The organism is Bacillus cereus, assembly GCF_002567495.1.
Taxonomy (GTDB): domain Bacteria; phylum Bacillota; class Bacilli; order Bacillales; family Bacillaceae_G; genus Bacillus_A; species Bacillus_A cereus_AQ.
The window spans coordinates 56951-114621 of sequence record NZ_NVAP01000045.1; the positions used below are offsets into that span (position 1 = coordinate 56951).

Genomic DNA, 57671 nt, shown 5'->3' on the forward strand with positions numbered 1-57671 from the left:
TATCATACGATCATTTCATTAAATGTTCGAAACAATTTAAAGATTACGGTATGAGAACAGCTGCTTTTATTTCATCATTTGATGCAACATACGGACCTTGGCCAGTAACAGAAGGGTTATGTACATTAGAGCAGCATCGTGAATTACCGATGACAACACAGGCGAAGCATTTATTTGCAACGGAATTAATTGATGATGTCATTATTGCGAATGCATATGCGTCAGAAGAAGAATTACAAGCACTAGGTGCATTAAATAAAGAGAAACAAACATTTGATATAGAACTATATGATACAACGACAGAACTAGAAAGAATTATCGTATTAGACGAACCGCATTTTTATCGTGGAGATGTATCTGAATATATGATTCGCTCTACACAAAGTCGCGTGAAATATAAAAAAGAAGAGTTTAAACCTCATAATACGCGCGAAATTAAGCGTGGAGATCTTTTAATTGATAATGAGCAATATGGTCAGTATAAAGGCGAATTACAAATTGCATTAAAAGATATGGTGAATACAGGAAAAACAAATGTAGTTGGGCGAATTATAGAAGAAGAAATTTTCTTACTAGATTATTTACAAGCGTGGGATAAATTCGGATTTACATTAAAGAAATAGATAAAATATAAAGGGGAAAAACTACTGACTTCAGCGGCTTTTTCCTTTTTATATATAAAGAGCGAGAGGAAGAGCTATGACAAAGGTGCAGCAGCGATTAATTTCTATTTTGGAGGAGTTTTTAGAAGAGAAATCGATGTTAAATCGAGCTTTTTTAGCGAGCCGTTTACATGTATCAACGAAGACGATTCAAAAGGATATAAAATTATTAAATGATATATTGGAAGAAAACGGAGCGAAAATCGAATCGCAAAGAGGGACTGGATACGAATTAGAAATTATACAAACGAAGAAATTTGAAGACTTTTGCGTGAGTCTATTTCAAAAACAGACGGAAAAGATCCCAACTTCTTATGAAGAAAGAATAGCGTACATTCTGCAACGTGTTTTAATGACAGAGGGATATGTGAAGCTTTCAGAATTAGCGGAAGAGATTTATGTGAGCAAATCAACGGTCAATTTAATTATGAAAGATGTTACAGATATATGTGGTCGCTATAAATTACAAATTGAGAAGAGACCGTATTATGGTATACGTATTGTTGGAGAGGAATTTAATATTCGTTCTTGTTTATCACAATATGGTTTACCGCGCTATGACCATATGCCGTTTCATGAGCAATTTGAGCAGACAGAGACATATGTATCGCTACCTCATATATCACTCATTCGTTCAATTATATTAAAGTATATTGAGGGTGGAACAATATACTTATCTGATATAGAAGTTGATAATTTAGTCATTCATATTGCAATCGCATTAAAGCGTTGCCAAAGTCAACATTATATGAACGGACTGCATGCGGAGCAATCGGAACTTATAATAAAGAAAGAATATACAATTGCGAAGCAGATTTTAGGAGATTTAGAGAAAGAGTTAAAACTTTCATTTCCAGAAGAAGAAGTATTATATGTGACGATGCATTTATTAAGTACTGCTGTTACAGCGAGAGATCGCTATGAAAATGTAGAAGAGCTATTAGGAAAAGATATATATGCATTTATGCAACATATTCTTTTTAAAGTAGCGGAAGAACGGAATCTTATTTTTTATTATGATGAAGAATTATTATTTGGATTTGGTGTTCATTTAAAAACGTTATTAAATCGTTTGAAGTATAAGTTAAATACGAGAAATCCTCTTTTGGCAGAAGTGAAAAAGAATTATCCGTATGCTTTTGAAATTGCGGTTCTCGTTGGAGATATAATTGGTGAATATACGGGTGAATCGATCCCTGAAAGTGAAATTGGTTATATTGCTATTCATTTCGGCGGAGCGATGAGCCGTTTGCAGGAGCAGAATCAAAAGAAAAGATGCTTAGTAGTTTGTGCGACTGGTCAAGGAAGTGCACAACTATTAAAATATAAAATTTTATCACAGTTCCGAGATAAATTAGAAATTGTAGGTATTACAGGCTATTATCAATTGAAAGTAGAAGACCTTTATAAAGATAAAATAGATTGTATTATTAGTACGATTCATATACCGAGTGGTTTGCCTGTTCCAGTTATAAAGGTAAATTCAATATTTGATGATAAAGAGATTAAATCGATTGGTCAGCGGTTGTTTACGCATGTGAATACGAGTGTGCAGCCTTATATTAAGGAAGATTTAATTTTTTTAAATCATAATGCTTCCACGAAAGAGGATGTTATTCAGTTTTTATGTGAGAAAGCTGCTGAGAAACATTATGTACAAGAAAACTTTTATGCTTCTGTTATGGAAAGAGAAAATACGTCTCCGACAGCGGTTGGGAATTTAGTTGCGATTCCGCATCCGATGCAGTTATTAAGTGAGAAAACCTTCTTAATGTTTTGTACACTTGCAAAGGCTGTTGATTGGGGAGATAAAAAAGTACAAGTAATTATTTTATTTAGTGTAAAGCGCAATAATAATGAAGACTTACAAAGGCTTTATGATTTTTTATATGATATTATGTCTAGTCAAAGCGCAATAGAGAAGCTAACTCAGACCGAGGTAATTGAAGATTTTCAAGAGATTTTACTATCGTTTTGAAAAAGTATATAAAAACTTCCGTTACATAACGGAAGTTTTTTATGTTTAATTGTATGCGTTTTCATAATAAGATGAAAATATAGAAAAACATAGCTTGGGGGAATTTAAAATGACTGATATGCAAACTCCATTTGCGTTAATTTTACATGGTGGCAACGCGAGAAGCGCGGCGCTTGAAGCAATCGCTTTTGCAAGACAAGGAGATTTTGAGAATGCGAGTGAAAAGATGGAACTTGCTAGTGAAGAAATTTCAGCAGCTCATCGTATTCAAACGGATTTAATTCAAGAAGAGGCAAGAGGAAATCATGCAGAAATCAGTTTACTGTTAGTGCACGCACAAGATCATTTAATGAATGCAATTACAGTGAAAGAACTGGCTGAAGAATTTATTACCCTTCATAAACGAGTGGAAGAGAAAGTGACAGTATAAGATGTACATTTTATTATGTTGTGCAGCAGGCATGTCGACGAGTATGGTCGTAAGAAAAATGCAAGAAGAGGCAAAAAAACAGGGGAAGAATTATAAAATTAAGGCGGTTGATTCAGAACTTGTGAAACTTGAAATAAAGGAAGCCGATGTTGTTTTAATCGGTCCACAAGTAAAATATTTATTTCCAGCTGTAGAGTTTCTTGCAAATTCATACAATATACCAGTTGCGATTATAAATCAACGAGATTATGGCATGTGTGATGGTTTGAAAGTGCTTAAGCAAGCAGAACAATTAGTTTTAGCATAATTATATTTTTTTAAATATAAACATTATAATGTTATAAACTTTATTTCGTTCTTTCATAGTAGAGAGAAAGAGGAGGAGTATTGATGAATGGGTTTATGAGTTTTATGGAACAAAAGATTATGCCAACAACGCAAAAGATTGCAGGACAACGACATTTATTAGCAATTCGAAACGGGGTTATTTCTACATTACCGTTAACGATCGTCGGATCATTTTTCGTTATCTTTTTAAACTTACCAATTGATGCATATATGGAATGGATTGCACCGTTTCGCCATATTTTAGATATTCCATTCCGATTTACAGTAGGACTAATGGCATTATACGCAGCATTTGGAGTAGGGGCTTCGCTCGCGAACTTTTATCAGCTCAATCAATTAAGTGCAGGGCTACTATCTGTACTCGCCTTTTTACTAGCATCAGTTGAACCAATTCAAATTACGAAAGCTGTACCAGGTGTTATTGATGCAGGTAGATATATTTCAGTAGGAACATTAAGCGCAACGTCTTTATTCGGCGCAATTGTGACAGCATTAATTGCAGTAGAAATTTATCATTTTATGATTAAGCATAATATCTCGATAAAATTACCAGACAGTGTACCACCAGCAGTTTCAAATTCGTTTGCAGCATTAATTCCAACATTAGTAGTTATTCTTTTATTCTGGGGCATTCGTTACGGTTTGAAATTTGATGTAAATACAACAATCACATATTTAATCGCACCATTAAAATCAGTATTAGTAGGAAATAATTTATTCGGTGGTTTATTAACAGTATTCTTAATCGTGTTCTTCTGGTCATTTGGTATACATGGACCAGCGATTTTAGGGCCGATTATTCGTCCGATGTGGGATTCAGCAATTCTTGAAAATATGGAAGTATTCACGGCTACAGGAAATGCACATCAGTTACCAAACTTATTTACAGAGCAATTTATTCAATGGTTCGTATGGATTGGTGGATCGGGTTCAACGTTAGCTTTAGTAATTATGTTTATGTTCTCTAAATCTAAGTTCCTAAAAGAGTTAGGTAGACTATCATTCGTACCAGGTTTATTCAATATTAACGAGCCAATTATTTTCGGGGCACCAATTGTAATGAACCCAATCTTAATTATTCCGTTCGTGATTACACCGTTAGTGACAACGACAGTATCATATTTCGCAGTTGTTTCAGGGATGATTCCACTCATGATGGCGAAATTGCCATTTACGATGTTAGCACCGATTGCAGCGATTATTAGTACGGACTGGACAATTATGGCTGGTGTACTTGTACTTGTTAACTTTGTGATTTCATTCGTTATTTACTATCCATTCTTCAAAATGTATGAGAAACAACAATTAGCAGGAGAGGAGAAAACAGAATGCTCGGAGCAATTATCATCTTAATTACATTTGTGGTCGGACAGTGTATTGCCCATTATTCGAAATGGGTACAAAGTAAATCTTTATTAGTGTTACTGCTAGTATCAGTTTTGTTTATCGGTTGTTCAATGGGGGCATATGTAATGTTAGGTTTACAATCACCGTACGTTATCATTGTACCGACCATTTTATGTGCAACATGTTTATCTGCAAAATATAGATTTACGAGCATGGCATTAATACAACGTGTGAAGGAGATGCAAAAGCATGGAGCGTAAATTAGGAATTTCACTTTATCCAGAACATTCAACGAAAGAAAAAGATATGGCATACATTTCGGCAGCGGCACACCACGGATTTTCAAGAATATTTACTTGTTTATTATCTGTTAATCGTCCGAAAGAAGAAATTGTAGCTGAATTTAAAGAGATTATTAATCATGCAAAAGATAACAATATGGAAGTTATTTTAGATGTAGCTCCAGCTGTGTTTGATCAGCTTGGTATTAGTTATAGCGATCTATCATTCTTCGCAGAGTTAGGCGCAGACGGTATTCGTTTAGATGTGGGCTTTGATGGGTTAACTGAAGCAAAAATGACGAATAATCCGTACGGTTTAAAAATTGAACTAAACATAAGTAACGATATTGCGTACTTAGAAAATATTCTTTCGCATCAAGCGAATAAGCCAGCTTTAATTGGCTGTCATAATTTTTATCCGCAAAAATTCACTGGCCTTCCGTACGACTATTTCATTCGTTGTAGTGAACGTTTTAAAAAGAACGGAATTCGTACGGCAGCCTTTATTACATCACATGCCGCAAACATCGGTCCATGGGATATTAACGACGGATTATGTACGTTAGAAGGGCATCGTAATTTACCAATTGAAGTACAAGCGAAGCATTTATGGGCGACAGGTTTAATCGATGATGTCATTATCGGAAATGCTTATGCGAGTGAAGAAGAATTAGAGAAACTAGGGAACTTAAACCGTTACATGTTGCAGCTGAAAGTACAATTTGTAGACGAAGCGACGGAAGTAGAAAAGAGAGCGACACTGCAAGAATTACACGTAAGACGAGGTGACATAACGGAATATATGGTACGTTCTACAGAAGTGCGTAAAAAATATAAAGACTATGACTTCCCTATGCGCGAAAGTGTGCTACAGGAAAGAGGGCAAGTTGTAATTGGTAATAACTCATTCGGAAAGTACAAAGGTGAACTGCAAATCATCTTGAAAGAAATGCCGATAGATGAACGGAAAAATATCGTCGGTACAATTGCGGAAGAGGAGTTATTCTTACTAGATTACGTAGGGGCTTGGACGCAGTTTACTTGTGTGGAATAGGGAAGATAGGAGAGGGTGCTGCGGCATCCTCTTTTTTTGAAATATCTATTACATATACCAATTTTCCAAAAAGCACCGCGCCCTGTGATTAAGGGGGAGATAACTATTAAAAAAGTTGATAGCTTGGTAATATGACTAGAGGTTTGTTTTACTTCAATAGCAATAAGGGTAGTCACTATATAAATACGAAAGATTGTATTTAATCAACCTTAGAACTAATTACTTTATATTCCTTGTCTTTTTCAACATCTATAATTGCAGTAATCTTTTTTTGTTCATCATTACGTACGTGGCCTTCAACCCAAACTTTATAGCCCATTTCTCCAGTGACTCCAATCTCAGTAATAACAACGTCTAACTGTTTTTCTTTTATAAAGTATTCAATAGCAGTTTTCTTTGCCTTTTCTTTGGTTTTGGGGAATTCTTTTTCACTTAATGGATTGCTAGTTGTTACTGTGATGTAAGTAATAAAGGTAACAATAGCTAAGATGATTGTAGAAATTCCAATTAATAAAGATTTTTTCATTGTTTGTTCTCCTATGTTGTTTTTTTAAATATAAGCAAGGGATTAGAGATTAACTATCGTTCCTTTTCCATTCACATTTTATCTGTAATTGATCACCATTTAATTCTGCCGATAAATTACCATTCATCTTTGTCATTAGGCTTTTTGCAATAAACAAACCTAAACCTGTACCTTTTTCTTTTCTTGCTTGATCCACTTTATAAAAGCGATCAAACAAAAAAGGGAGATCTTTTTCTTTTAATTGATTTGCGGGATTTATTATATTGAGTTGAACAGCTGATGAATGTTTAACGAGTTGAATGGTAACCTCTTTATATGAATGCTTAATTGCATTGGTAATTAAGTTTTCAATTACACGTTTAACAGCTGATGAATCCGCCATAATATAAATTTCTTCCTCAGGAATCAGGATAGTAGGCTCTATTTGCGCTTTTTGGAAATCATCATAAAAATTGAATAAAGAGTTTAATAACAATGTATTTAATTTGATGCTTTCTATTTTTAATGGATGATCAGGTGACTCTATAACGGATAGTTCAAAAAAATCATCTAATAAATCCTTTAATCGCAGCGCTCCAGTTTTTGTATTTGTTAAATACTGCTCTTTTTTTTCTGGTGTTATATCTTCGGAGTCTAAAAATTGTATATAACCTAAAATAGATGTCATGGGGGTGCGTATATCATGCGACATACTCGCAATAGCCTGCTTAAATTCATTTTTCGTTCTTAATGTCTCGGCAACAGCCTCGTTCGTTAAATCAATTTGTTTATTTATATGTGCTGCTAAACTCTCAAGATCGTTATCATAAAAAGTAAGATCTATTTTTTTTGAGATTACTTTTTCGTTTATTTGTTTGAGTTGGCGAGAAACATGTTTTAGTTCTTGTTTTAATAAGTAAAAGCGAATGAAGAAAATAAATATAGCTATAACAGATAGAATTACTATAAAAATCATCATTTCACTCGCCTTCCTTTATGATTTATTTAATTTCTTTTTTTAAGAATACAAATATTCCTAATATGCCAAATGTCAAATAGACTAAAACGGGGATAATCGTTAATTTGAAAATTTCAATGTTGTCCATAGCGTTTACCATAATAATTTTATATACTAAATGGAAAATTGAATGATTGTAAATATATTCAATTACTGTAGATTTGCTAGCTAATAGGAACATAATCGGATCAAACAGAAGGAATATAGCAAATAGAACGCCAATTGCTTTCCCGCTATCCGTAAATAGTGTTGCAAACACCATCATAATAGAAGCAAATGCAGCTGCATACAATATGCTGAAAATCATTGTTTGCATAAAGTACTTTAAATCGGGCATACCATTAAATTGAGCATATACAGCGCCAATTCCTGTCATAGCGATTGGTAATATAACTGAGAGAATGATGGCCCCAAATGTGAATACAAGTAGTTTAGAGATATAAATTCTAATTCTATTATTTCCTGAAGAGGCAATACTTTTCATCGTACCAAGAGAATATTCACTTGAAATGAAATACCCGGCTAAAAGGCATGGAAGTAACTTTAACACATAATGGTTCTTACCAATAATACTTGTAAATAAGTCATCAACTGTTAATGTCTCTGTTCCAAACATAAACATGATAGTGGGAATAAGGACAGCAATAGCAATCAATATTAATACCAGTGTTTTAAATGACCTGTCCTTTTTTAACTTAAACACTTCTGATTTTAATAGATTATCCATGCTGAATACCCCCAATAAGCTTCGTAAAATAACTTTCTAAATCTTGTCCCATGGATTTAAATTGTTCGATAATCAATCCTTCTGTAGCTAATACTTTAGAAACCATTCCTGGTTGATCAAGATGGGTATATAGTCGAATTACACCGTCAGGCATAACCTCGTAGTCAGTCGTAGAAAGTATCGTTTCAATTATGATTGTAGCCTTCTCTGTATTATCTACTTTGATATGCAAATATTGCTGGCATTTCTCTTCTAGCTGTTTCACAGTCATTTGCTCAATCAACTCACCCTTATGAATGAAACCATAATGAGTAGCTAACAAATGCATTTCGCTTAAAATATGACTAGATATGAGTATTGTAATTCCTTTTTCCTTATTGAGCTTTTTCAATAACTCCCTTATTTCTACAACACCCATAGGGTCTAAGCCATTAATTGGTTCATCAAGAATTAAAAATTCTGGATCTCCTAATAGGGCAATTGCAAGACTAAGCCTTTGTTTCATACCTAATGAAAAATTCTTCGCTTTCTTTTCTTTCGTATCAAGAAGCCCGACGAGTGATAGTGTTTTTGGGATACATTCTTTTCCTGGGACACCTTTTAAAAGCCTATGTGCTTCTAAATTTTCAGCAGCTGTCATATGTGGATAAATTGCTGGCATCTCAATCATAGAACCAATACGCTTTCTAGCTTGAACTAATTCTCTTTCACGTGATTCTCCAAATAGCTCAATCGTACCTGATGTCGGTATTGCTAATCCAGTTACCAAACGAGTTAGTGTAGATTTACCTGCACCATTTTGTCCGATAAAACCGTAAATGGAACCCTGTTCAATCGAAAGGTTCACTTTATTTAAAGCAATATGATTTTTATATTGCTTGGATAATTGATTTGTCTTAAGTACATAACTATTCATTCATTTACCTCCCTTACGTGATACATTTAGTATAGTAAGAAGAACATAAGAGAAGCTTAAGTTAAATCTAAAGAAAACCTTAAGTTTTAAGACGGTAGCCCATTCCCCAAATCGTTTCGATATATTCAGCATTTGGATCAGCCTTAGATAGCTTACTTCTTATATTGCTCATATGAACATTCATAATATTATTATCACCATAAAACTTTTCATTCCAGACACTTTCAAACAAATTTTCTTTCGTGAAAATTTTGTTAGGGGATGACACGAGCATAACTAAAAGTTCATATTCACGAGCTGTAAAAGTGAGCGCATTCCCTTCAATAAAAACTTTTTTAGCTTCTGTATCTATTACTAAATTTTTGTGCTTTAATTCTTTATTTGTTGGAGCTTTATGTAACCGTCGATATCTCCTCAAATGCGAGTCAATTCTCGCGGAAACTTCCTCAATATCAAACGGTTTCGTAATATAATCATCCGCACCTGATCTGAGCGCATCAATTTTAGTTTGCTGCTCAATCTTTGCTGAAATAATAAGAACAGGTGTGTCACTTTGATCAGTTATTTTTGACAGAATTTCTTCTCCATTCATACCAGGAAGCATTAAATCAAGTAATACCATATCCCAATCTTGCCTTTCTAAATAAATCATGGCTTCTGTGCCTGAGAAGGCGGATTGAGAAACATATCCACTTTTTTCTACGATACTACATAATAATTGATTTATATCATTATCATCTTCAACAACTAATATATTGATTGACTGTGTCATCAGCACCAACTCCTTTTACTGTGAAGCCTATTTATTTTATATACTTCCTCATAAATATTCAAACACATTATTTTAATTTAATGTGTTTGAATATTTGAATTGAAGTTCAAATTTTAGGTTATCCTGCATTTTATCTTTATACAAGCATGCTATTCTCTCCATATAATTATGCTGCATTTAGTAGTGATGGAAATAGTGAAAGTTTTGAATTTGGTTAAAATATAAGATGAACTATTTCTTCATAAAAATAAAATGAAGAGTGGGGAAGACGTAAGTTTGACACATACAGAATTTGAAATTTTAACTTATTTAATGCAAAACAAGGGAATTGTTATTACACGAGAACAACTGATTACCAAAATATAGGAATATGCATTTGCTGGGGATGATCGTACCGTCAATAGCCATATCCGCAATTTGCGTTATAAATTAGGGCAAAAAGCAGTTTGTATTGTCACTGTTGTTTGAGCTGGTTATAAATTTGAGGAGTAGGTATGAAAAAAGGAATTGTATTAAAGTTATTTATGTTAACGACAGCATTATGCACACTTATTTTAGCTACTGTTTTTATTGGACAAACTTTATTTTTTAAGCAATATTATGCGAATAGAAAGGTCAATGATATTCAAAAAAATATTCGATCTTTTGAAAAAGCATATGTAAAGGCTGGAGATGACGCGAAAATAATTCAAGAATTAGAACTAGCATTTTACCAAGAGAATACGACGTGGATAACAACATTAGATAGTATAGGAAATATTAAATACGCAAATGATTTTTCTTTAGAAGTTCAATTAGACCCTTCTCGAAATAGGACGTTTTCTAATCGTGTAATTCATCTACCGTTATATAGTTTAATCAGCTTAGAGGATATGCAAAGGACACAGTTTAGTTTGGAACAAGGAAAGCATATTATTATTGATGGTGTACAAAAAGGCGGGACAATAGTTCCTGCGATTTTAACAGTAGAAAATGAACATTTAAATCTTGAGAATAAGCAACTTTCGGAAAAGTTATATGGAAAAAAAGAAGTAACAGAGCCTTCATTAATAGAAAGTTCGACGATATATGTAACAGGGAGTATTAAGAAATTACAATTGCCAGAGGGCACTAATATAGGAACGAATTTTATATATGCAAATCATTTGTTTATAGAAAGGTTAAAACAATTTCAAGTACATTTAATATTAAATGATAACAAGGATACCTATACTTCTACAAAAATAATGGATTATGAAGAAAATGATATTAAATATAAAATATTAATCAGGCCTACAATAGATGCAAATGGTCAAACAAATTATATTTTTGCTATGACATCATTACAACCAGTTGATGAAGCTGTACGAATGATAAAGGACTATTATATTTATCTAATTATATTTGTATTGCTTTTAATTGTTTTGATATCGTTCTATTACTCCAAAAAAATTGCTAGACCATTATTACAAATAAATGATACGACAAAAAAAATTGCTGATTTGGATTTTTCAGAGACGATACCTATTACTACAAAAGATGAAATAGGTGATTTATCACATAATATTAATGCGCTTTCTAAGACTTTGCATTCATATATTTACCAACTGCAACAAGATATAGAGAAAGAAAAACAATTAGAAAATACACGTAAAGAATTTATCTCTGGTGTCTCTCATGAATTAAAGACACCTTTAAGTATAATGAAGAGCTGTATTTCAATTTTGGAAGATGGTGTTGCGAGTAATAAAAAAGAATATTACTTTAAAGCGATGGCAAAAGAAGTAGATAAGATGGATATGCTTATTGTTGATATGTTGGAATTAGCAAAATTTGAATCTGGTACGTATAAAATGGAAATCGATGTTTTCCAAATTGATGAGATTATTGATTATATATGTGAGCAATTAGCCTCGGATATAACAGCTAAGCAATTACATGTTCATAGACAGCTCTCTAAAATTGAAGTAGTTGCAAACCAACATCGTATCGAACAAGTGATTACTAACTTTATTACCAATGCAATCCGTTACACGCCAGAAAACGAAAGTATCATTATTTCTACAATAGAAGAAAATGTACGTGTAAAAGTATGCGTAGAAAATAAAGGAGCTCATATATCGCCAGAGCATTTAGAGAAAATATGGGATCGTTTTTATCGAGGAGATACGTCTCGGCAACGCTCCAAGGGCGGGACAGGATTAGGTCTTGCTATTTCAAAGAATATATTAGAGCTTCATGGTGTGGAATATGGTGTTTCGAATACAGAAGATGGGGTGTTATTCTTCTTCTATTTAAATAAAAGCATGTAGAATTTTAGTTCTACGTGCTTTTATTATTTTTAAACCAAATCGATCTTATCTGCATTTTATCTTTATCAGCCTTCATTAATATCTTCATTAGAAAGGGAATGAAAAGCTGATAAGGAGATTGCTGTAATGAAAAAAAAAATAATATTACTTATGTTTATTATATTAATAACGGGGACAGGATTTGGTCTCATACATGCTAAAGGACAGAAAAAGATATCACAAGAAGATTTGCGCTTAAAAGGAAAAACAATTGTAATCGATCCTGGACATGGTGGGGGAGATAGAGGAACGAAAGGGAAGAGCCTTGGAACGGTTGAAAAAGATCTTAATTTAAAAGTGGCACAAAATATCAAAAAAGAGTTAGAAGAAAGAACTGATGCAAAAGTTATATTGACACGCGAAAAAGATAGTAGCTTACTTCCGGAAACGAAGCAAAAGGAAGAATTACAAGCACGTGTAAAAGTAGCTCAGGACCATTCGGCAGACCTTTATATCAGCATTCATCATGATGCTTTTGAGGATAAAAATGTAAAAGGAATAACAACTCATTATGGAGCTAATAAAAGAAACGATAAAAAGTTAGCTAAGAGTGTGCAAGAAGCTATTTTTAATCAAAATATAAATACTCGAGATAGAGGCATTCGAAGAAGTGATTTCCTTGTCTTAAGAGAAACTTCTGCACCAGCTATTTTAATTGAATTAGGGTTTACATCTAATGAGAGTGATGAAAAAAGAATGAATTCAGAAGAATTTCAGGCGAAATCGAAGAAGGGTATTGTCGATGGTGTTATTCATTACTTCACTGTATAACAAAATAGGTAAATGGAAAAATACTATTCATTCTGTATCTTAATCAGAATGAATAGTATTTTTTATTTTTTGTGTATAGAGCTAATATCCGTTTTATTGACGAGAAAATAAGTGGTTTGTTTGTTGCTTTTTCGGTGTATGACCAGCCTCGTGAATGTATTATAGTGGAAAAAATCCTTTCTAAAGAGTTGATATCATACAGTATTCTTTAACTGATTTCGACATTATCTGCATTCTATCTTTATCCCTCTCTATTAATCTACTTATTGTAATAGCAATTGAAACTAATGATTTTATCGAGTAAAGGTACAGTCTTATAAATCATTAATATAAAGTTCAATAGAGAAAGGATCGATAAATAATGAAAGAATCGCAACATAAGAAGATGAGCGTAATAACTAAAGGAATACTATCACTAGCGGTTATTCTAACTACGGGTTTGTTAGTTTTCTTATTGTCCGGTAAATTTAACTCGACTCCAGCAAAGGGGATAGAGAAAGAAAGTGTTAAACAGGTTAAAACGCAGCAACAAGAAGTGAAAAATGAAAGACCGCCGTCAAAGGAAAAAGGACCAGATGGAAAACCAGTTGGAAAAGTTGTATATTTAACATTTGATGATGGTCCTAGCGAGTTAACAGGAAAATTTTTAGATGTACTAAAAGAACAAAAAATAGAAGCTACATTTTTTATGCAAGGTAGTAATTTACAAAACACAAGTTTTCAGGAAAATGTTAAACGATCAGTAAAAGAAGGTCATTATATTGGTGCACATAGTATGACACATAATAGTGATAAGTTATACAAAAAAGGACAATTTGTACCAGAGATGAAAGAAACGTTATCTCTTATTCATGATATTACAGGTACAGATCCTAAACTAGTTCGTCCACCATATGGATCGGCACCAGGTTTAAAGGGAGAAGAAATTCGTAATCAAATTGTAGAAGCTGGAATAAAAGTTTGGGATTGGACAATTGATTCGAATGATTGGAAATTAAAAGATAATCCAAACCAAATTATTGAAAATGTAAAAAAACAAACAACCGAAGATGTAGAAGTTGTTTTGATGCATGAAAAGCCACAAACATTACAAGCTCTTCCTGAAATTATTAAGTTTTATAAAGAGCAAGGATATGAGTTTGGGGTATACCATGATGCAGACCATTTTCGTCTGAATTTCCAGAAAGATCAACGTCTATAATAAACGTGGTAACTACTTAATTGAATAAATTTCTATAACTTGAACTATAAATAAGTCACTTCGACTAGTTTATAGTTCTTTTTGCTGGTGGAAAATCCTGTTTTATTACAATAGTGTAAGGAAATGTAAAGAAACCATCCTGTTTTATTAGTAAGGTGGTATTTTCTATATTTTTAGAAACATTACAAAAGTGTTAGTGATGAGTAAGGTTATTCAATATTAACAATAACGTATTTGTTTTATAATATTTCAGGCAATATTATAAAACAAATACATTTGAATTAATAATTAATTAAGTAAAGGAAGAACAGTGTATGCACAAAATTATGATTGTAGAAGATGACCAAAAAATTTCAAAATTACTTCAATCTCATATTAGTAAGTATGGTTATGAAGGTATTATTACGGAAGATTTTGAACATGTTTTGACACAATTCGAAGATATTAAACCTGATTTAGTTTTATTAGATATAAATTTACCAAGTTTTGATGGCTATTATTGGTGTCGCCAAATTAGAACTATATCCACTTGTCCTATCATCTTTATATCAGCACGTAGCGGAGAGATGGAACAAGTTATGGCACTCGAACATGGGGCAGATGATTATATTACTAAACCGTTTCACTATGAAGTTGTAATGGCTAAAATCCGAAGCCATCTTCGTCGTATATATGGTGAATACGCTCCAAAGGTAGAAGCGAGGGTTATAGAGCAATCAGGTTTAGTACTTTATCCAGAAAGAATGGAGTTAAAGCTAAACAATACCACTTGTACACTCTCGAAAAAGGAAACAGTTTTATTGGAGATTCTCATGCAACGGGCTCCCAATATTGTAAGCCGTGGGAAAATTCTTGAAAAGCTCTGGGATGATTACACGTATGTAGATGATAATACATTAAGTGTAAATATTACGCGTGTTCGTAAAAAATTAGAAGGAATCGGAATAAAAAATGCGCTGGAAACAGTTCGTGGTGCAGGATATCGTTTAAAAATCACATGGGAAAATGATGAGGTATTGTAATGAAGTTATTTTTACGCGAACAAATACCGTATATTGGTTTTTGTATTTTGCAACTATGTGTCACTCTTTCAGTATATTGGCTGGATGGATATCGTAATTTACCTACAGCTCTATACAGTGTTTTTTTAGGGATTTGTTTGTTAATAGGCTATTTAACATTTCGTTACTATAGTCATCGTAGGCTTTATAACAAATTATCCACTCCTTCTAAAACGTTACATGAATCTATACAAGAAATGGACTCTACTCCATTATCAATAGCATTTCAGGAGGTATTAGAAACGCAGTACAACCAATATCAACAAAGACTGAAGACATGGGAATATAAACAAAAAGAGCATCACACGTTTTTAAATCAGTGGGTACATCAGATGAAGACACCTTTATCGGTTATTGAACTCATTACGCAAGAAGAAGATGGAGAAATTTTTGAAAGTATTACAGAAGAAGTAGATCGGATGCAGTATGGGTTGGAAATGGTATTATATATGGCACGCTTAGAAACGTTTGAGCAGGATTTTTATGTAGAAAGGGTATCTTTACAAGATATCGTGCAAGAAGTGATTGTTGAGAATAAGCGTCTTTTTATTCGTAGTTATGTATATCCAGAAGTGAAAATAAAGCAAAATCTTATGGTGGAGACGGATAGAAAGTGGCTTCGGTTTGTAATTAATCAAGTTATATCTAATGCCATTAAATATTCTGCAGGAAGTAGAAAGAACGTGACACTGGCTGCGTTTGAGGAAGGGCGCTCTGTAATTTTAGAAATTCAAGACCATGGGGTAGGGATTCCAAGGGAAGACCTTCCCATGGTGTTTCGTCCGTTTTATACGGGAGAAAATGGTCGGAAGTTTAAGGAATCTACTGGTATGGGCTTATATCTTGTGAAAAATATTATAGAAAGGTTAGATCACGAAATTGAAATAGAATCTGAGGTGGGGAAAGGAACGAAAATCCGGATTATGTTCCCATATGCGATTCGTTAAAAGTTTAATTTACTTGTATTTTTCAGAAAAGTTACAGACCTGTTAGATAAATGAAAGGTTAATCGATATGAAGAATAAGACTCCTTCGTTAAACTAAGTTATATCAAAAGGTAATAAGGAGAAAAACGATATGGAAATATTAAAAGTTCATGATTTAAGTAAAATCTATACAGGGAAGGTATCTTACGAAGCACTTTCCAATATTAATTTGAGCGTAAAAAAAGGAGAATTTGTAGGGATTATGGGCCCATCAGGAAGTGGGAAAACTACTTTGTTGAACATGGTTTCAACTATTGATTCTCCCACATCAGGAGAGGTATTAATTAATAACGAAAATCCGCATCAACTATCTCCGAATGAACTAGCATTATTTCGAAGACGTGAATTAGGGTTTGTGTTTCAAGCTTTCAATCTGTTAAATACGTTAACAGTGAAGGAGAATATTGTTCTTCCTCTAACACTAGATGGTACAAAAGTAGAGGATATGAATCATCGCGTAGAAGCTATCGGAGAGAAGTTAGGAATACAGGGTATATTAAATAAACGTACATTTGAAATATCAGGAGGACAGGCGCAACGAACTGCAATCGCACGTGCTCTGATCCATAAACCGAAATTATTACTAGCAGATGAGCCAACTGGAAATTTAGACTCCAAAGCGGCTACTGATGTAATGGAATTATTAAAGCGATTAAATAAGGAAGAAGGGGCAACAACGATGCTTGTCACACACGATCCAATGGCTGCAAGTTATTGTGACCGAGTGATATTTATTAAAGACGGCGAGCTTTATAATGAAATTTATTGCGGAGACAACCGTGAAATGTTTTATCAAAAAATTATGGATGTACTAGCATTATTAGGAGGGCGTAAGCATGACTTTTCGGCAATTCGCGTTTAATAATATCATACGTAGTAAACGGACGTATGCTGCACACTTTCTAAGTAGTACATTTTCCGTAATGGTATTTTTCACATATGCACTATTACTTTTTCATCCTAGTTTACAAGGGGAACTGGCTTCTACCAGTAAAACCATGGGTAAATTAGCGACGACGGGGATGCAAATCTCTCAGTATCTCATTTTTATTTTTTCTTTCTTCTTTCTGCTGTATTCTGTAAGTTCTTTTTTGAAGACAAGGAAAAAAGAATTTGGGATATTAATGATGCATGGAATGACTCCTTCTCAATTAAATAAGTTAATATTTTTAGAAAATATGTTGATTGGAATCGCATCTGTTGCTTTCGGTATCCTAATCGGATTGATTTTTTCAAAGCTATTGTTATTACTAAGTGCAAATATATTAGCAATTGATAATGGATTGCCTTTTTATATTCCAATTAAAGCAATTTTCATGACAGTTGGTGCATTTTTGATTTTATTTCTATTCATTTCGTTGTTTACTTCCAAAATGGTAAAAGTAAATAATTTGATTGAACTAATGAGATCAGAGGAAAAACCTAAACCAGAACCAAGAGCATCTAAAGGACTAGCGTTACTTTCTCTTGTATTAATTGGGTTAGGATATGGATTTGTATTCTATTTCACCATAGGTAGGGACTTTGATAAGCCTCAATATCTATTTATGGGGGTTGGTTGTGTAATTATAGGAACCTATTTTTTATTTTCACAGTTAAGTGTGTACGTACTACGTGTTTTAAAGAAGAAAGACTCTGTATTTTTTAATAAAACAAACCTTCTTACGATTTCAGAATTAGCCTATCGCATGAAGGATAATGCAACTATGTTCTTTATGCTAGCAATTATTTCTGCTGTGGCCTTCACAGGAATTGGTACATGCTTAGCAATGGGGAATAAAGGATTAATCGAGATGACGAATCCATTTGCATTTACTTATACTTCCACAAATGAAGATCAGCATGAAGAAGAGCACGTTGCAGAAATTAAAAAACAGTTAACTGCATCAAAATTTTCTTATCATGTTGAAGCTATAAGTCCGAAATTTACTGAAAATAATTACACACTTATTAAGTTAACAGAGTATAACCGTTTTGCGAAGCTCTTTGGGCGTGAAGCAGAAACGTTGGATAATGATCAAGAAATTATATTAGTACCAACATCAGTTACACAAAAAGAAAAATATGCAAAAGGAAAAGGGATTCCTCCGCAACTAGATATAGCTCAAGGGAACTCTGATTTGACTTTGAAAGTAAAAAAAGCTAAACCACACCTAACTTTACCTATTCAGAAGAGTGCTACGATAGTAGTGTCGGACTCCTTATACGACAAATTCCCGAACATAGACACGGAATATGGTCCTATTGTTAAAACGTTATACGGATTTGTAGTGGAAAATTGGGAAAAAACAAAAATGATTACGAAGAATTTAGAGGCGCAATTAGAGAATACTGAAATGGTTAATCCTACTCATTCTTTTGAATCGTTATACTCTGAATGGATTTCTTCAAAACAAAAGAATGGTGTATTACTTATTGTGAGTGTATTGGTAGGTATCGTATTCTTTACCTTTGCAGCTAGTTTGCTATATTTCCGTCTATATGCAGATTTAGAAAGAGAGCAAAAACAATATGAAATGATTGCAAAAGTTGGCCTGAGCAGAAAAGAGCTAAAGAAAATAGTAACGCGTCAGCTTATATTGATGTTCTTTTTACCAATACTCTTAGCGATTATTCATAGTGGTGTCGCTTTTATGGCATTACAGCGACTAGTGGATTTTTCGGTTTTAAAAACGTCTATCATAATTTTCTTAGCCTTTCTATTCATTCAAAGCGTATACTTCTTCACGGTCAGATGGCGTTATTTACAAAAGTTATCCAAGAAAATTATGTAGTTTATTTGTTAAACAAAGAGGAGAGCATAAAACATGAGAAAAGTAATTAAATTATGTATGGTAGGAATCGTTTCTATTTCGATGTTAGGAGCATGTTCTTTTGGAAAGACAGAAGAACCAAGGAATGGGGCTGTACTTATTGGAGAAGAACAACAATTAAAAGATATAGTAAATCAACATAAAAGTGACATTATATCCAATGATTTATATCAGGTAAAAAGAGCAGAAACCAATATTAAGGTGAAAAGGGAAGATAAAGAAAAAATCGAGAAGCAGCAAGTATTAATTATAGATCAAAAAACAGCTGAAGGTGTTATGAAGAAAGGGCTATTAAGAGAGACTAATAATGGAGTGCCTACTAGTGGAGGTCCAATTACTTCTTTACCAACCATTCCAAAAGGGAAAGTTTTGATGTTTACCAACAATGAAAATAAAGAAATAAAAGAAATTAAAGTAAATGATAAAAAAATCAACGTACAATACGAAGATGATATCTCGCTAGGACGTTGTCGTAATACAGCTTATGAAGACATAGTTTTGATTGTAGATGCTACAACATTTAAAGATTTACCGGGAACAAAAACTTATATGGAAGTATTACATTTCAACAAGTCTTATGGAGAAAATAAATCATTTAATGGGGACGACGCAGAAGCTAAGCAAGCATGGAATGAATGGGAAAAGTTTACTAAAGATATGAAGGAACAAGTAAACTCATTCGATACAGTTTCAATCATAAAAAAATAAAAAATCCTTATTTGGTGTAATAAAAAAACAGGATGAATGTTTGAATTCATCCTGTTTTTTCTATTGGAATGAAAAAAGAATGACAAGAGTAATAAGAAGTAAGTTTTCTCATGCTGAATATTTCGAAATGAATTTGGGAGTGGGCTACAGTCTTAAAACTTAAGATTTTCTTTAGATTTAACTTAAGGATCTCTTATGTTTTTCTTACTATACTTTGTATCAGTTGGTATTCGGGAAAGTTTTAAAATCCGGGGGATTTATGAAGGTTAGAATTGCAAACAAGTGGATGTATTTTGTTCCTTTGTTAAATACTCTGTTTGTTGTTAAAAAATCATCATATTTGGCGAATTTTACGATTTTTTGTTTGTACATAAAAAGGAGCAAATCATTTGTTTACCATTGAACACATATATCAGGAAATTTTAGAAGGTAGAAGAAGGCGATTTCCTAAAAATACATGGAGTGAAGATCAGGATAATACGCTAGCGAGACGTGTAATTATATATTTTATAGAACAAGTTTTACAGTGGGATAAAAAAACTATTCTTAAGTGTTGGAAGTCACAATTAATCATTCAATATAAATTAGGTGGTTTACTTAGTGCTAAATATCATGATAGCCCATATGCAATGATAAATGATGTTTATCCGAATTGTTTTAAAGAATGGGATTTTCAAATGACACCTAGAAACTATTGGACAAAGGAAAAGGCATTGGAAGCATTAAAATGGACGATAGAAGAAAAAGAAAGGTTAACAGATAATAAGTTATTGGAGGTTTATAACGTTCAGTGGTTATCTAATCATAATTTGAGTTCGCCTTGCCAAATTTTTTGGGGAAATAGTCCTTACATAATGATAAATGAATTATATCCAGCCCATTTTAAGGAGTGGGAGTTTAAAAAAACTCGTAGTCATTCGTGGACAAGGAAAAAAGCGTTGGAAGCATTAAAATGGACAATAGAGGAAAGAAAACAAATGGATGCTGAGGAAATCAGGAAAAAAATTAGTGTAAGTTGGTTTACTGAAATAGGCTTAAGGACTCCACTTGAGAGATACTGGTATGATAGTCCATTTCGCATGATAAATGAGTTATATCCTGGATGTTTTAAAGAGTGGGAATTCCAGAAAACACCTAAAAACTACTGGACAAAGAAAAAGGCACTAGAAGCATTAAAATGGACGATAGAGGAAAAAGAAAAGTTGCCTAATGAAGAACTAATAAAGGTGTATAGTAAAAAATGGATAATCAGTCAGGGGTTAAGAACACCTTTAAATATATTTTGGAAAAATAGTCCATATGCTATGCTGCACGATTTGTATCCAGGGAAGTTTAAAGAATGGGAATTAAATAGAGCTCCTCGGGGATTTTGGACAAGGGAGAAGGCATTAGAAGCATTGAAATGGACGATAGAGGAAAAAGAAAAGTTATCTAATGAAGAACTAATAAGGGCGTATAGTAGAAGGTGGGTAATTAATCGGGGGTTAAGAACACCATTAGATAGATTTTGGAATAAGAACCCGCATGCAATGTTAAACGAACTGTATTTAAATTAATTTACAAAAAACATAATACTTCAGCTTAAATGAAATACAAGTTAAATGACAACAACGTATCTTAATAATTTTTCGTTTGCTTGCTTCACTTTTTTTAGTACTTTGTATTTTGAGGGTAACTCAGTTGACAACAGCAGGGCGTTATCTATTTCCACTTTGTTGTTTAAAACGATAATAGAGAGTATTTCACATAGCCGGAATTTCTATGGCTATTGGATAATCTGGTTTTTTATCGATTATGATGCCATGAGGTATAGAGACATGACTGATATTTTAAAGTATATAAAAAACGAGGGGACTTATTTATATCAGAGAGGGAAGTGGCTTCGACATAATATTGCTTACTTTCAAGAGAAAGAATGTAAGAATCATAAAAAAAGAGCCAGCCTCAACGATGAGACTGACTCTTTTTTGTAATTAGTTTAATACTTTAACTGTAACTGTTTTACGTCCCCAGCTACTTGATGTACCTTTATCTGGCATTAAAACGTCGATTTTATTACCTTTAATAGCTCCACCAGTATCCCCAGCGATTGCTACTCCGTAACCTTCAACCCATACTTTTGAACCTAATGGAATTACACTTGGATCAACTGCAATAAGTTTCATGTTTGGATTAGCTGTTAAGTTATGACCTAAAGCTGATTTTACTTGGTCGCCTGCTTTATAACCATTTTCAAGTGGATCTGCTGTGTAAGCTGTTGCTACAACTTGGAACTCACGAGAAGAAGATTGTGTGTTTTTCTCAGTTTCTTTTGCAACAGGTTGTTGTGTAGCTGGTTTTTGAGCTTTATTAGCCGCTTCACGATCAGCTGCCTCTTGAGCCTTAGCTGCTTTACGAGCTTCAGCAGCTGCCTCTTGAGCTTTAGCTGCTTCACGAGCTTCAGCAGCTGCCTGAGCTTTAGCTTCTGCTTGAGCCTTAGCTGCTTCTTGAGCTTTAGCCGCTGCTTGAGCTTTAGCTGCTTCACGAGCTTTAGCCGCTTCTTGAGCTTTAGTTTCTGCTTGAGCTTCAGCAGCTGCCTGAGCTTTAGCTTCTGCTTGAGCCTTAGCTGCTTCTTGAGCCTTAGCTGCTTCCTGAGCTTTAACTTCTGCTTGAGCTTCTGCCGCTTCACGAGCTTTAGTTGCTTCTTGAGCTTTAGCTTTTGCTTGAGTTTCAGCTACTTCTCCAGCTTTAACTGCTTCACGAGTTTTAACTGTATCTTGAACTTTAGTCGTTTTTTCAACTTTAACTGCTGGTTGAACTTTAACTGGTGCTTTACCTGTTAAGTAAGGAACATGAACATAAGCTGTTTTTCCGTTATATTCAAATTGAATCCAGTCATTTTGCACTTGGTGTGTTGTTTCGATTACATCATCTTGTTTCAACTTACCAAGAATTTCTGAGTCTGTGTTTGCACCAGCACGTACGTTTAATACGTTTGCTGTTACGTAGTAAGTGTCTTTTGTATAGTCAGCGCTTATGAAAGCTTCTTTACCGCTATTCAATGTAACTTTTGACCAACCATTTTCTGTATGTAAAACATTTACTTTATATCCATCTAATAATTTTCCTACAACTTTTGATTCAGTAGTTGGGTTTTCTCGTACGTTTAGTACGTCAGTCGTTACGATTGTTTCTGCTTTAGCAGATGTTGTGAAAATCCCAAGACCAAAAACCGCTGCTGTTGCTATACCCATAAATTTTTTCATAATAGCCTCCATTGCATTTGTTTTCGTTGACCTCATTATAGCAACCATTATTTTCTTATTTGCGAAAAACATAAAATTACAAAGCATTCGTAACGGGGCATTAATATTCTGTAACAATTCCATAAATATCCTGACAGCGCTTCCTTGTTGTTTTTTGGGGAATTAGGGCATATAAAACACAAAGTGAGTAGTATTTCAATTACTGTGACATTAATAGTGTTACAGTAATGTTTCTTGAATATATCTATAGTGTTACGAAAGTGGTGTGTTTTACTGTTGGAATGAATAAGTAGTTATGAAATAATAATCTTTTTAAGCGTAAAAAGATATAAATGAGGTGAAAATTAATAAAACATCGATATAATTGTTACAAAATCAGTCGAAGTATGGAAAAAATTACGCCTTGATTTTAGTCTGTCATATAGTATTTTTGCAATAATAGGATTAGATAATAGCCTTAGTATCTATAAATAATGAAGAGTATTAGAATGATAGTTGTAACGTGAAACATATATAATAGAAGAAACTCAATTTAATAGGTAAATAAAAAACGTAGGAGTGTAAACTCCTACGTTTTTTATTTACTCATATCGTAAACATTCAATTGGATCAAGTTTTGCAGCTTTGTTAGCTGGTAGTAGTCCGAATGCAATACCGATTAGCATTGAAATACCCACTGAAAGAAGTCCAAGTTCTTTTGAGATAACAAGTGGCCATCCTGCAAAGATTGAGACGATCCAAGCGAAGAAGATACCAAGCATGAATCCGATGAAACCACCTAATCCTGTTAAAATACAAGATTCGATTAAGAATTGCGTTAATACTTTACCGCGTGTTGCACCAAGTGCTTTACGAATACCAATCTCACGTGTACGTTCTGTTACAGATACAAGCATGATGTTCATTACACCGATACCACCAACAAGTAAGGAGATAGCAGCGATACCACCGAATACCATTTTCATCATACCGATTGATTCATCTAGTTGTTTTGTAAATTCACCCATATCTTGAGCTTCGAATTTATGCTCAAATTTAGGAGCTTTCATTTCGTTTAAAACAGAAGCGGCTTGTTTTTCTACACTTTTACGTTCTGCGGGTGAAGTTAACATTAATCTTACAGAGTCATACTCAGTTACTCCTGAGATTACAGGAGCGTTTTCAAGTGATGTATAACCTTCTGACATAGCCATTCCGAAATCATTTTTCGTTTCATACACACCGACTACTTTATATGGTTTTCCTTTTATGTCGGTGTATAAATTGGATTCCCAGCCGTTAAATAATTTATTGAAAGCTTCTTCATTTAAAATAACAGCAGGGATTGCTTGCTTTAATTCACTATCATTTAATTCACGACCGTGAACTAATTTTATTTTCGCATCTGTCATGAAGGCGCCTGTTCCACCTTTTAAATCAAGAGAGACATCCTTTGAACCAGAAGATGCTTTTACTTTCATACTTACATCCGGATAAACATCTTTAACACCTGGCACAGTTTGAAGACGTTTTAACATATCAGCTGTAATTTTGGCACTATCAGTTCCGTAATCAGGGTTGTTGTAGTAAATCGTTACTTCCGTATCTTTTCCTTGGCCTAACTCTTTTTTAAACTTTGCGTTTGTACCATCACCCATTGAAATGATAGTAATGATGGCGCTAATACCAATAATAATACCTAGCATCGTTAATATAGAACGCATTTTATGAGCAAAGATAGAGGAAAGGGCCATGCGTATATTTTCACTCGTATTCAAAATTAACCTCTCCAATCTTGGACGATATTTCCGTCACGAATTACAATTTGACGTGCTGCAGCTTCCCCGATTTCACGGTCATGGGTAATCATAATGATTGTTGAGCCTTGTTTATTTAATTCGTAAAAGAGGTCCATAATTTGTGTACTTGTTTTCGTATCAAGTGCTCCCGTCGGTTCATCGGCTAAGATAAATTTGGGGTTATTTACAATTGCGCGTGCAACAGCGACACGTTGCTTTTGACCACCGGATAATTCGTTTGGTAAGTGAGTAGCTCGATCAGCTAAACCGACTTTTGTTAAAGCTGCTAGTGAGCGTTCACGTCGCTCTTTTTTATCAACACCTGCATAAATAAGAGGCAACTCAACATTTTGCATTGCTGTAAGTCTTGGTAATAACATGAAGTTTTGGAATACGAATCCGATTTCTTTATTACGTACGTGTGCAAGTTCTGTTTCAGACATGTTTGAAATGTTTTGGCCAGCTAGTTCATACGTACCTGTCGTTGGTTTATCTAAGCAACCGATAATGTTCATTAATGTTGATTTACCAGAACCAGAAGGTCCCATAATTGAAGTGAATTCTCCTTGATTTAGTGTTACGTCAATTCCGTGTAATATTTGAACGGACTCTGCACCATTTTGGAAGGATTTCGTGATGCCTTTTAAGTTAATCATTCAACGACAACCTCCATACCATCTTTTAAGTCTTTTTCAGGTTTAGAGATAATTTTTTCTCCTTTTTTCACTCCAGATACTTTTGCTTCGCTATCTGTCTCGAATTCAACAGTAACTGCTTGTTCTTTCGCTTTACCGTCTTTTACAACGAAGACAACATTTTTGTCACCTTTTTTCACGATACTGCTTTTCGGAACAATTGTACCAGTTGCTTCGCCAGATTTACTTGTTACGTAAACATGGAATCCGTTTTGTAATTCTTCACTATTATCTAATGTGACAGTGAATTGATAGTTAGAAACTGTTTTGTTTTCGTCCATGCTCTTTAATGGTGTAGAACCGATTTCTGTTACTTTTCCTGTCCAAGTTTTACCAGTGACCGTTTTTGATGAAACAGTAACTTCTTGCCCAATTTTCATACTAGCAAGCTCATATTCAGACAGTTGACCTTTTACTTTAAATTGACCAGCGTGACGAAGTGTAATTCCGCTCATACCTGTTTTTTCGTCAGCAGTTTTCACGATATCATCAATTACGCCATCAGTAGGACTTGTTACAGAAAGAGTGTTTACTTTCTCTTTTGCTGCTTTAATCATTTCATCAGCTTTTTCAACTTCAAACTTTTTCATTTCAATTTGTGATTCTAATTGTTGAACTTCAATTTCTGATGCTTTTAATGCTTCAGCGGGAAGGCCTGCATTTTTATCTTTTTGTAATTTTTGTTTCGCTGCATCAATTTGTTTTTGGAACAACGTTACTTCTTTTTGTGCGATTTTCTTTTGCATTTCTGCTTCTGTTACACCTTGTTTAGCAGTAGGATCATTGTATTTAAACAGAAGCTGCCCTTTTTTCACTTCATCACCTTTTTTTACAGCTAATTCATACGTGCCTTTTGTTGGATCAAATGAAATTGTTTCGATTCCGTTTGGAATAACTTCACCGCCAAATTTTTGCGCGTTTTGGATTTGTTTTTCCGTAACTTTATAACCGCTATATGCCATTGCTACTTCTGAACTGCCTCCAGCAAATGCAAAATATGATCCAGCTGCAATTCCGATTGCTACTACACTAGTAATTAACACTTTATTTTTCTTCTTCATCTATTTATCACCTTTTCGTTCGTTTTAGTATCTACATTAAGTATAGAAGAGCTGAAGAATCTGACAAATCGTTTTAGCTTACAAAAACCTTACAGTTTTGTAAGGTATGAATATCTAAATGTAAGGTAGAGCTTGTCCGAACTTAAGCAAATGAATTGACGCGTAGTTTTTTTCTTACAATAATATTGTAGGAAGGAGAGGAAGGAGAGGAAGGAGAGGAAGGAGAGGAAGGAAGATGGAAGCTTATTTTAGTGCGCATCCATTAAAATCGTTTATTCCATACTCAAGGCAACATGCCATTATATTATTTATTATGTTGGTGGGGATATTTTTTCTGTATCAATACCAAGATTTATTGCGTCAAAGTGAGTGGAATATAACGGTTCGATATGCGATTGCATTTCTATTTATAGGGAGTGAAATTGGGCTTCATATGTGGGAATGGAAAGCAGGGATTTTTGAGCTAGGGACTTCATTACCGTTTGAGTTATGTACGATTAGTTTATTATTAGCGTCGATTATGATTGTAACGAAAAGTTACCGCATATATGAGATTGTATTTTTTACGGGAATTATTGGTGCATCACAAGCCATTTTAACGCCGAACTTGCAGTATGCTTTTCCGCATTTTCGATTTATTGAATATTTTATCGCACATGTATTGCTCATTTGGGCACCGCTCTTTATGACTTGGGTAGAAGGGTATCGTCCGACGGTACAATCTATTAAACGCACGATGATATTCTTAAACATATTAATTCCAATTGTTTCATTCGTTAATTATAAAACAGGCGGTAATTATATGTTTTTAGCTCATAAGCCAGAAACTGCTTCATTACTTGATATGTTAGGACCGCATCCTTACTATATTATTTCATTGGAAATTGCAGCTTTGATTGGATGTTTTATTTTGTATATGCCGTTTGCGAAAAGAGAAAAGCATGTGCATACGGAATCGCTGGGATCATAACCTAGCGATTTTTTGTGTTCGAATATTTACAATTCAGAAAATTAAGAATAAAATTAAGGGGTAAATTATAGAGAGAGAAGGGCGAAAATGGTCAAAAAAGTATTCTGGAATGGGATGGAAGTGACGATTCAATTTCTTATTTCGATTTTGGGTATTATTTGTTTAGGGACATTGCCGAAACTATTTTATGGATTTGAGTTGCATGCATCACAGTACATAAAGAGTTTACAAGAAGTGTTTGTGAATTTAATGGACATCTCCAATTTTAAATATGTGGGAGATAAATTTTTATTTCCGCAGTTGTTTGTCCATTATAAAGAAACAATGGTTATATTTTTAGCTGCTTTTTTCATTTCATTATTTGTAGCATTTTGTATTGTTTATGTGATTATGAGTAGTTCACCTCGTATACAACATCGTATTAAATCATTTCTTATCTTCTTAGAATCTATTCCAGACATTTTACTTATTTTAGTATCACAAATTTTAGTTGTATGGTTTTTTAAACAAACAGGCTTTTTACCTTTTCAAATTGCGTCAATCGGAGGCGAGTCGATTAGAGGCTTGCCAATATTTTGTTTGAGTATACCGACTACGATTCTGTTTGTAAAAATGTTGGTGCTTCGTTTTGAAAATGAGCTAGAAAAAGATTATGTACTATTTGCTAAGGCGAAAGGGCTAAATCGTATTCATATTTTAAATCGTCATGTTTTACGAAATGTGTTGCTTAGTACACTTTTCTTTGCGAAAACGAATATCTTTTTTATGTTATCTAATTTATATATTATAGAATGGATTTTTAATACGGGTGGTATTTTTATGTTTTTGAAATCGTATGAAGGTATTAGGGTGGAGGTCTTCATCGTTAGTGTGCTACTTATTTATATTCCGATTTTTATTTTGTTTAAATTGTTTCATTATCTCATTCCAGCTGCGATGAAGGAGAGACTATAATATGTGGACGTATATAAAAAGCGATAAAAGATTTTGGATAAGCATTGGGTTTCTTCTCATATTAGTTCTTTTGAGCATCGGAAATACGATATGGAATGATGGACATATTAGACAAGTTACATTGCAATATGATGCGGATGAAAATCCACAAGTGCCACCGTTTTCACCTTCATTACAATTTTTACTTGGGACAGACCGGAAAGGATACGACCTGTTACATTTAGTCATTGAAGGTGCAAAGTGGACGATTGGTATATCTATTTTAATTGCGGCACTTAGAATGGTAATAGGTGTGTTTTTCGGTGTTGTAATCGGAACATATGTAAAAAGAGGCTTTTCAAAAATCGAGGCTTTCTTTGATAGTTTTACAGTTATTCCGACAGTTATGATTGCGTACTTTTTTCTTCACCTTGCAAATGCATTTGGGAGTGGGGAGGAAACAACAACCTTTTTTGAAAGAGCTTCGTTTCAAGTTTTATTACTTGTAATGCTTGTGATGCCTGTTATTGCACTGTATGTTGCGAAGGAAGTCCGTAAGTTGAGAACCGAAGAATTTATTGAAGCTGCGCGCATATTGGGTGGATCGAGAAGGCACATTGTGATAAAGCATATTTTCCCGCATCTCTATATGACGTTTATACTTGTATTTTTTCAGCAGTTTACGCAGACTCTTACTATTTTACTGCACTTAGGATTACTGGAAATATTCTTTGGTGGAACAGTTCAGTTTTTAGGACCGATAGAAGAAATAGAATCTTACACGCATGAATGGTCAGGTTTAATTGGAGTCTATTTTAGGTCGTTAACAGTGAACCCATGGATTCCTCTCGTTCCCATTACATTCTTCGGACTTACTATCTTTTCAGGAAATATGATTGTAAAAAGTATAGAAGAGGCGATGATGAAAGTAAGATTAGGGGGAGAGGTAAAGAAGGAAGTTGTAGAAGAGGAACAACCTGCTGTGCAGTCAAAAGAAGAGTTATTTACTTTTAAACATACGATGTGAAAATAAAAAAGAAGCAAGCACAATTACTGCTTGCTTCTTTTCTTTATTTTGTAGAAACTTCACCTTCAGCTTCTGTTTGCGGAATATAGTATCCGATTATACCACCGACGATTGCTGGAATAATCCAGCCGATTCCTAAGTTATAAAAAGGAATGGTGTGTACGATGTTAGCAATAAAACTTGGTATCATTTCCACATTATCAAGTGCATGAATACAGCTAATAATGAACGCTGCGATCATTGCTCCAATGTAGACAGAAGGTTTACGTTTCGTATATTTATCAATAAATGATACGAAAATTAAAATGATTGTAATTGGGTATAAAATAATTAATACAGGTAATGTAATTTTGATTAGTAAGCTTAAGCCTAAGTTTGAAATAACGAAGCTAAAGATACAAACGTATAGTACGAGCTTTTTGTAAGAAACGTTTGTTAGTACTGTTGCGAAATAGTTGGCGAATGCACTTACAACGCCAATTGCTGTCGTTAAACATGCAAAGATAATTGCGATACTTAATAAAACATTACCGCTTGTCCCAAAGAACTGGTACATAACAGTAGCTAATAGCTGACCACCGTTCTCGAATTGTCCTAAGTTGCCGTTTGAAGCGCCGATATAACCAAGTAAGAAATAAACAATTGTTAAGAATAGAGCTGCAATGCTACCGCAAATAATGGTATATTTCGCAATTGATTTCTTCTCTTGTACACCGCTTTGACGAATTGCATTTACAACAATTGTTGATAATACGAGTGCACCGATTGCATCTAACGTTAAAAATCCTTCAAGAAATCCTTTGAAAAATGGAATTTCTTTATAGTCACCAACAGGTTCTGCAAACGTTCCTGGTGAAAGAATCGCTTTTGTTGCCATAATTGCAATAATTACAAGTAGAATTGGCGTTAATATTTTTCCGATATGATCTACTAATTTTGATGGATTTAATGATAAGAAGTAGACGACTGTAAAGAAAATCGCGCTAAAAACTAACATAGAGTACCATTGGTCTGGGAAAAGTGGTGCAATCCCAATTTCGTAAGATACAGATCCAGTTCGTGGAATAACAAATAGTGGGCCGATTGAAAGATAAATAATGATAGCGAATACTGCTGCGAATTTTGGATGAACACGGCTTGCTAAAGTGTTAAAACTACCACCGGCAAGGGCAACAGCGACGATAGCAAGTAAAGATAAACCGACGTCTGTAATAATAAATCCTGTAATGGAAACCCACATGTTTTCTCCGGAAGAAAGACCGAGAAGGGGCGGGAAAATCATATTACCAGCACCGAAGAAAACTGCGAATAGTAATAAACTAATCGAAAGTATTTGCGCTGGTTTTAAAGTTGTACGCATATAAAGAAAATCCTCCTAATGAGTATTTTTGTCGAAAATTCAAATAATTTGTCGAGTAACTGTTCTTATTTTAAAGGTCTGATGACTAGAAAGCAATAGGGAATTTTGAAAAAATTAAAAAATAATGCATTAAATCGAATAAATATACTATTTATATGTTTAATAGGAAGGATTTAACTTGTAACGTAAAAAAACACATATCTTTAAGACATGTGTGTTAAAAAAATATTTTTTTATCACGTTCTTCTTTTAAAATTTCAACTGCTTCCCGGAATCGTTGTGAATGGACAATTTCTCGTTCGCGTAAGAAGCGGAGGCTGTCATTTATATCTGGATCATCGGATAAATTAATGAGCCATTGATATGTTGCACGAGCTTTTTCTTCAGCGGCAATATCCTCATATAAATCTGCAATAGGGTCTCCTTTGGCTTGAATATAAGTAGCAGTAAAAGGTACGCCACCGGCATTATGATAAAACAAAGCGCTATCGTGATTAGCGTATTGTGCGTCTAATCCAGCCGTTTTCATTTGTTCAGGGGTTGCATCTTTTGTTAATTTATAAATCATTGTAGCAATCATTTCTAAATGTGCGAACTCTTCTGTACCAATATCGGTGAGTAAACCGACGACCTTGTCAGGAATCGTATAACGCTGATTTAAATAGCGAAGGGCAGCAGCTAGTTCACCGTCTGCACCACCGTACTGTTCAACTAGTAATTTTGCTAGTGCTGGATTACAAGTGCTTACTTTAACTGGATATTGTAATTTTTTTTCATAAATCCACATAGTTTCTCTCCTTTATCCCGCTGTTTGCCAGAGCCTTGTTTCTAGAAAACGTCCGTTTATTAAAGTTTCACTTTATATTTGCCAAGGCCAAGGCCCTTTGCTCCATTCCCAAGGAGCATTAGAATAGCTATTTCCAAATTGTTGGAGTGGCCCGTATTTTTCCTCTATCTTTTGTTTTAACACTCTTCGTTTATAAGAGAAGTCATTAAATTGATTAATAGCAGCGGTATCATCTGGATGTGTATCTAAATAAAGAGTTAGCTCAACTAGTACAAAGTCTAGTTCTTGAAGCTCCAGTAACAGCTGATAATATTCTTCTGGTAGCGATTGAGTCACGTCGGTAGTCACCGCCCTTTTTTATAAGGATTTTCATAATAGTCATAAAAAACAGGCCATAAAGTCCCTTTTTGTAGTGCTTCTTTTGGTGTGAATTGCGGTAAATTTGGTGGTTGAAAACCTAAAAATAAATGAGGAGGAGTAGAATAATATTTTTTTCCGATAGGAGGACAAGGATCGAGAGGGCTATGATATGGAACAAATGACCGCACATATTTATTCATGAATAAACCTCCTTTAATCTTCATCACTACGTATTGTATTCAGACATAATAGGCCTTTATGACACATATAAAAAGTAATAGGTACAGGGGGAATGTATGTGGAGAATGTGAAACAATTTATTGTATTAGAAGTGAAAAATTTAAAAGAAACTTTGTATTTTTACGAAGGGATTTTAGGTATAGTCCCTAGTTCAGAAAGGCCGCAATTAGATGTTACAGGGGTTTGGTATGATGCGGATTCAATGAGAATTAGTTTTGTTATGAATCGAAATTTAGGTGGACAGGACAAGAATGTTACAGATTTATGTGATGTTCTAATATTTTCAGTTTCTAACATAGAGAAGTTAAAGAAGAAGTTAGCGTTTTATGAAATTGTGTATATAGAAAATGAATATGCTAATAAGGAGAGTATTGTAGTACAAGACCCAGATGGATATAAGCTTCAGATAGTATCGAAATGTAACTCATTTTAAAAACAAAAGATCAATTTAATTTGGCCTTTTGTTTTTTATATTTTAGGAAAGACTACTTAAGAAACCTACTACATAAAATATATTGACAAGCCCATTCAAATAATTTAAGGTGATTGTATAAAATTGTGTATATAAAGGGGAGTAACTTATTACAATAAAGTCGTCATTACAGGGAGAAACCCTCGGCTTTATTGGCAACGTTTCGTTGTTAGTGAGACCTTTACCAGCAATGGTAAAGGCCCCTTATTGTCTTTTTTAGGACCCTTACCATATTTGGTAAGGGTCCTTTTTGTATACAAAGAAAGGAGAAAAATCTATATGAAAAAACTTATAAACAGATTCCGATTTGTATTCCATTTCCGCCGTTTTGGTCCCTTTTTATTTGACTTTTTCACTTCAAAAGAAGTGCCAGTAAAGAAGAAAATATTATCCGTCGCGTTTTTGATTGGGTATGTAGTGTTTCCGATGGATCTTATACCAGATTTTATACCGTTTTTCGGTGTATTAGATGATGTTGGTGTTGTTTTACTCATTTTACAGCAAATCGTAAAAATGGCTCCGCCGCATTTACAGGAAAAATATAATATGAATAAGGAATAGGGGTTAAAAATGGATCAAATTATTCTAAATATAATTGAGTATTTAAAGCAGTTTTCTTATTTTGGTGTTGTATTAGCTTTAACTTTTGAATTTATCCCAGCAGAGGTAGTTTTACCTCTTGTTGGGTATTGGGTATACGAGGGAGATATGAATTTTTGGCTTGCTGTACTAGCCGGAACCATTGGCGGAACGACAGGACCATTAACGTTATATGCACTTGGTTATTACGGTGGTCGTCCTCTATTAATAAAATACGGGAAATACTTCTTCATTAAAGAAGAGCAAATTCAAAAAGCAGATGATTTCTTTGAGAAATATGGGCCGGTTGTAGCATTTTTAGGACGCTTTATCCCGGGAGTTCGGACGCTTATTTCTGTTCCATGTGGTATGGCGAAAATGAACATATGGCAGTTTAGCATATATACATTTATAGCGATGCTACCGTTAACAACTTTGTATATTTATGTAGGAATGAAATTAGGTCCACATTGGGAAAAAGCGGCAGACATCGTTGGACAGTACATGTTTCCTATATTAATAGGGATTGTTATTATTGTGGCTAGTATCTTAATCTATAAATTTATGAAAAAACGGGACAAAACGGAATCTATCTAGTTAGTGGTACTGAAGTTTGAATATTTTTTTAAAATAGATGAATAGTACAGGCAAAAGACTCTAAAGGACATACACATATAGGGAATACAAAAGAGAGAGGGGAAAAACAACTATGTCTTGTGAGTGCTCAGGGGCAGCGTTAACTTGTTGTCCAGATAAAAATTATGTACAAGATAAAGTGTGTAGTCCATGGTCAGGAACTGTAGTGGCGACTGCTATTACGAATGTACTGTACAACAATAATATTAATCAAAACGTAATTGGAACGGGGTTTGTTCGATATGATGTAGGACCGGCAGCGATAACGTTAACGGTTCTTGATTCAGCTGGTAATACACTTGATACTCAAACTATAAATCCGGGAACTAGCATTGCTTTTACGTATCGCCGTTTTGAAACAATTGAGGTAATTTTACCCGCTGCAACAGCTGGAACATATCAAGGTGAATTTTGTATCACGACGCGTTATCCACTTTCATAGAAGAATAGGAGAGGGCTAAAATGGGGAATTCTAGTTTATCTTGTTGCTCCAATAATACGCTTGTACAAGATCAAGTATGTATCGATTGGTCCGCTACTGGTGCGGTAACGGAGACAGTGTATACGAATAATATTACGCAAGATTTATATGCATCAGGTTATGTGAAATATGATGTAGGTACAGCTCCAATTACCGTGAATTTTTTAGTAGGAGCAACAGTAGTGAATACAATTACTGTACAACCACAAAGTAGTGGATCGTTTACAGTAAGATACTTTACTACAATTCAAATCGTAACAACAGGAACGGGAGTAAGCCAAGGACAATTATGTCTGACAGTACGTTATCCAATTTCATAAGAAAAAGCATACCAAATTGGTATGCTTTTTTATATAGTTTGTAAGTTAAGGTGGTGAAGAAATTTATAAGCAAAATGAGAATTGGCAACAATATTTTCCTTCCATATATCGGGTTGGGTTATTTGGAATATCAATGATAGTCACAGATTGTAATGATTGACCTGTATATGACATTGTGTTGCCAGGATAGACTGTAAAAGTATTTGTCACCTTTCCGATAATTTGAACGGTAATTCCTGCAGTACTACTAGTACTATTATACACAGAAATGGTACCAGATATTTCTAATACACCATCACCTTCCCATAAGATTAATGTCGAATTTTCAGAAGGTGTTGGAATTTCTTTTGTTATAAGAAAATTACCGGCAAATTCATTTGTAACTAATTCACAGCCTGGTGGTTCTGGTGGATTAGGTGGATTATAGGGAGGGCAGATGATAGATAAAGGGGCATAACAGCCGATATTTTTTTTACAAGCCATTAATAGCTCCTCCCTTCATACTTTCTCTTTATTACTATTAAATGTTGTAAAACGATAGTTGTGTTAATAAAGGGGCGAAAAATTTCAGGAAAGTTTGTTTAATAGGCTTCCAAATCATAATAATGAATAAGAGTCTGTTAAACAAAAGGTGGTTGTATAAGATAATACAAGTAATGTTGGATGTTACAGAAAATTGACTGTATATTTACAAAAGTTAAACAAATTTTATTTTCACTTTAAACGAAGTTAATATGTGTTCGATACAATAACCATTGTAATTAATTCATTATATGAGGAGGATTTACATGGACAGAACTGTTTTACGAAAAGTAAAAGGCCTTATTGGATTATTGATGGTGTTTGTATTAGCATTTGTATCATTTCCGTGGAGTACATCAGTCAAAGCAGAGGAGAAAAAGCAAGAAAAGGCAGCAAGTGAGAAGAAGATAGTTTTTCCCGTTGTAAGTGATGTTCATATTAAAAATAGTGGAACAGATGATACGTTTCGCTGGAAGAGAGCGATTGAACAGTTCAATACGCTTGCACCAAAGCAAGATGCGTTCGTAATTGTGGGAGATTTTACTGATTCAGGGTCGGTACAACAGTATGATCGTTTCATGCAAGTATATAATGAAAATGCAAATAAAGATGCGGTACGAATGAACTCCCTAGGGAATCATGATTATTGGAATGGTTTATCAGAAGCTGGGGCACAAAAGAGATTTTTAGAAAAAACGGGTATGGAATCAATTTATTATCATAAAGTGGTAAAGGGTTATCACTTCCTTGTTATGTCTCCAGAGAATGGAACAACACACGGTTATTATTCGGACAAGCAAATTAATTGGTTAAAAGAAGAGATGGCAAAAGCACAAAAAGATGATCCGGAAAAACCGATTTTTGTATTTTTACATCAACATATTAAAGATACAGTATACGGTAGCCAAGAATGGGGAACGCAAGATAGCGCGAAAATTAATGCAGTATTAAAAGAATATCCACAAGTCATTACGTTTTCGGGTCATTCGCATTATCCGTTAGACGATCCAAGATCGATTCACCAAAAAGACTTTACATCAGTTGGTACATCTTCAGTAAGTTATATGGAGGTTGAAGGTGGTAAAGTACAAGGGAATATTCCGCCAGGGGCTAGCACGTTAAGTCAAGGTTTATTAGTAGAAGTGGATGATAAAGAAGTGACGATTAATCGCCGTGATTTCCATACAAATTCTTGGACAGGCGAGCCATGGAAAATCCAGTTGCCGGCAAAGAAAGAAACGTTTACACATGTAGAAGATCGTGATAAAGAAAAGCCATACTTTGCAAAGGATGCAAAGCTTGCTGTATCAAATGTAACAGAAAATGCAGCAACAGTGACATTCCAGCAAGCGTTGGACAATCTTCTTGTTCATTCTTATCGTGTACAAGCTAGAGATAAGCAAACGGGTGAAATAAAAAATAAATTGTTAGCATTCTCAGAGTTTTATCGTGACCCGGTGCCGAAAGAGCTGACATTTACACTGGCAGGACTAGATGGCGGGAGAACATATACGCTTGAAGTAGTTGCGATTGATTCATTTGGTAATGAAAGTGTGCAACCGTTAACAGCAGAAATTACTACGAAGAAAGATAATATTGATCCGAATGTGAAAGTACCAAAGGCTGATATTTTTGATGTAAACTTCGCAGATGGTACATTTAAAGACAATTCACCATTTGGTACAAAAGGTGATGTGAAGGGTAATGTGACTGTTGAATATGATAAAGCATTGAAAAAGAATGTTATGAAGTTAAATGGAAAAGCAAATACATTTGGATACCTTCCATTTTCTGCAGCACAAAAAGAAAAAGCTGTAAATTCCTTTACGCTAGAAACTGTATTTTCAATGAATGAAATTCGCGGACAAGGTATTTTACAAAATACAGAGAGCGGCGGAATTGGATTTGAGTCTACAGGAAGTGGATATGTTGAATTATGGGCTCATATTGGTGGCAGCTATAAGCGTGTGGGCGTTCAGTTAGAAGCAAATAAAACATATCATTTAACAGGAACGTATAACGGAAGTGAAGTAGCTATTTATGTAGATGGTAAAAAAGTAAATAGCCAACCAGCTCAAGGGAAAGTGTATCATCCGAACGTACCGTTTGCATTTGGAGCTGACCCTGATAGCAATGGAAATGGTGGCATTCCGTTAAACGGTCAAATCGCGCTTGCAAAGTTGTATAGTAAAGCGTTAAGTTCTTCAGAAGTATTAGCAGCGTACAATGAGTTTTCTAACCGTACGAAGTTAGAGCAAGTAAACGCGTTATATGAAGAGCTAGGAAAAGTAAAAGAAGTGTTGGCTGGTACGTATGAGTTTGGTGGCAAGCCAGGTCAATATTCAAAAGAAGCATTTCAAGAACTAGAGAAAAGCTATAACACTGCAAAGCAAGCGTTTGAAAATGTAGGAAGTACTGGAGAACAAATTGTTCAAACATATAATGAATTAAAAACAGCTAATGTAACATTTGTACAATCTAAAGTAGCAGAAGAACAACCGAAAACACCGAAAGAAAAATTAAAAGGGAATATTGAATCTGCCAAAGCTGCAGTAAAGAAAGCACAAGCTGCGAATGTAACGGACGGTTCAGTGAAATCATTAAATCAAAAAATTACAGTTGCAGAATCTGTATTGAAAGATGCGAAAGTAACAGATGCACAGGTAGAGACGATGAATCGTACATTTGAGCATGCGATTTCACTCGTTGAAAAAAGCATGAACAAATAAGAAGGAAGAAAAGAAGCTTATCATGATAGGCTTCTTTTTTGTTATACTAAAAGTAGTATAGAAAGAGGGAGCGAATAATTTGGAAGAGAAAAAGCTAAAAAGAATTCTTGAATATGTATGGATCGCGGTTGTGCTCCTTGTAGGATATTATTTTTTAAAAGAGAAAAGTATTTGGATTTTATTTTTAATGACCTTCTTATTAGCGGGATTAGGAACGTTATTTATTAACTTCTTCTTTGATAGTTTGAATGCATGGAAGAAAAAGAAGGGAACGAAGTAAAGGAAATATGTATAAAAAGGTGGGGGTTATGTACGAGCGGAATTGGTATTCTTACATGCTCCACACTAAAAGGGAATTGTGCATATTTTTCATTTTACAATCGTTAACGAAACGCATAAGAATAGCTCGCCAGTTTATAGGCGAGCTATTTTGTTATGCTTTTTTCTTTTCATCATTTGTTTTTTCAATAGCTAAATGGCTATGTTTTCTAGAGTAGAAGAAATAGAAGCATAAGCCGACTATAATCCAAACTGCAAAGCTAATCCATGTCGTTTTAGACAAATTGATCATTAAATATAAACAGCAAAGAATCGCGACGATTGGTAAGACAGGTACGAAAGGTGTGCGGAAACCGCGTTTTAAGTCAGGATGTGTTTTTCGTAAAATAAGTACGGCGCAGCAAACGAATGTGAAGGCTGTTAATGTCCCGATGTTTACTAAATTAGCTAGTAAGTGTAAGTCTAAAAGTCCTGCTAATAAAGCCGAAACAACGCCAGTAATCCATGTGTTGAGTAACGGGATTTTGACTCTTTTATTTACGCGAGCTAATGCTTTTGGAAGTAAACCGTCACGGCTCATTGCATATGAAACACGAACTTGTCCATACATCACGACTAAGAGAACGGTCGTCATTCCAGTCATCGCTCCAACGGCAAGTAATCCTGCAATGGTATCTTCACCAACGAAATGCAATGCAAATGCAACTGGATCAGAAACGTCTAATTGCGTATAAGGAACCATACCTGTTAAAACGAAAGATACGATCATATATAAAACAGTACAAATAAGAAGGGAACCGATAATACCAATTGGTAAGTCACGCTGCGGTTTTTTCGTTTCTTCTGCAGCGGTTGCGATTGCATCAAAACCTAAAAAGGCGAAGAATACAGTAGCGGCTCCAGTAATAATACCGTCGTATCCGAATGGAATAAACGGTGTCCAGTTTTCAGGTTTTACATATTTTGCGCCTGCTACGATAAAGGCGATAATAACAGCTAGTTTTATAAGAACCATAATATTATTAATGCGTGCGCTTTCACGTATACCAAAGCTTAAAAGACCAGTAATGATTAGTAAAATACAAACAGCTGGTAAATCGATGAGACCACCTTTTCCTACGCCAGGGGCCGAGGCGATTATGGCGGGCAGGTGTATGTTAAATCCTTGTAGTAAAGATTGTAAATAACCAGACCATCCGACAGCTACAGCAGCGACTGCAAGTAAATATTCGAGCATTAAACACCATCCGACGATGAAAGCGATGATTTCTCCTACCGTCATGTATGCGTAAGTATACACGCTTCCTGAGACAGGAATAGAAGAAGCGAATTCGGCATAACAAAAGGCTACACAAGCACAAGTAAATGCAGCAATAAGGAATGATAGCATAATGCCAGGACCAGAATGTTTTGCTGCGACAATACCAGTTAATACAAAGATCCCTGTCCCAATTACGGCGCCAATGCCTAAGAACGTTAAATCAAGTGCTGTTAATGTTCGTTCTAGTTGCTTTGGTGATTCAGTACTAAGCGCTTTTTTTCGTAATAATGACTTCAATTTGGACTCTCCCCCCGTTTTTTCATTTCCATAACTGCGACTATAGTATGAGTCCACTAGAAAAGAGTATGTAAGGAAATGGAGGTACAGTTATGGTATGTAGTTTTTAAAATTGCTGGATTAATCTTAATATAATTCAGAATATTTTGTCAAATAAAAATATGACAAATAAAATGCGATTAATAGGGGAAACTACTTGCAGAAATGGACGGGGGTTCACAATCAGATTCGGATGAAGAAAACCCACTCATTAAAGTTAAAGTAGGAGCAGATGCTATGTTATTTTATTTTGAACTTGTTGTCATTTTACTTTGTACGAAATTAGCTGGTGATATTAGCGTAAGACTCGGCCAGCCTTCTGTACTTGGTAAGTTAATTGTTGGTATTATTATCGGTCCGGCTGTACTCGGTATTATTAATAGTTCTGAACTGATTGATGAACTGAGTGAGATTGGTGTTTTGCTACTTATGTTTATGGCGGGGCTTGAAACAGATTTAGAAGAGTTAAATCGGAATTTGAAATCATCATTTGCAGTAGCGGCCGGAGGAATTATTTTTCCTTTTATCGGTGGTTATGTAACAGGATTGCTGTTTGGATTAATGCAATCCCATGCAATTTTTTTAGGATTATTACTTTGCGCAACATCGGTTAGTATTACAGTGCAAACGCTACGTGATTTAGGGAAAATGAATACGAGAGAAAGTACAATGATTTTAGGTGCTGCCGTATTTGATGATGTTATAGTCGTTATTTTATTAGCATTTGTTATGAGCTTTTTAGGCACACAAGATGTGAATATAACACTTGTCATTGTAAAGAAAATTGTTTTCTTTGTAAGTATTGTTTTTATCGCTTGGAAAGTTGTTCCTTGGATTATGAAAATGCTTGTGCCACTTCGCGTAACAGAAGCTTTAATTAGCGCCGCTCTTATTATTTGTTTCTCTTTTTCGTATTACAGTGAAATGATGGGAATTGCAGGCATTATTGGAGCATTTGCAGCAGGAATTGCCATTTCTCAAACAGAGTATAAGCATGAAGTAGAACATAAAATTGAACCGATTGCTTATGCGATATTTGTACCAGTTTTCTTCGTAAGTATCGGAATGGAAATTACATTTCAAGGAATCGGGAGTCAGCTTTGGTTCATTATCATTATGACGATCGTTGCGATTTTCACAAAGTTAATCGGATCCGGTTTAGGAGCAAGACTGACAGGATTCAACCGTCAATCTTCTATTAGCATTGGTGCAGGGATGGTGTCACGCGGAGAAGTAGCGCTTATCATCGCAGCAAATGGACTTACGGCGAATTTATTAGCGAAAGAAAATTTCACAGCGATTGTTATTGTTGTTATATTAACGACGATTATTACGCCGCCGCTTTTGAAGAAATATTTTGTATAGAGAGGAAGGGCTTATCTGATGCAGGTAAGCTCTTTTTTTATTGTAAAAGGAAACGATCATGTAACATGAATGGTTTGTAATTATGGTAAAATCTATGTATATGATGTGAGCGAGGAGAGGGATGTGTGAAGATTACGAAGGGGAAGGTTATAGGTGTAATTATACTCAGTGTACTGTGTATACCATTTATTATAGGGAAAGAATCAAAAATAAAAGATTTTCCTGTTTCTATTTTCTCTTCCTATGTGGAAGATGATAATCCGAAAGACTATAAGTACACTGCTTTTATACCTGACTTTGCAATTTGGATAAATGGATGGGAATACCAGAGATCTGAAGGCGAAATAACGTCATATAAAAAAGGGAATCGAACTGTAATTGTTCACTATCCACCTGGTAATGATAGTTTTTATCTATATGATGTAAATGATAGTAGAGAATATACGCAACCGTAAGAAGTGGAGGTTAAATAGTGAAAGCTTCAACATTACTATTTAAAATTGAAAGTAATATGGATCAATTTTCACCAGCTGAAAAGAAGGTTGCCATGTACATAATGGAGAATGCAGAGATTGTTCCGAACTTAACGACGAAAGAAGTGTCAACGAATGCAGGCGCAAGTGAGGCGAGTGTCGTTCGTTTTTGTAAGTCGATTGGGATTGGGAGCTTTAAAGCATTTAAAATAGCACTCGTTCGTGAATTAACGATTGCTGATTATAATATTAACGATTTTTCAGTGATGAATACGGAAGATGGACCGTACGATTTGTTTAATAAAGTTACTTATGTGAATAAAGCTGCAATTGAGGCGAGCGTTACTGCGATAGATAAGAAGGAACTTGAGAAAGCTGCAGATCGTATTGTCAATGCGGGCAAAATTATATTTTACGGCGTAGGTGGATCAGCCACACCGGCGATGGATGGGGCATATAAATTTACACGGCTCGGATTTACTGCGATGATGTTATCTGATTTTCATATGATGTTGCCGCTTGTGACGAATTTAAAAGAAGGCGATATATTTGTTGCGATTTCAACATCTGGTCGAACGAAAGATGTGCTTGAAATGGCGCAGTATGCAAAGAGACAAGGTGCAACTGTTATTGGAATTACGAAGCTAGATCAATCATCCCCCTTGTATAAAGAAGCGGACATTCGTCTTTGTATGCCAGATGTAGAACAAGATCATCGTATCGCAAGTATTGCGTCGAGAATGACGCAACTGAATATGATTGATGCTTTATATGTGATTACTTTCAACCGAATTGGCAATAAAGTATTGGATCAATTTATGGAGACGCGAGAAGAAGCGTTGCGGTTACGGAAGTTAAAGTAGAAGAAAAGATGAGGAGACTCATCTTTTTTAATCCCACTATTTGCCGGGCAGTAAGACCCCCACTTCAAAATTCAGCGGAAGCAAAGAAAGTTAGGTGGGGGATCAGCTGCCCGTAAAAGCCCGATTGGTGCGGGCTAATAATCAGTGGGGATGAACAAAACCCCCACTGATTAAAGTTTCACTTTATTATCTTTGACACAAATATGTCATGTCTTGAAATTTTATTTCATAAAATAAGAAAGAGTTATTGATTTTTAGTTTCTTAAAGTTATAATAAAAGTGTGAAATATAATTTCAAAGAAGGTGACAATATGTTGGAAAATTTATCGACAGAACATCGTAATGAGAAAACAATGAATCTGGATGAAATGAGCATAAAAGAAGTGTTACACAGTATGAATGAAGAAGATCGAACTGTTGCGTTAGCAGTTAAAAATGAAATAGAACAAATTGAAAAGGTTGTACAGACTGTTATTCAATCTTTTGAAGAAGAGGGACGATTGATTTATATTGGGGCTGGTACGAGTGGTCGTTTAGGTATTCTAGATGCAGTGGAATGCCCCCCTACATTTGGCACAGATGATAAAATGGTGCAAGGATTTATAGCAGGTGGATTGAAAGCGTTTACTAAGGCGGTGGAGGGCGCTGAAGATCGTGAAGAATTAGCAGAAGAAGATTTAAAAAGTATTGGATTAAACGAGAAAGATACGGTTATTGGTATTGCCGCAAGTGGTAGAACTCCTTACGTAATTGGCGGCTTGAAATACGCACAGAGCGTAGGAGCGAGTACAGCGAGTATTTCTTGTAATAAAAATGCTGAAATAAGTAAATATGCAAAGCTAAACGTGGAAGTAGAGACCGGTGCAGAAATATTAACAGGATCAACGCGTTTAAAAGCTGGTACAGCACAAAAATTAGTGCTTAATATGATTTCAACAGCTTCGATGATTGGTGTAGGAAAAGTATATAAAAACTTAATGGTAGATGTTCAATCCACAAATGAAAAGTTAGTAGAACGATCAAAACGAATTATTGTGGAAGCAACAGGCGCTAGTTATGAAGTAGCGGCAGAGTATTATGAAAAGGCAGAACGTAACGTAAAAGCTGCGATTGTTATGGTGTTACTACAGTGTGAGTATGGGGAAGCACTGGAGAAATTAAAATACGCGAAAGGGTTTGTGAAGAAGGCACTATAAAGTGAAACTATAATAGGGAGGGGGATTCTATTATGAAGAAAGAAGAGAGAATGGCCAAAGAAATTTCGGAGCAACTTGGGGGAATAAAAAACATTCGTAGTATTGCTCATTGTATGACGAGACTACGTTTAACGCTTCATGATGAAAGTAAAGTAAACATGGACCTTTTGAAAAAAGTTGAAGGTGTTATGGGTGTTATAGAAGATGAGACGCTTCAAGTTGTCGTTGGTCCAGGGACAGTAAATAAAGTAGCAGCTGAAATGGAAGGTTTAACAGGATTACGAATTGGTGAGGTGGCAGATCATCACCTTGAAGATATTGGTCAAGAGATTAAATCAGAGATGAAGAAGAAAAATAATACACCAGTGAAGAACTTTTTACGAAAAATAGGTAGCATTTTTATTCCGTTAATACCTGGTCTTGTTGCATCAGGAATTATAAACGGAGTTGCTAACTTCGCGAAAAACGCAGGTGCTGATCCAAATGCAACATGGCTACAAATGTTACTACTCATTGGCGGCGGTATCTTTACATTTTTAGGGGTTTTAGTCGGTTGGAATACAGCGAAAGAATTTGGCGGGACACCTGTTCTTGGGGCAATTGCGGGTATTTTAATCTTTAACCCAGCGATGGCGAATGTGAAATTATTTGGTGAAGCAATGGTACCCGGGCGTGGCGGATTGTTTGCAGTTATTTTTGCGGCGTGGCTTATGGTAGTAGTTGAGAGAAGAGTACGAAAAGCAGTGCCAAATGCAGTTGATATTATTGTAACACCGCTTATTACTGTATTAGCTGTAAGCATAGTTACGATGTTAGCGATTCAGCCAGCAGCGGGATTTTTATCTGATGGTATTACGAGCGGTATTAACGCAATTTTAAATGTTGGTGGGGCATTTGCTGGGGCAGTGCTAGCCGGAACATTTTTACCACTCGTTATGGTCGGATTACACCACGGTTTAACACCGATTCATATGGAGTTTATTAATCAAACGCACGTAACACCTTTATTACCGGTACTCGCAATGGCTGGTGCTGGCCAAGTGGGCGCAGCGATTGCAATTTATGTAAAAACAAAAAATAAACGACTTCGTAATGTGATTAAAGGTGGATTGCCAGTTGGCTTTTTAGGAATTGGTGAGCCGTTATTATACGGGGTTACATTACCACTTGGGAAACCATTTATTACTGCTTGTTTAGGAGCGGCTGTCGGTGGTGCATTCCAAGCAGTTATGAAAACGGCTTCACTTGGAATTGGCGTATCAGGCTTATCTTTAATCCCGTTAATTGCTGATAATAAATATTTACTATATTTCTTAGGTTTAGTAATTGCATATACTTTCGGATTTATCTTCACGTACTTCTTTGGATTTAAAGAAGAGATGGCAGAAAATATATAGAGAAAGGGATTCCTTTCTCTTTTTTCATTAATAGAAAGGGAGATTTATATGATTGGAGTTTCCATTTATCTTTCAAAAGAACGAGTAGAGAAACAAGAAGAGTGGCTAAAATTTGCGAAGGAAAATGGATTTACATCTATTTTCACATCACTGCACATTCCAGAAGATGATCCAAATACGTATAAAGAGTTAATTCAAATATTAGGGAAACAGGCTCTTGCGTATGAAATGGAGTTAATGGTTGATGTTTCTCCAAAATCGTTACATCATTTAGGACTAACATATGAAAATGTGGAAGAGTTATTAGACTGGGGCATTACCGGTTTACGAATGGATTACGGCATTGCGCCAAAAGAAATTACAAGCGTATCTCATAAGATGAAAGTAGCTTTAAATGCGAGCACGATTACAAAGTCATTTTGGAAAGAGTTAATTACTGAAAAGATACGAGTAGAGAATGTAGAAGCGTGGCATAATTTTTACCCACGTCCAGAGACAGGACTAGCAAAGTCCTTCTTACAAAAGCAAAATCAATATTTACAGGAGTGCGGAATAAAAACGATGGCATTTATTCCAGGAGATGGGGAAAAACGTGGTCCGTTATATGGAGGGTTACCGACGTTAGAGAAACATCGCAATATGCGCCCGCTTGAAGCGTATTTAGAACTGGTTCAAGATTGTGGCGTCGATAAAGTGTTGATTGGGGATATAAGCGCAAGTTTGGAAAGCATGCGAGAAATAGAGAGTGCGAGCAGAGGGATTATTCCACTGCGTTACAAATCATTTATAACTGATAAAGAAGCAGTAAAAGTGGTGGAGCAAGTGCATACAAATAGACTAGATCCGGCTCGTGATGTTATTCGATCTGTAGAATCAAGGGAAGGAAATAGAGTGGTGTTACAGCCGATGCATACAATCGCAAGAAAGAAAGGCAGTATTACAATGGATAATGAATTGTACGGTAGATATGCAGGAGAGATGCAAGTTGCCATACATGATTTACCTGTAGATGAGAAAGTGAATGTTGTTGGAATGGTTGTGGAAGAGGATGTATCTTTATTGCCGTATGTTGGCGCTGGAAAAATGTTTCAACTTTTTTTATGCGATAGAATAAAAGCTTGAATTAGCGCTATTTTGTAGGAAAACATTATCCGTAAAAGTGATAATGTTTTTTGTTTTCTTTAAAAAAGTATTTGACGAATGAAATAAAATACCGTATTGTTTTGACTTGTGAATAAAAGTTCACCATAACAAAACAAAAAGGAGAGTTCAAAATGAATCAATATATTGGGAATTTAATTATTCGTATCGTGTTAGGAGTTACGTTCTTTGCACATGGTTTAGCAAAGTTTCAATCAGGTATCGATAACGTAGCAGGATGGTTTACAAGCATCGGTTTACCAGGTGGTCTTGCATACGGCGTAGCAACTGTAGAATTAGTTGGTGGTATATTATTAATTATCGGTTTAGGCGTACGATATGTAGGATTGTTATTCGCTCTTATTTTAGCTGGAGCTATCGTAAAGGTAAATGGAGCAGCAGGTTTATTAGGAGATGGAAAGAATCCGGGATATGAATTAGATCTTGCATTATTATCAATGGGTGCGTATTTATTCGTTGTAAAAGCAGAAGGTTATGTAGACCGTTTCTTAAAAGAGAAAGTAATGAAAACGAAGTAAATTTTATTTATAAATTGTTGACTTGAAGAATTAATGTAACTATAATGATTACAACAAATAGATTAAGAATAAAACAATTTGAATATTTTTTTACACAAGATGTAACTGCACAAGTTACATCTTGTGTAAAAATAAGTAAATGGGAGGAAGTAACATGCCTAAATCAAATTTAGAAATTATTCGAAGTACGTATGAAGGATCAGCTTCTTCAAATGCAAAATATTTAGCAGAAGCCCTCTCTGAAAAAGTGGAATGGACAGAGGCAGAAGGTTTCCCATACGGCGGAACGTATATAGGTATAGAAGCAATAATGGAAAATGTATTTAGCCGTTTAGGATCAGAATGGGATGATTATAAAGCGAGTGTAAATATATATCATGAAGTAAACGGAAAAGATGTAATTATTGCTGAAGGTATATATTCTGGAGTTTATAAAGAAACAGGAAAATCATTTGAAGCAGAATTTGTTCATGTATGGCAGCTTGAAAATGGAAAAATCGTAAAATTCAATCAATATGTGGATAGTTATATTGTACGAGAAGCGATGAAGGTTTAAAATGAAATAAGGAAACAAATGGAATCAGCTGTGCGCAGGGGATTCCATTTGTTTATGTAATTATTAGGGGAATGGGGCATACATAATATGAAAAAATGGATAATAGGGACAATTGCAATGATTGTAATTGCGATAGGAGCTGTATTCGGTGTTACTAAACTTCTTACTTATATAGAGGAAGAAGAGAAGAGCCTTAAAGCACAAAAAGTAATGGGGCAACAGGGGAAGAAAGCAGAGGAAGAGAAGCCACAAGCTAGTGAAGATGAAATTATTTCTACAATGCATAGGATGGTACATCAAAAAGTGAAATCCTCCGAAAAATGGGGATTTATTGAAATGACAAATAAGGAAATTGCTAGTGCGAAGAACGCAGTAGAAAGTAGTACAAATTTTAAACATAAATCAAAGCTACTTGCCACATTAGAGCGCTGGGAGAAAGGGGATTTTTCACAAACGGTTGAGGAGCACAACTTTTTGTGGGAAATTCAAGGTGGCGATACTGGAAAGGCAACAGAACGTTTATCACCAGAAGAGGAAAAGCAGTATATAAAAGAAATGAAGAGTAAATAAAAACATCGCCAACCCAGATGACGATGTTTTTTCATTAAGAATGTTTTCGCATTAAAGCTTTAGTTGGCTGAACAGCAACAGTTTTGAAATGAGAAAATAAATAACAGCCTGTTACAACGACAATTGTCCCTAAAATTTGTATCCACGTTAATTCTTCTCCGAGGAATATGAATGCTAAAATGGCTGTGAAAATCGGATTGAAGTTAAGAAAAATACCAGATGTAGTTGCTCCTAATTTTTGTACGCCAATATTCCAAAATACCATGCAAAGAACTGTTGAAATAAGACCAGTATATAAAAGTGATGTGATGAAAGAATTATTTATATTTGAAACAGTGAAGCTACCTATGTTAAATGGTAGTAATAAAATAACGCCGAAAATACCAGAGTACAACGTTGCCATAAGTGGTGTAGTTGTTTTTGTTGCCCATTTACTGCAAACAGAATAGATTCCCCAAATACAAACTGCTGCAATCATCCATAAATCGCCGCTATTAAAATGTAGTGAAAATAAAAGTGAGAAATCACCTTTTAATAGGACGAGGATAACCCCGAAGAATGACAGAATCATGGATAGAATTTGAAGTGTATTTACTTTTTCTTTTAGAAATAATACAGAAAATAGTGCAATTGAAATTGCGTTTAATGTAGAGATAAGACCTACATTCGTAGCGGATGTTTTTTCTAATGCTAAAAATTGAAAGATGTTAAAAAGAGCGACCCCTGAAATTCCCATTAGTATTAACGGAAGTATTGCAGTACGTGGTGGAAGGATTTTCTTTTCTTTAAGCCATACCATCGGTAATAAACAAACAATTGCAATCATCCATCTTAAACTTGTCAGTGTCATCGGTGATGCATGATCAACGAGTGATTTCCCAACGACAAAATTCCCTCCCCATAATAAGCTCGTTAGTAATAGTAAAAAGACGTAAAAATAAGGCATGCTAAAATCCCCTTTTTTGTAATCAATACGAATTGTAAATAATTTTAGCATTTTTCTTTATTGTGTAATATATTCTTTTGTATAATGGTAAAAACTCAATAAAATGTTTAGTTACAAATGGTGTTTTCGGAAGGATATTCAGTTTTGTATAAATTATAAGGTGTTTTTTCGAATAATCATCGGTAAGAAAAAGGGGGAATTGTAATGGAGTCGTCTGTTATTAAAGTATTGGATGATTTGGACGTACAAATTTTAGATATATTGCAGAAGGAGTCACAAGTAAGTAATGCAGAGCTGGCACGCCGCGTTAATTTATCACCGGCTGCGATGCACGCAAGAATAAAAAGGTTGGATGGGGAAGGCTTCATCGATAAGCAAGTTGCGATTTTAAATCAAGAAAAGCTTGGATTTGATTTATTATGTTTTATTTTTATGAGTACGAATATTCATCAATCAGATAAGCTGGAAGTGTTGGAAAAGGAATTAGAAGCGATGCCGGAAGTGTTAGAATGTCACTGTTTAACAGGAGAGTACGATTACTTACTAAAAGTCGCGAATCGTGATCGTAAAGAGTTGGAGCAGTTTATTAGAAAGCTGAATAAACTTGGTATTACACGTATACAGACGAGTTTGGCACTTCGTGAAATTAAATATTCAACAGTATTGCCGATACGAAATGAGGAACCGAGCATCGATTAGATTGCTTGGTTTTTTGTTTGTATAAAGTGATTGACGAGGAGAAAAGAGAGATGTATTATTATATAAAATTATGAATTAAAATTCATTAAAAGTTATAAATATTAATATCGAGGGCAAGGGGATATAATATGAAAATCTTTAATGCGGTGACGAGTGATGTGAAAGAAATTTATAGTCTCATTGAGGTTTACGCAAAAGAGGGAGTTGTTTTACCACGTTCACTTCTGTCTCTCTATCAATATTTGCAATGTTTATATGTTATGAAAGAAGACGAGAGGATTGTTGGAGTTGCTGGATTGCATGTATTAGGGGAAGATCTTGCAGAAATACGATCGTTAGTCGTTTCGCATACATATGCAGGGCAAGGGATAGGGCGTATGTTAGTGAATCATGTTATGAATGAGGCTGTAAAAATAAAAGTAAATAGAGTGATTTCTTTAACCTATGAAACGGAATTTTTTCAAAAGTGCGGGTTTGATTTTGTGAATAAAGCATCGTTGCCAGAGAAAGTATGGGTTGATTGTAGACATTGTCCAAAGGTTGATTATTGTGATGAGGTGGCGATGGTCCGGTATGTTGGATGAAAAATTTATAGAGAAAAAGTTCTCACTATTATTTACATAATAGTGAGAACTTATATTTCCATAAGAAATGGAGATGTTATTAAGAATTTGAATTCGTTTGTCTCACGGCAAAATTATAAAGTGGATCTTTAAGTTCATAGTTATACGTAGAACCATCGACAATTCCTACAACTTTATCGCTATCATAAAGGTCGAGCATAAATTGTGCCATTTGTTTTGCAGTGTGGAATTTTGGTACAACATTATCGTATTGGAATTCATCAACATCAAATGAACGTTTCGCAAATTCTGTTTCAGTTGCAGCAGGAGCTAAAACTTTTGCTTGCAGTTTTGCGCCTTGTTCTTTCAGTTCGTGAGACAGCCCTTCTGTAAATGCACTTACATAGAATTTCGTAGCGCAATACGTAACAGCATCAGCAACAATTGTGTATCCACCGCCTGATGAAACGTTAATAAGCTGTGTGCCATCAACCATGGAATAATCTCGAACGAAAAGAGAAGAGAGTATCGTTAGTGCTTCTATATTTACATGTAACATCGTTTCTATTTTATTTAAATTTTGTTCAGCAATTGAAGCGAAATTACCAAAACCTGCGTTGTTAATCCACGTTTCAATTTGAAAAGCTTGTAGGCTTTCATAAAGTTTATAAACATCTTCAGTAACAGATAAATCAGTTCTTCGAATGACAACATCCAACTCAGGATGCATTTCGTTAATTTTCAATTTTAATCCGTTTAATTCTTCTTGTCTTCGAGCTACAAGTACTAAATTTTTTCCGCGAGATGCAAATGCTAAAGCTGCTTCATAACCGATTCCAGAACTTGCACCAGTAATAACAGTGTATTTCATATAAAATCCCCCTAAGTTCAAATTCATTTATGGTTAGATTGTATTTGTTAGAGTATACTCTAAGTCAAATGTTTTTTTATAAATTTGATAAGGCTATAAAATATATGAGGGTAAGCATGTGGAGGGAGTGAGAGTATGTACACAATTAGCGAGGTAGCTAAATTATTAGGAGTGAGCACGCATACATTACGTTATTATGAAAAGGAAAATATATTAATTACAAATCGCGATACAAATGGGAATCGGCTTTATGAAGAGTCTCATATAAAGTGGTTGCAGTTTGTAATGAAGTTAAAACAAACGCAAATGCCAATAGCGAAAATAAGAGAATACGCTAGATTATATACAGAAGGGGAGCATACAACTGAAGCTCGTTTACAGCTCCTAGAAGATCATAGGAAATCTATTCAGATTCAAAGAGAAAACTTAGAAGTTACAGAGAAGATGCTCGAAAATAAAATTATTGCATACAAAGATTCGTTGAAGAATAAATAGATTCAAAAATCCTTCACTCCTTGTTATGTGATCAAAAATGGATTTGATCTATGAGTATTTCATCATAGTGTGCGGACAAATTACAAAGAGCAGCTAGCAAAGGCTAACTGCTCTATTCAAGGGATCTCTCCAAGGGGGAGTGGAGAAAATATTATGTTACTAGCAGTATTGACAGATTATTAGGAAATATACAAATCGGATGAAAGAAATTTTAAATAAACTTTCGGCATTGACAGTTTTTAAAATGTTCATGTACAATAAATATGAATGACATTCAGTCATTTTTATGTGGCAGGATGTAGCTAGTTTAAAAATGGAACAAATACAATGGTAAATGAGGATGATAGTTGTTTTTATATAGTAATAATAAAAGAGTATATTTTTTTAAAACAAAAATGACTGATAGTCAGTCATGAAGGGTGAGAGGTATGAAAAATAAAGCTTGGTTATATGTCATATTAACATGTATCTTTGAAATTTTTTGGGTGTTTGGATTTAATACAGCCCATACTTGGTGGCATTGGATTATTATTGTAGGCATTATCGCTATTGATTTTCACTTTCTTTCTAAAGCATGTGAACAGCTTGCGACTGGGACAGTATATGCTGTGTTTGCCGGAGCTGGTACGGTAGGTACGTTCTTAATGGATGTATTCCTTTTCGGCGGGAGTTTCAGCCTAGGAAAACTATTCTTTATCGTGATGGTTGTTGCTGGCGTTATCGGTTTAAAGTTGGCTGACAATAAAGAAGAAACTATGGAAGGAGCTGCTTAAAGATGGGTTGGTTTTTCGTATTTTGTGCTGCAATTAGTGAAATAGTCGGTGTGATAGGTCTTAAAATGTATAGTAAAGATAAGACGTTAGCAAATGGATCGCTTTATATAGGTGGATTTGCAACTTCCTTTGCATTCTTGTATACATCGTTTTTATTCTTACAAGTAAGTGTCGCGTATGCGGTTTGGATCGGTATTGGAACAGCAGGCGCAGTTTTATTAAACATGTTCCTATTTGGTGAGTCGAAAAGTAAAGCGCGTATTATTAGTGTGGCTCTTATTGTATGTGGTGTGACAGGATTAAAGGCACTTTCGTAAAGATATACTGTATCTCCTAACAAATCGTTAGGAGATTTTTATTATAAAAAGTACACGATAATTGACAGTACAGCTAGTTATTTTATAAAATGAGTGACAGTCATTCAATACGCATGTGAAAGGGTTTAGATGATGAATAAAAAAGAGAAAATTGTCTATGCGGCTATTGAAGTGTTTCAGGAAAAGGGCGTTGAAAAAACGAAGATTTCTGATATCGTGAAATTAGCTGGCATTGCGCAAGGAACTTTCTATTTATATTTTCCTTCTAAGCTATCTGTTATGCCTGCAATAGCAGAAGTGATGGTTGAAAAGATGATACTTGCAGTGAAAGAAAAAGTACAAAAGGATGTACCTTTTTCAAATAAAGTGGCACAAGTCATAGATGCGGTGTTTCGCTTTATAGAGGAGTATCGTGAAATACAAGCTTTAATGTATGCAGGTCTGGCATCTACAGAACATATAAAAGAATGGGAAGCTGTGTATGAGCCTCTTTATATGTGGTTAAGCGAATTTTTAAGTGAGGCGAAAGAAGCCGGTGAAATTCGTGATTCGGTTCATGCAGAGCGAACAGCAAAGTTATTTATCGCTCTTGTTGAATCAGCAGCAGAACAAGTTTATTTATATGATCATAAAGATGATGAGCAAGTCGAGCTACAAAAGGCAGAAGTACTAGATTTTTTAACACATGCACTACATATAAAGAAGTAGTAAGATGAACCTGTCTGAAAAGGTAGGTTCATTTTTGAGGAGAAATGAATGATAGTCATTCACATTGTACTTATGTATGTGTGGAAGGATAGAGTGAAATTCTAATGGGTAGGGCATCTCTACTCATTACTAGCCCGAAAAGAGCAGGATAAAGAAAAAGCTTCTTGGGCATTATTTTTGAGAGGAACTTACGGGAAGAGGTGTTAAAAAGTGAAGAAACCGATAAAAGAACAAAAGATGGTATTGGTCATTCTTTTGAGTAATATATTTATCGCTTTTTTAGGGATTGGATTAATCATTCCGGTTATGCCGTCTTTTATGAATGATATGGGTTTAACAGGAAAGACGATGGGATATCTCGTTGCAGTATTTGCAATGGCTCAGCTCATTACTTCACCTATTACAGGTCGGTGGGTTGACCTTTACGGTAGGAAGAAAATGATAATCATTGGATTATTTATTTTTGGTGTTTCAGAGCTTCTTTTTGGATTAGGAAAAGATGTATGGATGCTTTATATAGCGAGGGTATTAGGCGGAATTAGTGCGGCGTTCATTATGCCTGGTGTTACGGCATATGTTGCGGATATTACATCTATGGAAGAACGTCCAAAGGCGATGGGATATTTATCAGCGGCTATTAGTACCGGCTTTATTATAGGGCCTGGAATCGGCGGATTTATTGCAGAATACGGTATACGTGTGCCGTTCTTTGTGGCCGCAGTAATTGCCTTTTTTGCGTGTGTGATTTCGATCTTTATTTTAAAAGAACCGTTAACGAAAGAAGAACTTGCGGAGATTTCTGCTAATACGAAGGAATCAAGTTTTATTGGTGATTTAAAGAAATCATTACATCCAATGTATGCAATTGCATTTATTATCGTATTTGTACTCGCATTCGGATTATCAGCATATGAAACAGTGTTTAGCTTGTTCTCTGATCATAAATTTGGTTTCTCGCCGAAAGATATTGCAGCAATTATTACAATTAGCTCGATCTTTGGGGTAGTTGTACAGGTATTTATGTTTGGCAAATTGGTAGACATGTTCGGTGAAAAAGTATTAATCCAAATATGTTTAATTATAGGTGCAATATTAGCATTCGTCTCAACTGTAGTCTCTAATTATTGGATTGTACTTCTCGTTACTTGCTTTATTTTCCTAGCATTTGATTTACTGCGTCCTGCATTAACGACGTTTTTATCAAAAGCAGCTGGAAAAGAGCAAGGATTCGTTGCTGGTATGAACTCAACTTATACGAGTTTAGGTAATATCGCAGGGCCGGCGATGGGCGGAATATTATTTGATATGAATATTCATTATCCATATGCATTTTCAGGCGTTGTTTTAATAGTTGGTCTCGGTATTACATTTATGTGGAGAGAGAAACAGCTAGCTGAAAGTTTTGCGAAGTAATATAGTGAATTACGAAAGCCCCTTACCATTGTTATGGTAAGGGGCTTTTCGTTTATCACGTTATGCGCGGGAGCTAGGGTGATGAAGGTTTCGCTTTATAAACTTAAACCAAACCGCTTTAATTCAATAAATATCCCCTCTAATTGCTTTCCTTTATCCGTTAATGTGTATTCTACACGAGGCGGAACTTCTGGATATACTTTTCTCGTTATAATACCTTGTGTTTCTAACTCTTTTAGTCGAAGCGATAATGTTTTTGGACTAATGCCATCCATTGATTTTTGTAAATCACTAAAGCGTAATGTTCCTTCGATAAGAAGGTCGCGAATGATTAAAAACGTCCATTTTGTACGAATTACGTCAAGTGTTTTAGCGATAGGACAAGGAATGCCAGGTAAACCTTTCGTTAATTCAACCGGATCTATATTGCTCATGGAATTAGCCTCCATAAAATTTTTTTGAATGAATTTGCTTTATAGTATCACAAAACTATACTTTTGGTAACTATATGAAAAAAATATCACTACTTCCATATGGGAAGTTAGTGCATATACAATAGCAATACGAAATACAAAGAGTTTGTATGAGGAGGAGGTGATGTCCATGAGTATAAAAAAGTTGTTTACGTTCCTTAGTTTTTTTGTCATTTGTATTGTACTTGTAGCTTGTAGTGGTGAACAACAAAACGAAATTCAGTTACTAAAAGAAATGCCAAAGGCAAAAACAATGACAATCGATCCTTCACTAAGTAAAATGGAAGCGACCGAAATCGTTCATACAGCTCAGCGTTTTTACGCATTTTGGGATACAGGTAAGGAGGAGCTTATTCCGCAGACTGTTACGAAAAATTTCTTCGATAATACGTTGCCAAAAGGCCGTCCGCAAGGTGTCGAAGGGTTAAAATTTGCAGCGCAAAATTTTCGTAAAGTTATTCCAAATATACATTGTGAGATTGAAGATTTATTAGTTGCTGGTGATAAAGTAACAGCTCGTCTTTCTTTTACAGGAACGCATAATGGTAAAGAGATTCGTTTTTTTGCAATTGATATTTTGCATGTGAAAGACGGAAAGATAACGGAAGATTGGCATTTGGAAGATAATCTTACGCTACAGCAACAGCTCGGCTTAATAGCTGAAGAGTAGATCATATAGGGAGAGAAAAGCGATGAAAAATATATTTATTATAAATGGACATGAAAAATACGGTACGAAAGAAGGGCGATTAAATAAAACGTTAGTAGATTATATGGTTACTGTATTAGGCGAGAATCATCATGTGAAAACAACAACGATTCAAGATGGCTACAATATTAAAGAAGAACAAGATAAGTTTTTATGGGCGGATGTTGTTATTTATCAAACACCAATTTATTGGTTTAGTGTTCCAGGATTATTTAAAACGTATATGGATGAAGTATATGAATACGGTTTATTCTTTAGAGGTGCAGATGAATATGGAACTGGTGGTTTATTACACGATAAGCAGTATATGTTTTCTACAACTTGGAATGCACCTGAAACATCATTTGGAGATAAGACGAAGTTCTTTGAAGGAGAAAGTTTAGAATCAACGCTTAGTCATTTACACCGTGTGCAGAAGTTTCTTGGTATGAGTCCGTTAAAGAGCTTTGCTTGTTATGATGTGGTGAAGAATCCGGATATTGAGCAGTATTTATTGAACTTGAAAGATCATTTAGATGGAGTAATTAAATAATAGTTTGCATCTTTGTGCGCAAGAAGGTACTACTAAGGAGGTAGTACCTTCTCTTTTATGAAATACGTTGAAAATCTTTACTTATACAGGATTGTTTTAGTTTTTTTGATTTGATTAAATGCTTAATATCAGAGATGTTATCGTGTGAAAGCTGAGTATGATAATAGTTAATGTACTCAAGTAATGCAAAAGTATAAATAAATAGAGTGAATGATAGCCCGCCTAAAGGTAAGTGGGGATACCAAATTACAAAATCGATAGTAAACGTAATAAATCCGGTGATAATCAATGCTATATTTATCTTTTTAAGTACTTTTAAATATTGAAGCATTCTAATAGGTGTAATAGATGTTTTCTCTTTTTTTAGTCGTTTCCACTTTACGTACCAGTAAATTGTTCCTTGTAATAAGATAAACTCTAAAAGAAGAAATGAGACCCAAAAAGAAGATAGGGAATATAAATGTAACGTAGGATAAGCATAATTAAGTAAGTTACTTGTGAAAATAAAAGTAATGACTGAAAATAACTCACCTGTGTATAGGTAGGAAAGCCTTTTTTCTAGGTTGCGTTTCATGTTTTTTCTCCTTTTATAAACACACATATTTTAATACGTGGATGGTTGTATCCATAACTTCGCAAAATTTGCCCAACCAAATGAATCAATGGTTACGTTTTTTAAAGAAGAAGGGTATGTTTTTCTTTTTAAAACGTGATAGTTAAATAAAATGATGTTTTCGGCTTGTAAAAATTCTTCGATTTCATACATGAGTTCATAACGCTTTTCTTTATTTTCTTCTAGTAAAAATGTATCTAGCAAACAGTTAATTTGTTTTTCGTAGTGAGGGTCTATGAACCGGCTTACGAAGCAACTTTTATTTTTAAATACATTTAAGAATGCAATTTCATGATCGGCAGCAAACACTTCTCCCATGAAAATAATATCGGCATGTTTCTCAATAGAGCGATCCATATAATCTGAAACGGGAAATGGGTGAAGTTCTACTTGTATACCTAAACTTTCACATCGTTCTTTTAAGAAATATGCATCATTTGCACTATCTTTAAATGCGAAGAAGTAAATATGTATCGTTTCT

Annotated in this window: 63 protein-coding genes and 2 pseudogenes (2 of these 65 running past the window's edge); 45 read left to right on the forward strand and 20 right to left on the reverse strand. The window is 34.8% G+C overall.

The annotated features are described in order from the left end of the window. The 7 genes from COK05_RS21920 to COK05_RS21950 all read left to right on the forward strand — a co-directional run. Nucleotides 1-623 carry the 3' portion of a DUF871 domain-containing protein gene (locus COK05_RS21920; RefSeq protein WP_001253350.1) on the forward strand. It extends 466 nt beyond the left edge of the window, so 623 of the gene's 1089 nt are visible here — the last part of the coding sequence; its start codon lies beyond the left edge, outside the window; its stop codon occupies nucleotides 621-623. 76 nt (nucleotides 624-699) lie between these two features. Further along, complete coding sequence (locus COK05_RS21925) at nucleotides 700-2640, forward strand: BglG family transcription antiterminator (RefSeq protein WP_098614238.1); 1941 nt, start codon at nucleotides 700-702, stop codon at nucleotides 2638-2640. Between the two features lie 109 nt (nucleotides 2641-2749). Continuing rightward, on the forward strand, nucleotides 2750-3070 hold the full coding sequence (locus tag COK05_RS21930; RefSeq protein WP_000131326.1) for a PTS lactose/cellobiose transporter subunit IIA: 321 nt from the start codon (nucleotides 2750-2752) through the stop codon (nucleotides 3068-3070). A 1-nt stretch (nucleotide 3071) separates the two neighbouring features. Next, on the forward strand, nucleotides 3072-3377 hold the full coding sequence (locus COK05_RS21935) for a PTS sugar transporter subunit IIB (protein WP_098614239.1): 306 nt from the start codon (nucleotides 3072-3074) through the stop codon (nucleotides 3375-3377). 83 nt (nucleotides 3378-3460) lie between these two features. Further along, complete coding sequence (locus COK05_RS21940; RefSeq protein ID WP_098614240.1) at nucleotides 3461-4771, forward strand: PTS sugar transporter subunit IIC; 1311 nt, start codon at nucleotides 3461-3463, stop codon at nucleotides 4769-4771. Further along, nucleotides 4747-5025 (forward strand): hypothetical protein, encoded by a 279-nt coding sequence (locus COK05_RS21945; RefSeq protein ID WP_000900048.1) that lies wholly within the window; start codon nucleotides 4747-4749, stop codon nucleotides 5023-5025. Before COK05_RS21940 ends, COK05_RS21945 begins: the two co-directional genes overlap by 25 nt. Further along, the gene (locus tag COK05_RS21950; RefSeq protein WP_098614241.1) at nucleotides 5015-6100 is read left to right on the forward strand and encodes a DUF871 domain-containing protein; all 1086 of its coding nucleotides are present in this window, start codon (nucleotides 5015-5017) and stop codon (nucleotides 6098-6100) included. Before COK05_RS21945 ends, COK05_RS21950 begins: the two co-directional genes overlap by 11 nt. Nucleotides 6101-6299: 199 nt before the next feature. On the opposite strand, the gene COK05_RS21955 is transcribed toward COK05_RS21950, so the two are convergent. From COK05_RS21955 to COK05_RS21975, 5 genes are all read right to left on the reverse strand, one after another. Beyond that, entirely contained in the window at nucleotides 6300-6626 is a 327-nt protein-coding gene (locus COK05_RS21955; protein WP_098614242.1) for a hypothetical protein, read from the reverse strand. A gap of 49 nt (nucleotides 6627-6675) precedes the next feature. After that, entirely contained in the window at nucleotides 6676-7584 is a 909-nt protein-coding gene (locus COK05_RS21960) for a sensor histidine kinase (protein WP_255290347.1), read from the reverse strand. 22 nt (nucleotides 7585-7606) lie between these two features. After that, the gene (locus tag COK05_RS21965) at nucleotides 7607-8350 is read right to left on the reverse strand and encodes an ABC transporter permease (RefSeq protein WP_098614243.1); all 744 of its coding nucleotides are present in this window, start codon (nucleotides 8348-8350) and stop codon (nucleotides 7607-7609) included. Then, complete coding sequence (locus COK05_RS21970; RefSeq protein ID WP_098614244.1) at nucleotides 8343-9266, reverse strand: ABC transporter ATP-binding protein; 924 nt, start codon at nucleotides 9264-9266, stop codon at nucleotides 8343-8345. Before COK05_RS21970 ends, COK05_RS21965 begins: the two co-directional genes overlap by 8 nt. 79 nt (nucleotides 9267-9345) lie before the next feature. Next, the gene (locus tag COK05_RS21975) at nucleotides 9346-10038 is read right to left on the reverse strand and encodes a response regulator transcription factor (RefSeq protein WP_098614245.1); all 693 of its coding nucleotides are present in this window, start codon (nucleotides 10036-10038) and stop codon (nucleotides 9346-9348) included. A 261-nt stretch (nucleotides 10039-10299) separates the two neighbouring features. Here COK05_RS21975 and COK05_RS21980 point away from each other — a divergent pair. The 10 genes and pseudogenes from COK05_RS21980 to COK05_RS22025 form a co-directional block, all read left to right on the forward strand. Beyond that, nucleotides 10300-10506 (forward strand): annotated as a pseudogene (locus COK05_RS21980) (winged helix-turn-helix domain-containing protein); the annotation flags it as partial. 26 nt (nucleotides 10507-10532) lie between these two features. Then, nucleotides 10533-12329, forward strand: coding sequence for a sensor histidine kinase (locus COK05_RS21985; protein ID WP_098614246.1), 1797 nt, complete (start codon nucleotides 10533-10535; stop codon nucleotides 12327-12329). A 126-nt stretch (nucleotides 12330-12455) separates the two neighbouring features. Beyond that, entirely contained in the window at nucleotides 12456-13139 is a 684-nt protein-coding gene (locus tag COK05_RS21990) for an N-acetylmuramoyl-L-alanine amidase family protein (protein ID WP_098614247.1), read from the forward strand. 361 nt (nucleotides 13140-13500) lie between these two features. Next, complete coding sequence (locus COK05_RS21995) at nucleotides 13501-14340, forward strand: polysaccharide deacetylase family protein (RefSeq protein WP_098614248.1); 840 nt, start codon at nucleotides 13501-13503, stop codon at nucleotides 14338-14340. 314 nt (nucleotides 14341-14654) lie between these two features. Then, nucleotides 14655-15362: a response regulator transcription factor gene (locus COK05_RS22000; RefSeq protein WP_098614249.1), complete on the forward strand. Its 708-nt coding sequence runs from the start codon at nucleotides 14655-14657 to the stop codon at nucleotides 15360-15362. Then, complete coding sequence (locus COK05_RS22005; RefSeq protein WP_098614250.1) at nucleotides 15362-16348, forward strand: sensor histidine kinase; 987 nt, start codon at nucleotides 15362-15364, stop codon at nucleotides 16346-16348. Before COK05_RS22000 ends, COK05_RS22005 begins: the two co-directional genes overlap by 1 nt. Nucleotides 16349-16478: 130 nt before the next feature. Further along, nucleotides 16479-17249, forward strand: coding sequence for an ABC transporter ATP-binding protein (locus COK05_RS22010; protein ID WP_098614251.1), 771 nt, complete (start codon nucleotides 16479-16481; stop codon nucleotides 17247-17249). Further along, nucleotides 17224-19161, forward strand: a complete 1938-nt coding sequence (locus COK05_RS22015) for an FtsX-like permease family protein (RefSeq protein WP_098614252.1) — start codon at nucleotides 17224-17226, stop codon at nucleotides 19159-19161. The genes COK05_RS22010 and COK05_RS22015 overlap by 26 nt, the downstream gene beginning before the upstream one ends. A 33-nt stretch (nucleotides 19162-19194) precedes the next feature. Further along, nucleotides 19195-19908 carry a lipoprotein BA_5634 family protein gene (locus tag COK05_RS22020; protein ID WP_098614253.1) on the forward strand — a complete coding sequence of 238 codons (714 nt, stop codon included), beginning with the start codon at nucleotides 19195-19197 and terminating at the stop codon, nucleotides 19906-19908. Between the two features lie 389 nt (nucleotides 19909-20297). Continuing rightward, nucleotides 20298-21464: a DUF4046 domain-containing protein gene (locus tag COK05_RS22025; protein WP_098614254.1), complete on the forward strand. Its 1167-nt coding sequence runs from the start codon at nucleotides 20298-20300 to the stop codon at nucleotides 21462-21464. Between the two features lie 417 nt (nucleotides 21465-21881). Here COK05_RS22025 and entC read toward each other — a convergent pair whose 3' ends face one another. From entC to COK05_RS22045, 4 genes are all read right to left on the reverse strand, one after another. After that, entirely contained in the window at nucleotides 21882-23276 is a 1395-nt protein-coding gene (entC, locus tag COK05_RS22030) for a cell wall-binding protein EntC (protein WP_141539208.1), read from the reverse strand. A gap of 458 nt (nucleotides 23277-23734) precedes the next feature. Beyond that, complete coding sequence (locus COK05_RS22035) at nucleotides 23735-24886, reverse strand: ABC transporter permease (protein WP_373605399.1); 1152 nt, start codon at nucleotides 24884-24886, stop codon at nucleotides 23735-23737. Between the two features lie 26 nt (nucleotides 24887-24912). Continuing rightward, a complete protein-coding gene (locus COK05_RS22040; protein ID WP_098614256.1) occupies nucleotides 24913-25587 on the reverse strand; it encodes an ABC transporter ATP-binding protein in 675 nt (224 codons plus the stop codon). After that, nucleotides 25584-26687 carry an efflux RND transporter periplasmic adaptor subunit gene (locus COK05_RS22045; protein WP_098614257.1) on the reverse strand — a complete coding sequence of 368 codons (1104 nt, stop codon included), beginning with the start codon at nucleotides 26685-26687 and terminating at the stop codon, nucleotides 25584-25586. Before COK05_RS22045 ends, COK05_RS22040 begins: the two co-directional genes overlap by 4 nt. A gap of 235 nt (nucleotides 26688-26922) precedes the next feature. On the opposite strand from COK05_RS22045, the gene COK05_RS22050 reads away from it, so the two are divergent. The 3 genes from COK05_RS22050 (at nucleotide 26923) to COK05_RS22060 (ending at nucleotide 29617) form a co-directional block, all read left to right on the forward strand. After that, on the forward strand, nucleotides 26923-27657 hold the full coding sequence (locus tag COK05_RS22050; RefSeq protein ID WP_098614258.1) for a YwaF family protein: 735 nt from the start codon (nucleotides 26923-26925) through the stop codon (nucleotides 27655-27657). An 87-nt stretch (nucleotides 27658-27744) separates the two neighbouring features. Beyond that, the gene (locus tag COK05_RS22055) at nucleotides 27745-28611 is read left to right on the forward strand and encodes an ABC transporter permease subunit (RefSeq protein ID WP_098614259.1); all 867 of its coding nucleotides are present in this window, start codon (nucleotides 27745-27747) and stop codon (nucleotides 28609-28611) included. Nucleotide 28612: 1 nt separating this feature from the next. Continuing rightward, nucleotides 28613-29617: an ABC transporter permease gene (locus COK05_RS22060; RefSeq protein ID WP_098614260.1), complete on the forward strand. Its 1005-nt coding sequence runs from the start codon at nucleotides 28613-28615 to the stop codon at nucleotides 29615-29617. Nucleotides 29618-29660: 43 nt separating this feature from the next. Here the strand turns inward: COK05_RS22060 and brnQ2 are convergent, their stop codons facing one another. The 4 genes from brnQ2 to COK05_RS22080 all read right to left on the reverse strand — a co-directional run bounded on the left by brnQ2 (nucleotide 29661) and on the right by COK05_RS22080 (nucleotide 32324). Then, nucleotides 29661-30977: a branched-chain amino acid transport system II carrier protein BrnQ2 gene (gene brnQ2 / locus COK05_RS22065; protein ID WP_098614261.1), complete on the reverse strand. Its 1317-nt coding sequence runs from the start codon at nucleotides 30975-30977 to the stop codon at nucleotides 29661-29663. A gap of 217 nt (nucleotides 30978-31194) precedes the next feature. Continuing rightward, on the reverse strand, nucleotides 31195-31764 hold the full coding sequence (cotJC, locus tag COK05_RS22070) for a spore coat protein CotJC (RefSeq protein ID WP_098614262.1): 570 nt from the start codon (nucleotides 31762-31764) through the stop codon (nucleotides 31195-31197). A gap of 72 nt (nucleotides 31765-31836) precedes the next feature. Next, nucleotides 31837-32100 (reverse strand): spore coat protein CotJB, encoded by a 264-nt coding sequence (locus COK05_RS22075; RefSeq protein ID WP_141539209.1) that lies wholly within the window; start codon nucleotides 32098-32100, stop codon nucleotides 31837-31839. 8 nt (nucleotides 32101-32108) lie between these two features. Further along, complete coding sequence (locus COK05_RS22080; protein ID WP_070141000.1) at nucleotides 32109-32324, reverse strand: spore coat associated protein CotJA; 216 nt, start codon at nucleotides 32322-32324, stop codon at nucleotides 32109-32111. A gap of 33 nt (nucleotides 32325-32357) precedes the next feature. Here COK05_RS22080 and COK05_RS22085 point away from each other — a divergent pair. From COK05_RS22085 to COK05_RS22105, 5 genes and pseudogenes are all read left to right on the forward strand, one after another. Beyond that, a pseudogene (locus COK05_RS22085) lies at nucleotides 32358-32797 on the forward strand (VOC family protein). A gap of 318 nt (nucleotides 32798-33115) precedes the next feature. Beyond that, nucleotides 33116-33397, forward strand: a complete 282-nt coding sequence (locus tag COK05_RS22090) for a YkvA family protein (RefSeq protein WP_098614265.1) — start codon at nucleotides 33116-33118, stop codon at nucleotides 33395-33397. A 9-nt stretch (nucleotides 33398-33406) separates the two neighbouring features. Further along, the gene (locus COK05_RS22095; RefSeq protein WP_098614266.1) at nucleotides 33407-34012 is read left to right on the forward strand and encodes a DedA family protein; all 606 of its coding nucleotides are present in this window, start codon (nucleotides 33407-33409) and stop codon (nucleotides 34010-34012) included. Between the two features lie 112 nt (nucleotides 34013-34124). Further along, nucleotides 34125-34493, forward strand: a complete 369-nt coding sequence (locus COK05_RS22100; protein ID WP_098614267.1) for a DUF3992 domain-containing protein — start codon at nucleotides 34125-34127, stop codon at nucleotides 34491-34493. 20 nt (nucleotides 34494-34513) lie between these two features. Next, nucleotides 34514-34852 carry a DUF3992 domain-containing protein gene (locus tag COK05_RS22105; RefSeq protein ID WP_000528442.1) on the forward strand — a complete coding sequence of 113 codons (339 nt, stop codon included), beginning with the start codon at nucleotides 34514-34516 and terminating at the stop codon, nucleotides 34850-34852. A gap of 63 nt (nucleotides 34853-34915) precedes the next feature. Here the strand turns inward: COK05_RS22105 and COK05_RS22110 are convergent, their stop codons facing one another. Then, nucleotides 34916-35335, reverse strand: a complete 420-nt coding sequence (locus COK05_RS22110; protein ID WP_098614268.1) for an S-Ena type endospore appendage — start codon at nucleotides 35333-35335, stop codon at nucleotides 34916-34918. Between the two features lie 305 nt (nucleotides 35336-35640). On the opposite strand from COK05_RS22110, the gene COK05_RS22115 reads away from it, so the two are divergent. Together COK05_RS22115 and COK05_RS22120 are read left to right on the forward strand one after the other, a co-directional pair. Next, nucleotides 35641-38103 (forward strand): LamG-like jellyroll fold domain-containing protein, encoded by a 2463-nt coding sequence (locus COK05_RS22115; RefSeq protein ID WP_141539210.1) that lies wholly within the window; start codon nucleotides 35641-35643, stop codon nucleotides 38101-38103. A gap of 79 nt (nucleotides 38104-38182) precedes the next feature. After that, entirely contained in the window at nucleotides 38183-38383 is a 201-nt protein-coding gene (locus COK05_RS22120; RefSeq protein ID WP_098614270.1) for a hypothetical protein, read from the forward strand. A 153-nt stretch (nucleotides 38384-38536) separates the two neighbouring features. Here the strand turns inward: COK05_RS22120 and COK05_RS22125 are convergent, their stop codons facing one another. Next, nucleotides 38537-39940 (reverse strand): amino acid permease, encoded by a 1404-nt coding sequence (locus COK05_RS22125; RefSeq protein ID WP_098614271.1) that lies wholly within the window; start codon nucleotides 39938-39940, stop codon nucleotides 38537-38539. Nucleotides 39941-40216: 276 nt separating this feature from the next. Here COK05_RS22125 and COK05_RS22130 point away from each other — a divergent pair, with 276 nt between their 5' ends. The 9 genes from COK05_RS22130 (at nucleotide 40217) to COK05_RS22170 (ending at nucleotide 48078) form a co-directional block, all read left to right on the forward strand. Continuing rightward, entirely contained in the window at nucleotides 40217-41344 is a 1128-nt protein-coding gene (locus COK05_RS22130; RefSeq protein ID WP_098614272.1) for a cation:proton antiporter, read from the forward strand. Nucleotides 41345-41469: 125 nt separating this feature from the next. Continuing rightward, complete coding sequence (locus COK05_RS22135) at nucleotides 41470-41799, forward strand: outer surface protein (protein WP_098614273.1); 330 nt, start codon at nucleotides 41470-41472, stop codon at nucleotides 41797-41799. Between the two features lie 17 nt (nucleotides 41800-41816). After that, the gene (locus COK05_RS22140) at nucleotides 41817-42680 is read left to right on the forward strand and encodes a MurR/RpiR family transcriptional regulator (protein WP_098614274.1); all 864 of its coding nucleotides are present in this window, start codon (nucleotides 41817-41819) and stop codon (nucleotides 42678-42680) included. Nucleotides 42681-42991: 311 nt separating this feature from the next. Continuing rightward, complete coding sequence (murQ, locus tag COK05_RS22145) at nucleotides 42992-43876, forward strand: N-acetylmuramic acid 6-phosphate etherase (RefSeq protein ID WP_098614275.1); 885 nt, start codon at nucleotides 42992-42994, stop codon at nucleotides 43874-43876. Between the two features lie 32 nt (nucleotides 43877-43908). Beyond that, a complete protein-coding gene (locus tag COK05_RS22150) occupies nucleotides 43909-45273 on the forward strand; it encodes a PTS transporter subunit EIIC (RefSeq protein WP_098614276.1) in 1365 nt (454 codons plus the stop codon). A 48-nt stretch (nucleotides 45274-45321) separates the two neighbouring features. Beyond that, nucleotides 45322-46395, forward strand: a complete 1074-nt coding sequence (locus COK05_RS22155; protein WP_098614277.1) for a DUF871 domain-containing protein — start codon at nucleotides 45322-45324, stop codon at nucleotides 46393-46395. Between the two features lie 152 nt (nucleotides 46396-46547). After that, nucleotides 46548-46952 carry a DoxX family protein gene (locus tag COK05_RS22160; RefSeq protein ID WP_001077751.1) on the forward strand — a complete coding sequence of 135 codons (405 nt, stop codon included), beginning with the start codon at nucleotides 46548-46550 and terminating at the stop codon, nucleotides 46950-46952. A 154-nt stretch (nucleotides 46953-47106) separates the two neighbouring features. Next, a complete protein-coding gene (locus tag COK05_RS22165) occupies nucleotides 47107-47508 on the forward strand; it encodes a nuclear transport factor 2 family protein (protein ID WP_098614278.1) in 402 nt (133 codons plus the stop codon). An 87-nt stretch (nucleotides 47509-47595) separates the two neighbouring features. After that, nucleotides 47596-48078: a PRK06770 family protein gene (locus COK05_RS22170; RefSeq protein ID WP_098614279.1), complete on the forward strand. Its 483-nt coding sequence runs from the start codon at nucleotides 47596-47598 to the stop codon at nucleotides 48076-48078. A 34-nt stretch (nucleotides 48079-48112) separates the two neighbouring features. Here the strand turns inward: COK05_RS22170 and COK05_RS22175 are convergent, their stop codons facing one another. After that, nucleotides 48113-49024 carry a DMT family transporter gene (locus COK05_RS22175; protein ID WP_098614280.1) on the reverse strand — a complete coding sequence of 304 codons (912 nt, stop codon included), beginning with the start codon at nucleotides 49022-49024 and terminating at the stop codon, nucleotides 48113-48115. A gap of 204 nt (nucleotides 49025-49228) precedes the next feature. Between COK05_RS22175 and COK05_RS22180 the strand changes: the two genes are divergently transcribed. Beyond that, entirely contained in the window at nucleotides 49229-49723 is a 495-nt protein-coding gene (locus COK05_RS22180) for an Lrp/AsnC family transcriptional regulator (RefSeq protein WP_000446106.1), read from the forward strand. Nucleotides 49724-49851: 128 nt separating this feature from the next. Then, the gene (locus COK05_RS22185) at nucleotides 49852-50307 is read left to right on the forward strand and encodes an N-acetyltransferase (RefSeq protein WP_098614281.1); all 456 of its coding nucleotides are present in this window, start codon (nucleotides 49852-49854) and stop codon (nucleotides 50305-50307) included. A 79-nt stretch (nucleotides 50308-50386) separates the two neighbouring features. Here COK05_RS22185 and COK05_RS22190 read toward each other — a convergent pair whose 3' ends face one another. Continuing rightward, nucleotides 50387-51157, reverse strand: a complete 771-nt coding sequence (locus COK05_RS22190; protein WP_098614282.1) for an SDR family NAD(P)-dependent oxidoreductase — start codon at nucleotides 51155-51157, stop codon at nucleotides 50387-50389. Between the two features lie 135 nt (nucleotides 51158-51292). Between COK05_RS22190 and COK05_RS22195 the strand changes: the two genes are divergently transcribed. The 5 genes from COK05_RS22195 to COK05_RS22215 all read left to right on the forward strand — a co-directional run bounded on the left by COK05_RS22195 (nucleotide 51293) and on the right by COK05_RS22215 (nucleotide 54863). Further along, on the forward strand, nucleotides 51293-51652 hold the full coding sequence (locus tag COK05_RS22195; RefSeq protein ID WP_098614283.1) for a MerR family transcriptional regulator: 360 nt from the start codon (nucleotides 51293-51295) through the stop codon (nucleotides 51650-51652). A 428-nt stretch (nucleotides 51653-52080) separates the two neighbouring features. Further along, on the forward strand, nucleotides 52081-52425 hold the full coding sequence (locus COK05_RS22200) for a DMT family transporter (RefSeq protein WP_098614284.1): 345 nt from the start codon (nucleotides 52081-52083) through the stop codon (nucleotides 52423-52425). Between the two features lie 2 nt (nucleotides 52426-52427). Further along, nucleotides 52428-52742 (forward strand): DMT family transporter, encoded by a 315-nt coding sequence (locus tag COK05_RS22205; RefSeq protein WP_098614285.1) that lies wholly within the window; start codon nucleotides 52428-52430, stop codon nucleotides 52740-52742. A 129-nt stretch (nucleotides 52743-52871) separates the two neighbouring features. After that, nucleotides 52872-53450, forward strand: coding sequence for a TetR family transcriptional regulator (locus tag COK05_RS22210; protein WP_098614286.1), 579 nt, complete (start codon nucleotides 52872-52874; stop codon nucleotides 53448-53450). Between the two features lie 210 nt (nucleotides 53451-53660). Beyond that, nucleotides 53661-54863 (forward strand): MFS transporter, encoded by a 1203-nt coding sequence (locus tag COK05_RS22215; RefSeq protein WP_098614287.1) that lies wholly within the window; start codon nucleotides 53661-53663, stop codon nucleotides 54861-54863. 95 nt (nucleotides 54864-54958) lie between these two features. Here COK05_RS22215 and COK05_RS22220 read toward each other — a convergent pair whose 3' ends face one another. Further along, nucleotides 54959-55297, reverse strand: coding sequence for a winged helix-turn-helix transcriptional regulator (locus tag COK05_RS22220; RefSeq protein WP_098614288.1), 339 nt, complete (start codon nucleotides 55295-55297; stop codon nucleotides 54959-54961). A 169-nt stretch (nucleotides 55298-55466) separates the two neighbouring features. On the opposite strand from COK05_RS22220, the gene COK05_RS22225 reads away from it, so the two are divergent. After that, complete coding sequence (locus COK05_RS22225) at nucleotides 55467-56006, forward strand: ester cyclase (protein ID WP_098614289.1); 540 nt, start codon at nucleotides 55467-55469, stop codon at nucleotides 56004-56006. Between the two features lie 22 nt (nucleotides 56007-56028). Then, nucleotides 56029-56577 carry an NAD(P)H-dependent oxidoreductase gene (locus tag COK05_RS22230; RefSeq protein WP_098614290.1) on the forward strand — a complete coding sequence of 183 codons (549 nt, stop codon included), beginning with the start codon at nucleotides 56029-56031 and terminating at the stop codon, nucleotides 56575-56577. Nucleotides 56578-56632: 55 nt separating this feature from the next. Here COK05_RS22230 and COK05_RS22235 read toward each other — a convergent pair whose 3' ends face one another. Both COK05_RS22235 and COK05_RS22240 read right to left on the reverse strand, forming a co-directional pair. Next, nucleotides 56633-57151, reverse strand: a complete 519-nt coding sequence (locus tag COK05_RS22235) for a general stress protein (RefSeq protein WP_098614291.1) — start codon at nucleotides 57149-57151, stop codon at nucleotides 56633-56635. 30 nt (nucleotides 57152-57181) lie between these two features. Further along, on the reverse strand, nucleotides 57182-57671 hold the 3' portion of the coding sequence (locus tag COK05_RS22240) for an SgrR family transcriptional regulator (RefSeq protein ID WP_098614292.1). 1250 nt of this gene lie beyond the right edge of the window; the window shows 490 of its 1740 coding nt (coding positions 1251-1740); its start codon lies off the right edge, out of view; the stop codon is at nucleotides 57182-57184.

Bases quoted from the DNA above. Each gene is read 5' to 3' on its own strand.
- COK05_RS21925 (WP_098614238.1), top strand. From the start codon at position 700: ATGACAAAGGTGCAGCAGCGATTAATTTCTATTTTGGAGGAGTTTTTA.
- COK05_RS21930 (WP_000131326.1), top strand. From the start codon at position 2,750: ATGACTGATATGCAAACTCCATTTGCGTTAATTTTACATGGTGGCAAC.
- COK05_RS21935 (WP_098614239.1), top strand. From the start codon at position 3,072: ATGTACATTTTATTATGTTGTGCAGCAGGCATGTCGACGAGTATGGTC.
- COK05_RS21940 (WP_098614240.1), top strand. From the start codon at position 3,461: ATGAATGGGTTTATGAGTTTTATGGAACAAAAGATTATGCCAACAACG.
- COK05_RS21945 (WP_000900048.1), top strand. From the start codon at position 4,747: ATGCTCGGAGCAATTATCATCTTAATTACATTTGTGGTCGGACAGTGT.
- COK05_RS21950 (WP_098614241.1), top strand. From the start codon at position 5,015: ATGGAGCGTAAATTAGGAATTTCACTTTATCCAGAACATTCAACGAAA.
- COK05_RS21955 (WP_098614242.1), bottom strand. From the start codon at position 6,626: ATGAAAAAATCTTTATTAATTGGAATTTCTACAATCATCTTAGCTATT.
- COK05_RS21960 (WP_255290347.1), bottom strand. From the start codon at position 7,584: ATGATGATTTTTATAGTAATTCTATCTGTTATAGCTATATTTATTTTC.
- COK05_RS21965 (WP_098614243.1), bottom strand. From the start codon at position 8,350: ATGGATAATCTATTAAAATCAGAAGTGTTTAAGTTAAAAAAGGACAGG.
- COK05_RS21970 (WP_098614244.1), bottom strand. From the start codon at position 9,266: ATGAATAGTTATGTACTTAAGACAAATCAATTATCCAAGCAATATAAA.
- COK05_RS21975 (WP_098614245.1), bottom strand. From the start codon at position 10,038: ATGACACAGTCAATCAATATATTAGTTGTTGAAGATGATAATGATATA.
- COK05_RS21985 (WP_098614246.1), top strand. From the start codon at position 10,533: ATGAAAAAAGGAATTGTATTAAAGTTATTTATGTTAACGACAGCATTA.
- COK05_RS21990 (WP_098614247.1), top strand. From the start codon at position 12,456: ATGAAAAAAAAAATAATATTACTTATGTTTATTATATTAATAACGGGG.
- COK05_RS21995 (WP_098614248.1), top strand. From the start codon at position 13,501: ATGAAAGAATCGCAACATAAGAAGATGAGCGTAATAACTAAAGGAATA.
- COK05_RS22000 (WP_098614249.1), top strand. From the start codon at position 14,655: ATGCACAAAATTATGATTGTAGAAGATGACCAAAAAATTTCAAAATTA.
- COK05_RS22005 (WP_098614250.1), top strand. From the start codon at position 15,362: ATGAAGTTATTTTTACGCGAACAAATACCGTATATTGGTTTTTGTATT.
- COK05_RS22010 (WP_098614251.1), top strand. From the start codon at position 16,479: ATGGAAATATTAAAAGTTCATGATTTAAGTAAAATCTATACAGGGAAG.
- COK05_RS22015 (WP_098614252.1), top strand. From the start codon at position 17,224: ATGACTTTTCGGCAATTCGCGTTTAATAATATCATACGTAGTAAACGG.
- COK05_RS22020 (WP_098614253.1), top strand. From the start codon at position 19,195: ATGAGAAAAGTAATTAAATTATGTATGGTAGGAATCGTTTCTATTTCG.
- entC (WP_141539208.1), bottom strand. From the start codon at position 23,276: ATGGAATTGTTACAGAATATTAATGCCCCGTTACGAATGCTTTGTAAT.
- COK05_RS22035 (WP_373605399.1), bottom strand. From the start codon at position 24,886: ATGGCCCTTTCCTCTATCTTTGCTCATAAAATGCGTTCTATATTAACG.
- COK05_RS22040 (WP_098614256.1), bottom strand. From the start codon at position 25,587: ATGATTAACTTAAAAGGCATCACGAAATCCTTCCAAAATGGTGCAGAG.
- COK05_RS22045 (WP_098614257.1), bottom strand. From the start codon at position 26,687: ATGAAGAAGAAAAATAAAGTGTTAATTACTAGTGTAGTAGCAATCGGA.
- COK05_RS22050 (WP_098614258.1), top strand. From the start codon at position 26,923: ATGGAAGCTTATTTTAGTGCGCATCCATTAAAATCGTTTATTCCATAC.
- COK05_RS22055 (WP_098614259.1), top strand. From the start codon at position 27,745: ATGGTCAAAAAAGTATTCTGGAATGGGATGGAAGTGACGATTCAATTT.
- COK05_RS22060 (WP_098614260.1), top strand. From the start codon at position 28,613: ATGTGGACGTATATAAAAAGCGATAAAAGATTTTGGATAAGCATTGGG.
- brnQ2 (WP_098614261.1), bottom strand. From the start codon at position 30,977: ATGCGTACAACTTTAAAACCAGCGCAAATACTTTCGATTAGTTTATTA.
- cotJC (WP_098614262.1), bottom strand. From the start codon at position 31,764: ATGTGGATTTATGAAAAAAAATTACAATATCCAGTTAAAGTAAGCACT.
- COK05_RS22080 (WP_070141000.1), bottom strand. From the start codon at position 32,324: ATGAATAAATATGTGCGGTCATTTGTTCCATATCATAGCCCTCTCGAT.
- COK05_RS22090 (WP_098614265.1), top strand. From the start codon at position 33,116: ATGAAAAAACTTATAAACAGATTCCGATTTGTATTCCATTTCCGCCGT.
- COK05_RS22095 (WP_098614266.1), top strand. From the start codon at position 33,407: ATGGATCAAATTATTCTAAATATAATTGAGTATTTAAAGCAGTTTTCT.
- COK05_RS22100 (WP_098614267.1), top strand. From the start codon at position 34,125: ATGTCTTGTGAGTGCTCAGGGGCAGCGTTAACTTGTTGTCCAGATAAA.
- COK05_RS22105 (WP_000528442.1), top strand. From the start codon at position 34,514: ATGGGGAATTCTAGTTTATCTTGTTGCTCCAATAATACGCTTGTACAA.
- COK05_RS22110 (WP_098614268.1), bottom strand. From the start codon at position 35,335: ATGGCTTGTAAAAAAAATATCGGCTGTTATGCCCCTTTATCTATCATC.
- COK05_RS22115 (WP_141539210.1), top strand. From the start codon at position 35,641: ATGGACAGAACTGTTTTACGAAAAGTAAAAGGCCTTATTGGATTATTG.
- COK05_RS22130 (WP_098614272.1), top strand. From the start codon at position 40,217: ATGTTATTTTATTTTGAACTTGTTGTCATTTTACTTTGTACGAAATTA.
- murQ (WP_098614275.1), top strand. From the start codon at position 42,992: ATGTTGGAAAATTTATCGACAGAACATCGTAATGAGAAAACAATGAAT.
- COK05_RS22150 (WP_098614276.1), top strand. From the start codon at position 43,909: ATGAAGAAAGAAGAGAGAATGGCCAAAGAAATTTCGGAGCAACTTGGG.
- COK05_RS22155 (WP_098614277.1), top strand. From the start codon at position 45,322: ATGATTGGAGTTTCCATTTATCTTTCAAAAGAACGAGTAGAGAAACAA.
- COK05_RS22160 (WP_001077751.1), top strand. From the start codon at position 46,548: ATGAATCAATATATTGGGAATTTAATTATTCGTATCGTGTTAGGAGTT.
- COK05_RS22165 (WP_098614278.1), top strand. From the start codon at position 47,107: ATGCCTAAATCAAATTTAGAAATTATTCGAAGTACGTATGAAGGATCA.
- COK05_RS22170 (WP_098614279.1), top strand. From the start codon at position 47,596: ATGAAAAAATGGATAATAGGGACAATTGCAATGATTGTAATTGCGATA.
- COK05_RS22175 (WP_098614280.1), bottom strand. From the start codon at position 49,024: ATGCCTTATTTTTACGTCTTTTTACTATTACTAACGAGCTTATTATGG.
- COK05_RS22180 (WP_000446106.1), top strand. From the start codon at position 49,229: ATGGAGTCGTCTGTTATTAAAGTATTGGATGATTTGGACGTACAAATT.
- COK05_RS22185 (WP_098614281.1), top strand. From the start codon at position 49,852: ATGAAAATCTTTAATGCGGTGACGAGTGATGTGAAAGAAATTTATAGT.
- COK05_RS22190 (WP_098614282.1), bottom strand. From the start codon at position 51,157: ATGAAATACACTGTTATTACTGGTGCAAGTTCTGGAATCGGTTATGAA.
- COK05_RS22195 (WP_098614283.1), top strand. From the start codon at position 51,293: ATGTACACAATTAGCGAGGTAGCTAAATTATTAGGAGTGAGCACGCAT.
- COK05_RS22200 (WP_098614284.1), top strand. From the start codon at position 52,081: ATGAAAAATAAAGCTTGGTTATATGTCATATTAACATGTATCTTTGAA.
- COK05_RS22205 (WP_098614285.1), top strand. From the start codon at position 52,428: ATGGGTTGGTTTTTCGTATTTTGTGCTGCAATTAGTGAAATAGTCGGT.
- COK05_RS22210 (WP_098614286.1), top strand. From the start codon at position 52,872: ATGATGAATAAAAAAGAGAAAATTGTCTATGCGGCTATTGAAGTGTTT.
- COK05_RS22220 (WP_098614288.1), bottom strand. From the start codon at position 55,297: ATGAGCAATATAGATCCGGTTGAATTAACGAAAGGTTTACCTGGCATT.
- COK05_RS22225 (WP_098614289.1), top strand. From the start codon at position 55,467: ATGAGTATAAAAAAGTTGTTTACGTTCCTTAGTTTTTTTGTCATTTGT.
- COK05_RS22230 (WP_098614290.1), top strand. From the start codon at position 56,029: ATGAAAAATATATTTATTATAAATGGACATGAAAAATACGGTACGAAA.
- COK05_RS22235 (WP_098614291.1), bottom strand. From the start codon at position 57,151: ATGAAACGCAACCTAGAAAAAAGGCTTTCCTACCTATACACAGGTGAG.